Origin of the sequence: Bacillus sp. RAR_M1_44, assembly GCF_020165935.1 — a bacterium.
GTDB classification, from domain to species: domain Bacteria; phylum Bacillota; class Bacilli; order Bacillales; family Bacillaceae; genus Bacillus; species Bacillus altitudinis.
Genome location: NZ_JAIUKX010000001.1, coordinates 1,028,877 through 1,084,934 on the forward strand (window position 1 = coordinate 1,028,877; position 56,058 = coordinate 1,084,934).

Annotated in this window: 63 protein-coding genes and 4 pseudogenes (2 of these 67 running past the window's edge); 20 read left to right on the top strand and 47 right to left on the bottom strand. The window is 41.0% G+C overall.

What is annotated here, in order from left to right; translation table 11 throughout:
- The 16 genes from LCD34_RS05685 to LCD34_RS05760 form a co-directional block, all read right to left on the bottom strand.
- On the bottom strand, positions 1–186 hold the 5' portion of the coding sequence (locus LCD34_RS05685) for a hypothetical protein (protein ID WP_008344108.1). 27 nt of this gene lie to the left of the window's left edge; only the first 186 of its 213 coding nucleotides appear in the window; its start codon is at positions 184–186; its stop codon lies off the left edge, out of view.
- The gene (locus LCD34_RS05690; protein WP_041091933.1) at positions 173–628 is read right to left on the bottom strand and encodes a DUF6838 family protein; all 456 of its coding nucleotides are present in this window, start codon (positions 626–628) and stop codon (positions 173–175) included. The genes LCD34_RS05685 and LCD34_RS05690 overlap by 14 nt, the downstream gene beginning before the upstream one ends.
- 4 nt (positions 629–632) lie before the next feature.
- The gene (locus LCD34_RS05695; protein WP_046344351.1) at positions 633–1,130 is read right to left on the bottom strand and encodes an HK97 gp10 family phage protein; all 498 of its coding nucleotides are present in this window, start codon (positions 1,128–1,130) and stop codon (positions 633–635) included.
- Positions 1,127–1,483 (bottom strand): YqbH/XkdH family protein, encoded by a 357-nt coding sequence (locus LCD34_RS05700; protein WP_017367938.1) that lies wholly within the window; start codon positions 1,481–1,483, stop codon positions 1,127–1,129. The genes LCD34_RS05695 and LCD34_RS05700 overlap by 4 nt, the downstream gene beginning before the upstream one ends.
- Positions 1,480–1,863, bottom strand: a complete 384-nt coding sequence (locus tag LCD34_RS05705; protein ID WP_007500574.1) for a DUF3199 family protein — start codon at positions 1,861–1,863, stop codon at positions 1,480–1,482. The genes LCD34_RS05700 and LCD34_RS05705 overlap by 4 nt, the downstream gene beginning before the upstream one ends.
- A 13-nt stretch (positions 1,864–1,876) precedes the next feature.
- Positions 1,877–2,800 carry a phage major capsid protein gene (locus tag LCD34_RS05710; RefSeq protein ID WP_008344119.1) on the bottom strand — a complete coding sequence of 308 codons (924 nt, stop codon included), beginning with the start codon at positions 2,798–2,800 and terminating at the stop codon, positions 1,877–1,879.
- A gap of 22 nt (positions 2,801–2,822) precedes the next feature.
- Positions 2,823–3,914 (bottom strand): XkdF-like putative serine protease domain-containing protein, encoded by a 1,092-nt coding sequence (locus LCD34_RS05715; protein ID WP_224558657.1) that lies wholly within the window; start codon positions 3,912–3,914, stop codon positions 2,823–2,825.
- A gap of 34 nt (positions 3,915–3,948) precedes the next feature.
- Positions 3,949–5,406 (bottom strand): phage portal protein, encoded by a 1,458-nt coding sequence (locus tag LCD34_RS05720; RefSeq protein ID WP_039169994.1) that lies wholly within the window; start codon positions 5,404–5,406, stop codon positions 3,949–3,951.
- Positions 5,403–6,704: a PBSX family phage terminase large subunit gene (locus tag LCD34_RS05725; protein WP_161630747.1), complete on the bottom strand. Its 1,302-nt coding sequence runs from the start codon at positions 6,702–6,704 to the stop codon at positions 5,403–5,405. The genes LCD34_RS05720 and LCD34_RS05725 overlap by 4 nt, the downstream gene beginning before the upstream one ends.
- Before the next feature lie 8 nt (positions 6,705–6,712).
- Complete coding sequence (gene terS, locus LCD34_RS05730; RefSeq protein ID WP_007500563.1) at positions 6,713–7,360, bottom strand: phage terminase small subunit; 648 nt, start codon at positions 7,358–7,360, stop codon at positions 6,713–6,715.
- 152 nt (positions 7,361–7,512) lie between these two features.
- Positions 7,513–8,031: a sigma-70 family RNA polymerase sigma factor gene (locus LCD34_RS05735; RefSeq protein WP_224558658.1), complete on the bottom strand. Its 519-nt coding sequence runs from the start codon at positions 8,029–8,031 to the stop codon at positions 7,513–7,515.
- A gap of 124 nt (positions 8,032–8,155) precedes the next feature.
- Positions 8,156–8,341, bottom strand: coding sequence for an XtrA/YqaO family protein (locus LCD34_RS05740; RefSeq protein WP_370648332.1), 186 nt, complete (start codon positions 8,339–8,341; stop codon positions 8,156–8,158).
- Positions 8,342–8,358: 17 nt separating this feature from the next.
- Positions 8,359–8,763, bottom strand: a complete 405-nt coding sequence (locus LCD34_RS05745; RefSeq protein ID WP_224558659.1) for a holliday junction resolvase — start codon at positions 8,761–8,763, stop codon at positions 8,359–8,361.
- A 102-nt stretch (positions 8,764–8,865) separates the two neighbouring features.
- Positions 8,866–9,060, bottom strand: coding sequence for a hypothetical protein (locus tag LCD34_RS05750; protein WP_224558660.1), 195 nt, complete (start codon positions 9,058–9,060; stop codon positions 8,866–8,868).
- Positions 9,038–9,190: a hypothetical protein gene (locus LCD34_RS05755; protein WP_017358977.1), complete on the bottom strand. Its 153-nt coding sequence runs from the start codon at positions 9,188–9,190 to the stop codon at positions 9,038–9,040. The genes LCD34_RS05750 and LCD34_RS05755 overlap by 23 nt, the downstream gene beginning before the upstream one ends.
- Before the next feature lie 18 nt (positions 9,191–9,208).
- On the bottom strand, positions 9,209–9,448 hold the full coding sequence (locus LCD34_RS05760; RefSeq protein WP_017358976.1) for a helix-turn-helix transcriptional regulator: 240 nt from the start codon (positions 9,446–9,448) through the stop codon (positions 9,209–9,211).
- A gap of 159 nt (positions 9,449–9,607) precedes the next feature.
- On the opposite strand from LCD34_RS05760, the gene LCD34_RS05765 reads away from it, so the two are divergent.
- From LCD34_RS05765 to bioB, 3 genes are all read left to right on the top strand, one after another.
- The gene (locus LCD34_RS05765; protein ID WP_007500560.1) at positions 9,608–9,985 is read left to right on the top strand and encodes a helix-turn-helix domain-containing protein; all 378 of its coding nucleotides are present in this window, start codon (positions 9,608–9,610) and stop codon (positions 9,983–9,985) included.
- 242 nt (positions 9,986–10,227) lie between these two features.
- Positions 10,228–10,578: a hypothetical protein gene (locus LCD34_RS05770; protein ID WP_003213146.1), complete on the top strand. Its 351-nt coding sequence runs from the start codon at positions 10,228–10,230 to the stop codon at positions 10,576–10,578.
- A 155-nt stretch (positions 10,579–10,733) separates the two neighbouring features.
- On the top strand, positions 10,734–11,729 hold the full coding sequence (gene bioB, locus LCD34_RS05775) for a biotin synthase BioB (RefSeq protein ID WP_017358975.1): 996 nt from the start codon (positions 10,734–10,736) through the stop codon (positions 11,727–11,729).
- Positions 11,730–11,770: 41 nt separating this feature from the next.
- Here bioB and LCD34_RS05780 read toward each other — a convergent pair whose 3' ends face one another.
- The 4 genes from LCD34_RS05780 to LCD34_RS05795 form a co-directional block, all read right to left on the bottom strand.
- Positions 11,771–12,244, bottom strand: coding sequence for a hypothetical protein (locus tag LCD34_RS05780; protein ID WP_007500557.1), 474 nt, complete (start codon positions 12,242–12,244; stop codon positions 11,771–11,773).
- 171 nt (positions 12,245–12,415) lie between these two features.
- A complete protein-coding gene (locus tag LCD34_RS05785) occupies positions 12,416–13,249 on the bottom strand; it encodes an undecaprenyl-diphosphate phosphatase (protein ID WP_035390159.1) in 834 nt (277 codons plus the stop codon).
- Positions 13,250–13,373: 124 nt separating this feature from the next.
- Entirely contained in the window at positions 13,374–14,516 is a 1,143-nt protein-coding gene (locus LCD34_RS05790) for an AI-2E family transporter (RefSeq protein WP_007500555.1), read from the bottom strand.
- A gap of 65 nt (positions 14,517–14,581) precedes the next feature.
- Positions 14,582–14,974, bottom strand: coding sequence for a DoxX family protein (locus tag LCD34_RS05795; protein ID WP_008344160.1), 393 nt, complete (start codon positions 14,972–14,974; stop codon positions 14,582–14,584).
- 200 nt (positions 14,975–15,174) lie between these two features.
- Here LCD34_RS05795 and LCD34_RS05800 point away from each other — a divergent pair, with 200 nt between their 5' ends.
- The gene (locus LCD34_RS05800; RefSeq protein ID WP_041091811.1) at positions 15,175–16,164 is read left to right on the top strand and encodes a Gfo/Idh/MocA family protein; all 990 of its coding nucleotides are present in this window, start codon (positions 15,175–15,177) and stop codon (positions 16,162–16,164) included.
- 55 nt (positions 16,165–16,219) lie between these two features.
- On the opposite strand, the gene LCD34_RS05805 is transcribed toward LCD34_RS05800, so the two are convergent.
- The 9 genes and pseudogenes from LCD34_RS05805 to LCD34_RS19710 all read right to left on the bottom strand — a co-directional run.
- Positions 16,220–16,744 (bottom strand): type 1 glutamine amidotransferase domain-containing protein, encoded by a 525-nt coding sequence (locus LCD34_RS05805; protein WP_008344162.1) that lies wholly within the window; start codon positions 16,742–16,744, stop codon positions 16,220–16,222.
- Between the two features lie 90 nt (positions 16,745–16,834).
- Positions 16,835–17,788 carry a methyl-accepting chemotaxis protein gene (locus LCD34_RS19675; RefSeq protein ID WP_411910433.1) on the bottom strand — a complete coding sequence of 318 codons (954 nt, stop codon included), beginning with the start codon at positions 17,786–17,788 and terminating at the stop codon, positions 16,835–16,837.
- Positions 17,780–18,823 (bottom strand): annotated as a pseudogene (locus LCD34_RS19680) (HAMP domain-containing protein); the annotation flags it as partial. The gene LCD34_RS19675 and the pseudogene LCD34_RS19680, both read right to left, overlap by 9 nt.
- Positions 18,824–19,191: 368 nt before the next feature.
- Positions 19,192–20,139, bottom strand: coding sequence for a methyl-accepting chemotaxis protein (locus LCD34_RS19685; protein WP_370539194.1), 948 nt, complete (start codon positions 20,137–20,139; stop codon positions 19,192–19,194).
- A pseudogene (locus LCD34_RS19690) lies at positions 20,131–21,168 on the bottom strand (HAMP domain-containing protein); the annotation flags it as partial. The gene LCD34_RS19685 and the pseudogene LCD34_RS19690, both read right to left, overlap by 9 nt.
- A gap of 177 nt (positions 21,169–21,345) precedes the next feature.
- Entirely contained in the window at positions 21,346–22,296 is a 951-nt protein-coding gene (locus tag LCD34_RS19695; RefSeq protein ID WP_370529239.1) for a methyl-accepting chemotaxis protein, read from the bottom strand.
- Positions 22,291–23,334 (bottom strand): annotated as a pseudogene (locus tag LCD34_RS19700) (cache domain-containing protein); the annotation flags it as partial. The pseudogene LCD34_RS19700 and the gene LCD34_RS19695, both read right to left, overlap by 6 nt.
- Positions 23,335–23,460: 126 nt before the next feature.
- Positions 23,461–24,411 carry a methyl-accepting chemotaxis protein gene (locus tag LCD34_RS19705; RefSeq protein WP_370529240.1) on the bottom strand — a complete coding sequence of 317 codons (951 nt, stop codon included), beginning with the start codon at positions 24,409–24,411 and terminating at the stop codon, positions 23,461–23,463.
- A pseudogene (locus LCD34_RS19710) lies at positions 24,403–25,452 on the bottom strand (cache domain-containing protein); the annotation flags it as partial. The pseudogene LCD34_RS19710 and the gene LCD34_RS19705, both read right to left, overlap by 9 nt.
- Positions 25,453–25,608: 156 nt before the next feature.
- On the opposite strand from LCD34_RS19710, the gene LCD34_RS05830 reads away from it, so the two are divergent.
- The gene (locus LCD34_RS05830; RefSeq protein WP_008345763.1) at positions 25,609–26,349 is read left to right on the top strand and encodes a protein-glutamine gamma-glutamyltransferase; all 741 of its coding nucleotides are present in this window, start codon (positions 25,609–25,611) and stop codon (positions 26,347–26,349) included.
- 21 nt (positions 26,350–26,370) lie between these two features.
- On the opposite strand, the gene LCD34_RS05835 is transcribed toward LCD34_RS05830, so the two are convergent.
- From LCD34_RS05835 to LCD34_RS05860, 6 genes are all read right to left on the bottom strand, one after another.
- Positions 26,371–26,619 carry a hypothetical protein gene (locus LCD34_RS05835; protein WP_035389233.1) on the bottom strand — a complete coding sequence of 83 codons (249 nt, stop codon included), beginning with the start codon at positions 26,617–26,619 and terminating at the stop codon, positions 26,371–26,373.
- A gap of 24 nt (positions 26,620–26,643) precedes the next feature.
- A complete protein-coding gene (locus LCD34_RS05840) occupies positions 26,644–27,675 on the bottom strand; it encodes an NAD(P)H-dependent flavin oxidoreductase (RefSeq protein ID WP_224558663.1) in 1,032 nt (343 codons plus the stop codon).
- Positions 27,676–27,689: 14 nt separating this feature from the next.
- Entirely contained in the window at positions 27,690–28,091 is a 402-nt protein-coding gene (locus LCD34_RS05845) for a secondary thiamine-phosphate synthase enzyme YjbQ (RefSeq protein WP_025207889.1), read from the bottom strand.
- Positions 28,092–28,226: 135 nt separating this feature from the next.
- Positions 28,227–29,519 (bottom strand): hemolysin family protein, encoded by a 1,293-nt coding sequence (locus LCD34_RS05850; RefSeq protein ID WP_007500537.1) that lies wholly within the window; start codon positions 29,517–29,519, stop codon positions 28,227–28,229.
- A 48-nt stretch (positions 29,520–29,567) separates the two neighbouring features.
- Entirely contained in the window at positions 29,568–30,242 is a 675-nt protein-coding gene (locus tag LCD34_RS05855; RefSeq protein ID WP_024719711.1) for a zinc metallopeptidase, read from the bottom strand.
- 81 nt (positions 30,243–30,323) lie between these two features.
- The gene (locus LCD34_RS05860; protein ID WP_008345775.1) at positions 30,324–30,548 is read right to left on the bottom strand and encodes a hypothetical protein; all 225 of its coding nucleotides are present in this window, start codon (positions 30,546–30,548) and stop codon (positions 30,324–30,326) included.
- A gap of 126 nt (positions 30,549–30,674) precedes the next feature.
- Here LCD34_RS05860 and LCD34_RS05865 point away from each other — a divergent pair, with 126 nt between their 5' ends.
- The gene (locus LCD34_RS05865; RefSeq protein WP_224558664.1) at positions 30,675–31,661 is read left to right on the top strand and encodes a potassium channel family protein; all 987 of its coding nucleotides are present in this window, start codon (positions 30,675–30,677) and stop codon (positions 31,659–31,661) included.
- Here LCD34_RS05865 and LCD34_RS05870 read toward each other — a convergent pair.
- The 5 genes from LCD34_RS05870 to LCD34_RS05890 form a co-directional block, all read right to left on the bottom strand.
- Positions 31,658–32,059 (bottom strand): YugN-like family protein, encoded by a 402-nt coding sequence (locus LCD34_RS05870; protein WP_008345780.1) that lies wholly within the window; start codon positions 32,057–32,059, stop codon positions 31,658–31,660. The two genes, LCD34_RS05865 and LCD34_RS05870, sit on opposite strands and share 4 nt — an antisense overlap.
- 29 nt (positions 32,060–32,088) lie before the next feature.
- The gene (locus LCD34_RS05875; RefSeq protein WP_008345782.1) at positions 32,089–32,307 is read right to left on the bottom strand and encodes a spore germination protein; all 219 of its coding nucleotides are present in this window, start codon (positions 32,305–32,307) and stop codon (positions 32,089–32,091) included.
- Between the two features lie 114 nt (positions 32,308–32,421).
- Entirely contained in the window at positions 32,422–33,777 is a 1,356-nt protein-coding gene (locus tag LCD34_RS05880) for a glucose-6-phosphate isomerase (protein ID WP_024719715.1), read from the bottom strand.
- A gap of 126 nt (positions 33,778–33,903) precedes the next feature.
- Complete coding sequence (locus LCD34_RS05885; RefSeq protein ID WP_008345787.1) at positions 33,904–35,076, bottom strand: iron-containing alcohol dehydrogenase; 1,173 nt, start codon at positions 35,074–35,076, stop codon at positions 33,904–33,906.
- Positions 35,077–35,195: 119 nt separating this feature from the next.
- On the bottom strand, positions 35,196–36,359 hold the full coding sequence (locus LCD34_RS05890) for an iron-containing alcohol dehydrogenase (protein ID WP_008345790.1): 1,164 nt from the start codon (positions 36,357–36,359) through the stop codon (positions 35,196–35,198).
- 144 nt (positions 36,360–36,503) lie between these two features.
- Between LCD34_RS05890 and LCD34_RS05895 the strand changes: the two genes are divergently transcribed.
- Positions 36,504–36,740 (top strand): DUF378 domain-containing protein, encoded by a 237-nt coding sequence (locus LCD34_RS05895; RefSeq protein ID WP_008345792.1) that lies wholly within the window; start codon positions 36,504–36,506, stop codon positions 36,738–36,740.
- 67 nt (positions 36,741–36,807) lie between these two features.
- Here the strand turns inward: LCD34_RS05895 and yugI are convergent, their stop codons facing one another.
- The 3 genes from yugI to LCD34_RS05910 form a co-directional block, all read right to left on the bottom strand.
- Positions 36,808–37,200 (bottom strand): S1 domain-containing post-transcriptional regulator GSP13, encoded by a 393-nt coding sequence (gene yugI, locus LCD34_RS05900; RefSeq protein ID WP_007500519.1) that lies wholly within the window; start codon positions 37,198–37,200, stop codon positions 36,808–36,810.
- Positions 37,201–37,399: 199 nt separating this feature from the next.
- Positions 37,400–38,593, bottom strand: coding sequence for an aminotransferase (locus LCD34_RS05905; protein WP_035389238.1), 1,194 nt, complete (start codon positions 38,591–38,593; stop codon positions 37,400–37,402).
- Positions 38,594–39,094, bottom strand: a complete 501-nt coding sequence (locus LCD34_RS05910) for an Lrp/AsnC family transcriptional regulator (protein WP_007500517.1) — start codon at positions 39,092–39,094, stop codon at positions 38,594–38,596. It abuts the gene before it with no gap.
- A gap of 178 nt (positions 39,095–39,272) precedes the next feature.
- Here LCD34_RS05910 and LCD34_RS05915 point away from each other — a divergent pair, with 178 nt between their 5' ends.
- A complete protein-coding gene (locus LCD34_RS05915) occupies positions 39,273–40,097 on the top strand; it encodes an alpha/beta fold hydrolase (RefSeq protein ID WP_017358960.1) in 825 nt (274 codons plus the stop codon).
- Here LCD34_RS05915 and LCD34_RS05920 read toward each other — a convergent pair.
- Positions 40,094–40,354 (bottom strand): DUF1871 family protein, encoded by a 261-nt coding sequence (locus LCD34_RS05920; protein ID WP_025207895.1) that lies wholly within the window; start codon positions 40,352–40,354, stop codon positions 40,094–40,096. The two genes, LCD34_RS05915 and LCD34_RS05920, sit on opposite strands and share 4 nt — an antisense overlap.
- 83 nt (positions 40,355–40,437) lie before the next feature.
- Here LCD34_RS05920 and LCD34_RS05925 point away from each other — a divergent pair, with 83 nt between their 5' ends.
- Positions 40,438–41,613, top strand: a complete 1,176-nt coding sequence (locus tag LCD34_RS05925; protein ID WP_224558665.1) for a MalY/PatB family protein — start codon at positions 40,438–40,440, stop codon at positions 41,611–41,613.
- A 133-nt stretch (positions 41,614–41,746) separates the two neighbouring features.
- Complete coding sequence (locus LCD34_RS05930) at positions 41,747–43,039, top strand: sensor histidine kinase (RefSeq protein WP_008345807.1); 1,293 nt, start codon at positions 41,747–41,749, stop codon at positions 43,037–43,039.
- On the opposite strand, the gene LCD34_RS05935 is transcribed toward LCD34_RS05930, so the two are convergent.
- Complete coding sequence (locus LCD34_RS05935; protein WP_008345810.1) at positions 43,040–43,216, bottom strand: hypothetical protein; 177 nt, start codon at positions 43,214–43,216, stop codon at positions 43,040–43,042.
- 93 nt (positions 43,217–43,309) lie between these two features.
- Between LCD34_RS05935 and LCD34_RS05940 the strand changes: the two genes are divergently transcribed.
- A complete protein-coding gene (locus tag LCD34_RS05940) occupies positions 43,310–43,702 on the top strand; it encodes a kinase-associated lipoprotein B (RefSeq protein ID WP_008345812.1) in 393 nt (130 codons plus the stop codon).
- On the opposite strand, the gene kapD is transcribed toward LCD34_RS05940, so the two are convergent.
- Positions 43,699–44,316, bottom strand: coding sequence for a 3'-5' exonuclease KapD (gene kapD / locus LCD34_RS05945; protein WP_224558666.1), 618 nt, complete (start codon positions 44,314–44,316; stop codon positions 43,699–43,701). The genes LCD34_RS05940 and kapD overlap by 4 nt on opposite strands.
- 218 nt (positions 44,317–44,534) lie before the next feature.
- Between kapD and LCD34_RS05950 the strand changes: the two genes are divergently transcribed.
- The 3 genes from LCD34_RS05950 (at position 44,535) to LCD34_RS05960 (ending at position 48,152) form a co-directional block, all read left to right on the top strand.
- A complete protein-coding gene (locus tag LCD34_RS05950; RefSeq protein ID WP_220482436.1) occupies positions 44,535–45,713 on the top strand; it encodes an MFS transporter in 1,179 nt (392 codons plus the stop codon).
- Positions 45,714–45,821: 108 nt separating this feature from the next.
- Complete coding sequence (locus LCD34_RS05955) at positions 45,822–47,723, top strand: transglycosylase domain-containing protein (RefSeq protein ID WP_008345818.1); 1,902 nt, start codon at positions 45,822–45,824, stop codon at positions 47,721–47,723.
- A gap of 18 nt (positions 47,724–47,741) precedes the next feature.
- The gene (locus LCD34_RS05960) at positions 47,742–48,152 is read left to right on the top strand and encodes a thiol-disulfide oxidoreductase DCC family protein (protein WP_008345820.1); all 411 of its coding nucleotides are present in this window, start codon (positions 47,742–47,744) and stop codon (positions 48,150–48,152) included.
- Positions 48,153–48,196: 44 nt separating this feature from the next.
- On the opposite strand, the gene LCD34_RS05965 is transcribed toward LCD34_RS05960, so the two are convergent.
- Positions 48,197–48,754, bottom strand: a complete 558-nt coding sequence (locus LCD34_RS05965; protein WP_008345822.1) for a YufK family protein — start codon at positions 48,752–48,754, stop codon at positions 48,197–48,199.
- A 185-nt stretch (positions 48,755–48,939) separates the two neighbouring features.
- Here LCD34_RS05965 and malK point away from each other — a divergent pair, with 185 nt between their 5' ends.
- From malK to LCD34_RS05995, 6 genes are all read left to right on the top strand, one after another.
- The gene (gene malK / locus LCD34_RS05970; protein WP_008345824.1) at positions 48,940–50,541 is read left to right on the top strand and encodes a malate sensor histidine kinase MalK; all 1,602 of its coding nucleotides are present in this window, start codon (positions 48,940–48,942) and stop codon (positions 50,539–50,541) included.
- Positions 50,534–51,241 (top strand): response regulator, encoded by a 708-nt coding sequence (locus tag LCD34_RS05975; RefSeq protein ID WP_008345826.1) that lies wholly within the window; start codon positions 50,534–50,536, stop codon positions 51,239–51,241. Before malK ends, LCD34_RS05975 begins: the two co-directional genes overlap by 8 nt.
- Positions 51,242–51,636: 395 nt before the next feature.
- Entirely contained in the window at positions 51,637–52,719 is a 1,083-nt protein-coding gene (locus LCD34_RS05980) for a BMP family protein (RefSeq protein ID WP_008345828.1), read from the top strand.
- Between the two features lie 159 nt (positions 52,720–52,878).
- Complete coding sequence (locus LCD34_RS05985) at positions 52,879–54,414, top strand: ABC transporter ATP-binding protein (RefSeq protein WP_224558667.1); 1,536 nt, start codon at positions 52,879–52,881, stop codon at positions 54,412–54,414.
- Positions 54,407–55,453 (top strand): ABC transporter permease, encoded by a 1,047-nt coding sequence (locus tag LCD34_RS05990; RefSeq protein WP_048002202.1) that lies wholly within the window; start codon positions 54,407–54,409, stop codon positions 55,451–55,453. Before LCD34_RS05985 ends, LCD34_RS05990 begins: the two co-directional genes overlap by 8 nt.
- Positions 55,454–56,058, top strand: partial view of an ABC transporter permease gene (locus LCD34_RS05995; RefSeq protein ID WP_008345835.1) — the 5' portion only. The gene runs 355 nt beyond the window's last position; 605 of the gene's 960 nt are visible here — the first part of the coding sequence; its start codon is at positions 55,454–55,456; the stop codon falls past the right edge of the window.

Here is a 56,058-nt window from a genome sequence, read left to right on the forward strand (position 1 = left end):
GATGTGCTTCTTTGCTTCTGTTTTTGTAATTGGTTGATGTTTGATATAAAAAAGAGCACCTTCAAGGATTTCTGGTTTTACCCCAAAAAGATCCTTGCTGTGCTCTTTTAAGGCTTCAAATGAAAAGCCAAATTCTTTTTCTTCGCCCGCTGTTTGATCGAGCTGTGTTTTTTTAGTCTTGCTCACGTTTGATCACCCCATCTGAAAAATTGATATCTTCTAGGCTTGGCTGTTTATCTCGGTTGTACCAATAGCTGCTATCCCACGTCAGGACAATCGCTGCTACACCTTGATCTATGATTCTTGTTTCCACTCTTTTTATGCGGACATAATCATCAAGCACCTCTCCATCTTCACTAATCATCTGAATGATTTGACGATCAGCAAGCAATGCATCAACGACTGTTTCCGCCGCATCATGCGCTTTTTCTGTATCCATATGAAACACTTTCACTTGCAGCGAATAAGATTTCATAAAAGTAGACACTGTATCTGGACCACTAATGACAGTCACTGGCGGCACATAAACAGATGGCACTTGGAAACGCTCTGGCAGAAGACGATCATACATTTTCACAGGAAAGTGTGTGTATATATAATGCATGATTGCCCCGACTTCTTGATTCATTCCATCACCTCCCAAAATGTCGATCGATCCAGCTTTGAAGCTTTCGATCCAGCGAGTGTTCAAACATTTGTTCATAGAGCATGACGGCATGATCCCAGTACCCATTTCCTTCAATCCATTGAGATGAAAGCATCATGCCAGTACTGGCATTCGGATCATATTCAAAGCGGCTGCCGGCCCATCTGCCTGGCACCCATCTTCGTTCTCCATTTGAAGAAATGGCATGTCCATCATTCACGTAAGAGGCATAATCAAGCTGTGTCCCTACTTCTAGCGTGAGCCCGCCTCGGGAAGTGAGAAAGTGATTCTCCTTGTCACCTTTTTGAAAGGAATTGAGGAGACGGCCTGTATCAACAGCCTTTTCTTTGATGATTTCATCTTGAATGATGTCTAAAAACTGTAAGCCCATTTCCTGTAACCACTCTTGATATTGCGCCGTTAAGCCGCCACTATTTGCCTGTTGGAGCTGGGATAGCAGCCGGTCAAGTCCATCAATTTTCATAGGTTTTCCTTTCTGACGGCCATCACTTCCATGTGATGATTTTTCACTCTTTTTGGCTGCTGCAACTTAAGTGAGATGCCGTTCCACACCATTTTGTCATGCAAACGAATGTCGCTTGCTAAAGGGAAATGGACGAGATAGGACTGATAGATGACTGTATTCGGTTCTTCTTGCACGAGTGACTGGCTTTTTTCTACAACATAGCAAGCCACATCTCTCATACTTGGTGTATCAGGATACGTGAGATCCGTTTGCAGATCCCCTGCTGGTATACCAAATTTGCCGCGGACTGCCTCCTCATTCTCCAAGTGAAAAAGATCACAGCGATCCGTTAATAGAGAATCATAGCTCATAATGATCTCACCTTTAAATTGGCGCTGCCGCCAGTTAATGAAGGTTCAATATAATCAACAAGAAGGGCATACACATAAGGTCTGCCTTTCACTTTGTCCGCTGCCTTTGCATATGAATAATCACCCATTTTTTCTGAAGTCAAGCCTTTCATCATGGATTCGTCATCATTCAGCATGGCAAAATACTGGGCCATTTTTAATAAGGCGATCCTTGCTTTTTCAGGAATGGGCTGATATTTTTCATGTGTAAAATCGTGCCCGACCATTTGAAATACCGCTGCTTCTGCTTCAATAATATCTGCCGCTAGTCTCTCTACAGAACGATTTTTCACGCGATCAAATACAGAATAGGCTTGTAGTTCCTCAGCAGAAATGATCATAGCCTGCTGTCACCTACTCTTTCACTTTCATTACTTTGGCTACAGCATCCTCTTCCTCAAATTTGCTGTCGAGCTTCGCTGTCAGAACAATGATAAACTTACGGCTGCGAATATCTTTTTCTACTTCAATACGAATATTGCGAGAAAACCCTACGATAATGTTTTTCGGGTGTGTCAGTAAAATATCTGATACGTCTGTTCCTTCTTCATCATATGGCTGCATATTGGCAAGACCTTTGACCGGAACACCGAATGCAGAAGAAAGTCCGCCTTGAATCGCCGCATCTCCGAGACCTGTCTGACGGTTTGCTACTTGGTCTTTCCACTCGACCTCTAAACTTGGGGATGTATAAAAACGGAAATCCTGAGGTACACGTAAATATTTTGACGGCATCGCTTTGTAGGCTTGTTTGAACATTTGACGGCTAATTTCCGCTCCATTTGCATCGACAATATGAGAAACTGCCTGTTTTCGTACGCCATCCATTTGAGCTAAAAATGGATCTTGTGATGTTGTATCACCGTTGACGATCAATTCTTCAATATCGACTGCCGCTCGTTCCGCCAGCATTTGCATAATGGTCTGCTGAATCCCGTCTTTTTCAATGTTGTTTTCAATGCTGTCGTACGTCATATGAATCTCAGCAATGACTTCTTTTGCATTGAGCTGAACAGTGCTTGTCGCTGGGACAACACGGTCTTTTGCATCCAGCGCTTTGCCTTCTTCTGCTGGGCGTAAAATGCGCTGACCGAAGCCGATTTTTTCGATTTTTTGTGAATCACTTTCCATTGGAATGATACGTGCATCATTTAAAACGGTTGGTGTATTTTGCATCATTCTAATGAATGTGTTGGATTGGGCTGCGTTCATGAGACCGCCTGTTTTTAAGCTGGCAAGTGTCATTTCAGCCTTGCGAATCAACTCTTGATTTCTCACACTTTTTCCTCCTTATTTAGGCTTATAGTAAGCCATCCCATATGGGCTTTGTCATATCATTTTGTGTATCGTGATTTGTTTGTTTAGAAATGCCCCGCGCTTTTTCAAGCATGTGTATCCGCTCTGAAATAGGCAGTAGCTGTTGCTGAAGCACTTCCTGAATCGCTGCTTTTTCTCTGCCTGCTGATTTCTCTAAGGAAGAGAGCTGATGACGAATTGGCGCAACCACTTGCTCCAGCACTTTTTGTACAGGTTCTTCTTCACCTGCTTGATCTGTCCCTTGTTTATCCGCTTGTTGTAAAACGTTGTCGATGGCCATTTTTGCTTTTTCTAGTTCGCGTACTTGATCAGTCGTTAATCCGGCATCTTGCTTTTGAACGGATGCTGGTCTTTCGCCAATCGTTTGGAGGACATCATTTGTTTTCAACACATCCTGCACAATTGGAATCAATTGTTCAAGTGCCGCTCTTACGCTAGACTCATCACCATCACTTGACTGCAACGTTTCCAGCAGATGATCTAAAACGCTCCAAAATTGTTGTGGCATATTTGCACCTTCCTCTTTCAAAAAGAAATTTTTCAGCAAAGAAAAAAGCCCTCTCTCGTTTGTTTCTTGAGATAGGAGCTGATCGTGTTCCTCTATTGCGATGATGTCTGCTGTTCCAGCCATTGAGTAGCCTGTAATATGGCCTTGCTGAATTTGGTCCCAAATATCTTGTGATGCCTTTGTCACAAGTACCCAAGATCCTTTTTGAATCAGCTCCCCGCCTACTTCAAAATCCGCTGGGGCAATGTATGATTCGACGACTTCGCCAACACCGTCTTGAAAATCATGCTGTTTATCAATGTGACGGGCATCTTTCATAAAACCGTGTGCTGCTCTTTCAATTTCTTTGGCCGACATAAAGTCTTGATGTGCATCAGGTGTATTGGGTTCATACACGACGCCATATACGAGGCGATGGGCATCCTCTGCCTTCGTCAGGACACTGACTTCTTTTTGAAAGTCAGGCTGCTTTTTCTTTGCTTTCATCAAGAAAAATTTCTTTTGGTTGGCGGCCTTGTCCACATAGGAAACATGCGTAATTTTTGCGTTTTTTAATTCCCTTGGCATATGTTCACCCCCTTTCAAAAAAGCTCACGTCCTTCTATTTCTCCAGCTGGTTTGACTCGGATGGAGACAGCCCATCAGCTGTTTTTATGCGGCTTTCTAAAGGTCGGTGGTAGAATTCTTCCGGCCATTCCTCTAACGTCTTACCAAGAATACGCCCCGCAAGATCTCGTAAATCATTTGGCGATACTGCCCCAGCCTGAATAAATGGTGTCAGAACCTTTGCTATCTCTAATGGATCTCTAAAGTCAGGACCATTTAATAGAAAGCGGACATGCCATATATCTAAATCCGGGAGAAAAAGAGTATTGAGCTTCCCTGTAATAAGATGCCGCTCTGGCTGAAACACTTGCTCCTCCGTTGTTTTTCGCGCGGTATCTGCCGTGGCCTTGTTATAATCTTGTGACTCTCCTGTGTAAATAGGCGGCAGACGAAAAGCGGAGCGGATTTTGTTTCTCGTCTTTTCATCGTATTCTAAAAAGAGCGCATCCTCTTGCAGGATTTCCGCCAAGGATTTAAAGTTCACTTTGACATTTGATACATCTTCTTCACCTGTTAATCCTTTTTCTGTCGGAAGCCCTTCTACTTCAAGCAATAAAAACTTATGCGCATGATCAGACCCTTCAATATCATCCATATAATCTTGTAGCTGCTGATAAGAAGTCTCTGACAGCATGCCGTTTTCAACAATGATGGCACCAGGTACATGCCTTCCTTGCTTAAAATAAAGATAATTCAGCTCTTCTGCTTTTCGTGCGCCATACATATTGACGATGTTGCCAATCCAGCGGGGAATCCCATACGTCCCACTGCCAATTTTAAAATGAATGACTTCTGTTGCTTGAAGTGGTTCTGGTGTAGCATCATCGTACTTGCCTGTTTCATAATTTAATATGCGCGGATCTCCATACTCCTTGAAAAAGACTTTCTTCTCATTGATGACCTGCACATATTTTCGGAATCGTTTCTTGCGATTCATCGTCTTTAATTCGCCGTTTTCTGTGTAGCGGAATTCGACGTCGACTGGCTCACTCAGCTTGCAAATGCGGATATGGAGTGCATCCAAATACTCGATTCCTGCCGGCTTTCCTTGTCCATCCCGCAGCACCTCTAAAAAGCCATTTCCTGTTTTCTCCCGGTCTTCTAGGACATAACCAAGAATCACGTCAGCAGACTCATCATAGTTCATGTATTTCGTAAACTCTTCGAGTCTTGTCCATTCCTTCTCGGCTGTCTTCTTTTTGACCGGTTTCACATCTTCCGCATTAAAATCAAAGGCGTATTCCACCCCAAATCCAAAACCTAAAATGTTTGTTCGATACGCATCTATACATTGCTGAAGAATCGTTGAGTATTCTGCCATGCTTTTTAATTCGTTGATATGGTAGGGCGGGGGGACAATGTCATCTTTTTCGTATGAAAATTCATCCTCATACATTTGTTTTGTATGATCAGACATGTTGGCCTTCATAATCGTTGCTTTTAATTGTTTCATTGTATGGACCTCCTCTCTCGGTTTGGACGGACACGCTCTGAAGCAGTCTGTTTCAAATCGGTCACCTCATAATCATCTAGCGCATACCAAATGGCGGATAATGTGTGTGGATCGATTTGAAATTCATCTTCCTCTAAGCGGCCGTTCTTATCTGCCTTATAGGTTAGTGATTGAAGTTCATAGATGGTATAAGGGCAAGCATCAGAACAAATGATTTTCTTAAATCGTTTGATTTTCTTTGTATATTGCAAACGTGAGCCTTGGAACTTATGCGCAGCGACCATTTGAAATCCGCGCTGCCGAAAATAGTGAATCGTTTTAGGTTCTGCTGCGTCTGCCTTAATGAGTTCCTTTGATTCAACAAATTCTTTCAGATCAACAGCTGTTTCATCATCCGTTTTCCCGCGGTCGTAATATTCCCAATAAATATATAAGTACTTTTTTTCATGATCGACAGCTAACCGAATGAGCGCATTGTAGGATTCGACAAATCCAAAATCCATCCCCGCCCGTTTCAGCGGTCTTTCAATTTGCCCGATCGCTTCTAATACGTCAGCATGCTGTCTGACCTCAAATTGCGGAAACACTTTTGTGCCATTGATACCGAAGTATCCCTTCCTTGCAATTCGATAAAGATCTGGATCGTATTCTTTCAGCTCATCCAGCTGCTTGACATAGCTTTTAGGAAGAAATAGATTGTCTTCTGCTGTTGAGTGGTGATAGTACGTATCTTTTATCACGATGGTTCGCTGTTTGTATAAGGTTTCGTCATCAAGGACAAAACGTTTCAGCTGTTCATCTCGAAAGAAATGTCTGTACGTCCAATTATCCTGACCAACGGGATTCGTCGATAACATCATATAAAGAGGTAAAACCGGATGTCTCAGCCTTCCAAGCAGTTCTTTAAACCCTTCATAAGAAACCTCGGAACACTCCTCAATCCAAATCATTGAGATGTTGTTGATCGACTTCAATTTCTCAGGCTTGTCCAGTCCTTTAAATAAAATGCTGCTCCCATTGCGAAAAGTGAGAGCAAGCGGTGAACTGCGGCACTTTACTAGATGATCGATGCCAAGATCGCTGACGATTTCTTGTAAAAGAGAGTAGGTCGACTCCCGGTGCGTATCATACACTTCTCGAATGACAAGTGCTGTCCGTTTTTCCTCAAGCAGTTTTAAAATCAGCTTTAAAGCAATGTGATAGCTTTTGGAGGAGCCATAACCGCCTACTAAAAACTGAAACTTTTGATTCCAATCGAACAAAAAGTGTTCAAAGTGAGGATTGACTTCTTTTTCAATCAACGGCGTCATGAATCGTCCTCTTTTCTTTTGATCATGATATGAAGATCTTCTTCTTTTTCCTCACGAACTGCTTTTTTTGTTTTTTCGATTGTTAGCTCAATTTGCTTCAGCTTTAATCTTCGTTCATCTTTCGCATGAGCGAGCTCCTCAAACTGTTTAATCAGTCGTCTTAGCTCTCCCATTGCACGAGATTGGGCATTTAAAAAAGTGGCATGCCGATCCCATGAAAATTGAAACGAAAATTCCTCTGCCGTGATCTCTGGCTCTGGATGAATGCCTTCGCCTGTTTCTTCCTCTAATGAAGAAGGCAAGTACGTCGCCTTTTTCAGTTCTTTGATCATGTCATCTTGATCTGCTACATGCATGATGCGCTGCGCTCGAATAATGGCTGCGTATTGAATTTGAATTTGATCCCAGATGATATCAAGAGATGTGCGCCCATCCATTTTTTCCATGATTTCAATCGTTTCATCTGAAAGAAATTGATGAAAGATCGAGTGCGCCTGCTTTGACGGTGTTTTTTGTCTTTGCCAGCCGTATCGTCTTTTCCATGATTTGACGGTATGGATGGAGACGTTGTAATGATCCGCTAGCTGCTGGTACGTCATCCCTTTCATATAATCCTGCTTAGCCTCTATCCGTTTATCTTTCATTTACATTCACCTGCCGCCTCCTTTTAGTTCGAATGATTCCCTGAAGAGGAATCATTTGTGCCGGGCTAGCAAACATTCGTTTGGTCTTTCTAACTATAGGTGGCAACTGTAAGACAAGCTTTTGAAGATTGATGTGATGAAAGAAAAAACGCCTATTCAGCAGTTTTGAATAGGCGTTCTTGTACTTTTTTGGACATTTTGGTCCGAGCTCTTTCCATATGTTTTTGGACTGTTCCTTTTTTTACATCTAGCATGATCGCAATCTCGCTAAATGACAGACCCTGCGTTGTGTGCATAAAAAATACGTCTTTCTCTCGATCTGTCAAAACGGATAAGGCTTCGTCAATTCGCCTTTTGTCCCGCTCACTTACCTCTCTTTCTTTCTCTTGAATGAGGGTGTATTCATGTGATAAAGCCTCTAATACTTCTGGATTGGCAAGAATGGTGCGCTGATACACAGACCGTCTATCTAATCCTCTGCGTGCGCCTGGCTCTCTCCCGATTTGAAGCCATTCCACCACGTATTCTAAATCACTGACCATACTGGCGATCATTTTTTGATCATGTTTGTCCTGTTCTGACATCTGTTTCTCTTCTTTGTCTTTCAATTGTTCATATCGTTTTCTGGCATCTTTTAAACTTCTTTTATATTCGATCAGTAAATCTTGCATCTGTGCTCTCTCCCTTTTTTAAGAAAATAAAAAACGGACACCAATCAGCCCCTTTTTATAGGGTCTTGATCAGTGTCCGCAGGCTTTCCGTCTTGGACTTATTCAGTTGTTCTTGTTCATCAGACTAGCTGATTTTAAAACCAATCTCATGATCGACTCTTGCAAAATGCCCTTTTGCTGTTTGAATAATCGTTTTTCCATGCTCAGGTACATCCATCATATAAGCCGTTCCTACGTTTCCATCTAACACAATGACTTGAATCTTTCCTTTTTCCATTTCACCGACAAATGTCTGGTTTTCTTGAATCATGAGTTGTTTTGGCTCGTTCATATGCTTGTCTCCTTATTTGGTGGTGAGGATCTCATATCATCACCCATCGTATTTAAAATGATTTCCATTCGAGGACGCATGCTATAAAACTGTGAAACTCTTAATTCTACAATCTGTAAAGAGGCGTTATCGGTAAAGGCATGAAGTGCTTCTTGTATATACTGCAAATTTGGTTGAAGAATGCTGATGTGTACCGGGCGTATCAAGCCTTTTTCTGCAGATGTACGCGTGTCTTGGCTGTTCGCTAGATCAATGGGCATATTGTAAAATGAGCGAATGTCGAGTGATAATGCGCCTTTTATTTTGCTTGTACATTGCGCTTTTGTGGCTGTTTGAATTCTGTTTATCAATGTCTCTTTTGTGCATAAATGTTCTTTTTCAATGATAAAATGAAGGACCATGCTACGATCTCCCGTCATCCTTCGCCCACTGCCGAATGTCTTGTTCGTTTTGACCCGCATTGAGCAAACATTTCAGGAATGCCATGATTTGCTTCAATCGATTCATGTCGCATTCATCCTTTCCTTCTTCTTGTCATCAACGGCTTTTTCTGCCATGAGGGTCATGTATGTGCGTTTTTCTTTTGCCGTGGGGAAAGCAAAAATCGGCTCTTTTTGATGAAAAGTGATCCAGCCGCCAGCTTGTACTAGGCAATGCTGGGCTTCTTTTCGGGCATCAAATGTCATCTGATGTCTCATCATCATCAAATCCTTTCTCACGGTCCTCGTCCTCTAATCGATAACCATTTCGGGACATTTCATATGGCCAGTAACGTTTTGGATAGCCGAAATCATTCATTTGTGTCACCATCGGATGTTCGATACTCATTCTGTTTGTCTCCCCTTTTTAAGAACGGTCTTCCTCAAGACTATTACTCTTTTTGTGTAACTTTTGACCAAAAAAAAGCTCTTGAACACCGATATTTAGCAAATCTGCAATATGCTTGGCTATTTCTAAGCTGGGCTTTGTTCGGCCCATTTCTATATTTGCATAGCCACTCGTGTACTTATATCCAAGTTTTTTCGCCATATACGTTTGTGTTTTTCCTTGTAATATTCGTTCTTCTCGTAAATTTTCAAGTTTCATGTTTCCACCTCTTACTCATTATGTGTAAGTTATATTCATTATGATAATATACACAAAACGAGTAAGTCAATCATATTTTTATTCTTTTTGTGTATTTATTTATCTTTTCCGTGTAATTCATGATAAAATTTACACATAATATGAAAAAAGGTGTTTCCGATGGATAATTTGACTGGAAAGATTCTAACTGAATTAAGAGAGAAACATGGATGGAGTAAGTCTACCGTTGCCAAAAAACTCGGATTAAAGGCGATGTCGACCTATGCTAACTGGGAGTATGGATTGAGAAAGCCAGATGGTGAAATGATTGTGAAAATCGCCGAGTTATACGGGGTCTCAACAGATTATCTTCTCACAGGTAAAGACAAAAACGCCTCTGATGACGATCTTGCAGATGATCCTGATTTGCAAATTGCGTTTAAAGCTGCCTCCGATTTTTCTGAAGAAGCACGAAGACAAACCATCGACTTTATTAACTACATTAGAGAGAAAGAAAAACAAAAAGGCCGTCAGCCAAAACAGACAGACGACAAATAAAAGATCTCTTTTCATAAAGCATCACATAGCTGGGTAGATACCCAGCTTTTTTTATGTCTCTTTTTCCCCCTAAAAAAGAATGACATATGAATAAAAAATCATGTTTTTTGGGATAAAATCGTCTTCCCCTACATAATATGTGACAATTTTCACCAAAAATACTCATTTTTCCACTTATTTTGATTGACATATAATTCTATTATTATTAATATATGTATATACCAAAAAAAGGAGTGTTACCGATGAAAAAATTAATGAAAGCTTGTACATTGTCTTTAGCTGCTTTAGGTGCTCTTACGTTCTTCCAAACAGAAGGTGCTCATGCAGCTGCACAGCCTAAAGAACCAGTTATAGCAAAAGCTCCTATTATGAATAAAGTGATTACGGTGAACCGCACACTTACTGTAGGTTCTTCAATCGCTGTTTCACTTCCAGCAAGTCAAATTTCTGTCTCAGGCGCAACGTATGCCATTCAATTAGACCAAACTGCTCCAAACTTCACATGGATCCGTGCTGTACAACGCGGTTCTGTTACAGTGTCTTACTATAATTCACTAGGGGAGCTTGTTATTAACTATATTACTGTTCGTTAAGCGATTTTTTTCATATGAAAAGGCGATGACTATATGTTCATCGCCTTTTTGTGTTTTTTGTGTTTTTACTTAGGATGCTTACCAGTGCTTGCCAATCTCTATCTATTATGTTAACTTTTAATAAAAATAAGTTTACATATTGAGAGGGGCTTATGATGGGAAAAATAACGTCTTTGTCTTGGGAAACGATCGTGAAGAAAGCCATCAATGATGAACCAATTACGATGGAAGAAGGTCTAAAAATTCTTGAAGCAGACGACGCAGAGTTGCTGCCTATTATGCATGCTGCTTATCAGGTGAGATTTCATTTTTTTCAAAAAAAGGTGAAATTAAATATGATCTTTAACGCCAAAAGCGGATATTGTCCTGAAAACTGCGGGTATTGTTCACAATCGGTGATTTCAACAGCTCTGCTTGAGAGATATACAATGCTTGACCAAAAAACCATTGTGGCCGGTGCGCGTGAGGCGTTAAAAAGAAAAGCGGGGACTTATTGTATTGTAGCAAGCGGGAGAGCACCTTCGCACCGTGAATTAGATGAAGTCACCGCAGCAGTAAAGGAAATTACTGAGACGATGCCTTTGAAGGTGTGTGCATGCCTTGGGTTATTAAATGAAGAAAAAGCGAAACGGCTGAAGGAAGCGGGTGTTCATCGGTATAATCATAATCTCAATACACATCAAGATCATCATGCTCAAATTACAACGACCCATACGTATGATGACCGCGTATCGACCATTGAGAAGGTCAAACAGTCAGGGATGTCACCATGTTCAGGGGTTATTATTGGAATGGGCGAAACCAATCAACAAATTGTCGAAATGGCTTTTGCGCTTAGAGCCCTTGATGCGGATTCGATTCCCGTCAACTTTCTCCATGCAATTGAAGGAACGCCTCTTGAACATCAAGAACGTACACATCCAATCAAAGCGTTGAAGGTTTTGGCACTGATGCGATTTATCAACCCGGCTAAGGAAATTCGAGTATCTGGGGGAAGAGAGTTTAATTTACGAACGCTTCAGCCTCTCGCATTATATGCAGCGAACTCTATTTTTGTAGGCGATTATTTAACGACAAAAGGACAGCAAGTTCAAACCGATCATCACATCATTGAAGATTTAGGTTTTGAAATAGAAGAATGTGCGCTTTAAAAAAAGTCTGCCGATGAATCGGCAGACTTTTGACGTTGAGATTAGAATCTTTTATGGAAATCGACAGTACCGCTTCCTTCTTCGCGGTCAAAGCTGCCAACAAAAGTCCAGTTAATATAGCCCCCGTCACCATTGTTGACAAACGTACCATCTTCAAATACCCAAATACCAAACGTAATGCCGTCATATTCAACACTATCATAATAAACAACATTGTTCAGTCCGCTAAAATCATGATCTTGGCTTAAGTTTTGAACAACTACGTTGTAATTTTGACCTGCTTCATAGAATGCACTGTATGCCGCATTTTTTACAAATCCATCACGATTTTGAGATGATTTTACTGCTTGTTCAATTTTATCGGCAATGGCTACTGGATCAATCGAGACACTTCCATCGACACCTGTTGTCGTAGCAGCTTCAGCCTTTTGACCAAAAGTCGTAAGAGATAAAGGGACAGCAACCATTGACGTAGCAATCATAGAGCTAACAAAAAATTTACTTGTTTTCCTCATTATTTCTAACTCCTCCTTTAATTGGTATGTTTATGTACTACCCTTTTCTTTGTCACTTAAACACTAATTTAAGAAAAAACTTCTTTTTCTACCAATTAAGAGGCTGTTTTTACTGTTTAAAAGAGCAAAACAACAAAAAAACTACTCTTTTAAAAGAGTAGTTTTCCATCATTACATAAACATGATGAATAAAATCAGACCTAGGATGATTCGGTAGATCGCAAAAGGCACAAGTTTGATTTTATTAATCAGTTTTAGGAAGAATCGAACAACAAAGAGAGCCACAATAAACGCACTCACAAAGCCCACAATAAAGAATGGAAGCATGTCTGTTGTTAAATATTCGGCATTTTTAACAAGTGTTAAGAGGCTTGCTCCCGCCATAATCGGCATGGCCATAATAAACGTAAAGTCAGCCGCCGCTCGGTGATTCAGTCCAAGAATAACACCACCTGCTATTGTAGAACCTGAACGCGAGAAGCCTGGCCATAGTGCTAAACATTGAAATAGCCCGATATACAGCGCTTGTCTGTACGTCATATTATCCACAGAGCTTGTTTCTGTTTTACGTTTATTGATCCAATCAGCGACAAGCATCAGCACAGCCCCTAAAATCAAACCGACAGCGACCGTTCTCACATCAAACAAATATTTATCAATATAATCTTCAAATAAGAATCCTAAAATGACGGCTGGGACGAGTCCAACAGCAATTTGAGCAATGGTCAGCTTATGTCCGCTGCGTTTTTGTTCTTCTGTGATATTTTTCTTTAAGCCTAATAAGTTCAAAATACGATCTTTGAACACGATCATGACAGCTAAAATAGAACCTAACTGAATCACGACTTTAAATGTGTTTGCAGCCTCTGGCGTAATGATGTCTTTTGATTTTAGCCAAAGATCATCAACAATGATCATATGCCCTGTAGACGAGACAGGTGCATACTCTGTTAATCCCTCGACAATTCCTAAAACCAGTGCCACGAATAAATCCCATAGATTCATGATTTTCTTTCCTTTCAATTCTGATCTTTTGAAGGCAAACATCTATGTCCACATAAAGACAAGCTTTCTTTTTCGAAAGCTCGTCTTTATGATACTATATTTTTTTCTAAAAAAGATTATGACATCAAACCTTTTCTTCTTTATACAAATTGGATCGCATTTTGAACCAATCAAACAGGTGGGTCGTGATCACTTTCAGAACGGCATACGTCGGAATCGCAACAATGATGCCGACGACGCTGAACAATTTACCTGCTGTTAATAGAACAAAAATAATCGTAATCGGATGGATATGAAGGTTTTTCCCCATGACCTGAGGAGAAATGAATTTCCCTTCAATAAGTTGAACCACTGTCCAGACAATGATGAGTTTTAAAAGCATCACTGGTGATGTCACAAGCGCAATCACAATCGCTGGTGTAATCGCAATGGTTGGACCAAGGTATGGCACTACACTTGTACATGCCGCAATAATCGCCAGCAGCAGCGCATAGTCAAGTCCAATAATCATATAGCCAATTAAAAGAAGAATACCGATACAGAAGCTGACAATGATCTGCCCGCGTATATAAGAACTTAGACGATGGTTCATTTCGTGAAGCACGATATGAGTATGGTCTCTAAACTTATTCGGGATAAATTTCAAGAAATAGTCAGGCAGTTTTTTGCCGTCTTTTAATAGATAAAACAGAATGAACGGAACCGTCACGATCGAGATGATAATTTCAGTAAGCGCCCCTAAGAAAGTGCCGACTCCAGTAAAAGTACTTTCCAAAATCTTCGTCGCTTGACTTGACGCTTTACTCACCAATTCAGAGACGTTAAAGTTCATCGTTTTCTGCACTTGACTAATAAAGTTGCTTCCAGTTAATTGTCTAATCTGTTCTTCTACCGTATCAACGTATTTTGGCAGATTATGAAACAGACTCATCGTTTGTGCTTGTAAAAAAGGAATAATAGATACAATGGTCACTGTAATGATCCCAATAATGACGATATATAAAAGCAAAATCGAAAAGATCCGTTTGACCTTAAATCTCTCTAATAAATTCACAATTGGATTTAATAAATAATACACAACCCCCGTTAAAATAATCGGTAAGGCAATGGTTTTGATGAGTACAATGAGCGGTGTGAAAATAAAAGATGCTTTCATGAAAACAAGGATATTCAACCCTATTAATAGCAGGATGAGTAAAAAGAGAACAAACTTGTTATCAAGAAAAAATTTTCTAAATCGACTGCTCCACATTTGCATAGAATTCATATCTTTCCTCCAAACACGGGCTATTTTATTAGTAAATTGTACACTACTTGATCATCATTTTGTGATCATTGTTTTAGCTTTTTTTCACGTTTCGCAATGGACATGGCCCATCCAATCAAAATCGGTTGTCCGATTAACCTCATCCATAACAAGGCTTGTTCTGTGCTCTCTTGCCCTGGAAATGGAATCCCTTCTCTCGCAGCAAATAGGTTCGCAGGGAAAATGAGCACCAGATAGACAGCGATCATTTTTGCTGCCACAATCCTTACGTTTGGAAGAAGTAGTAATACGGCCAGCAGCCATTCCAAGCATGCGGTGGCATAAATGATGCCATAGGGAAATGGCCATCCAGACATCATGCGGGCAAAGCCGCTTGGCTCTATCACATGAAAAACACCGGCTGCTATAAATAAAAGCGCGAATGCGTATGTACTTCCTATATGTAGGATGCGCTTCATGTTCGTTTCCTCCTCCCTCCTTCTCAAGTATTACCCGAATGAAGGAGGAAACTATCCACTTTTCGTACATTTATATTCTTTATGTAAGACGCATCAGCTAAGGTAAAGGTTTCATCCGCTTTTCAATAAAAAAGAAGATTCTTTCATACAAACGCTTTCAAAGCATGTATAATCAGAGAAAAGCAGAAGGAGGGAATGTGATGATTCGATTTGCTGTCATCGGAACGAATTGGATTACAGATCGATTCTTACAGGCTGGTGAAGGAGTGGCGGATTTTACATGTACGGCCGTCTATTCTCGGTCTGCTGAAAAAGGACAGGCATTTGCAGACAAGTATGGCATTGATACCGTCTTTACTAATTTACAACAAATGGCGGCAAGTGATGCGTTTGATGCTGTGTATATCGCAAGTCCAAACGCCCTTCACAAAGAGCAAGCGATGCTGATGATGGCGCATCAAAAACATGTATTATGTGAAAAACCATTGGCCTCTCACCGGAAAGAGGCTGAAGAAATGATTGCTGCTGCGAAAAAATATCAGGTGTGCTTAATGGAAGCGATGAAGACCACATTTCTGCCGAATTTTCTTCAAATCAAACAGCATCTTGATCAACTAGGCCCCATTCGGCAAGTGATCGCTCATTACTGTAAATATTCCTCAAGATACGATGCCTACCGAAACGGTGAGATTCCAAATGCTTTTAAGCCGGAATTATCCAATGGCTCCTTAATGGACATCGGCGTGTATCTTGTCTTTCCCATCATTTATTTATTCGGGCTGCCACATCAAATCACCGCGAGAGGCTATACACTTTCTTCTGGAGTAGATGGGAGCGGTTCATTACTTTTACAATATGAAGGACATCAAGCACTTCTTTTCCATTCAAAAATCTCAACATCTCATGTATCTGCTGAAATTCAAGGGGAGGATGCCACAATGGTGATTGATCAATTCCATCGCCCTTCTCGTATCATCATCCATGATCGGAATGGACAGCAAACCGATATTTCTCTCAAAGATGATCAACCTGCTATGTATTATGAAATCGATCACTTCATTCAATGCATCAAGCAAAAAAAGGGACAGTCTCCAATCAATACATTTGCCTTATCCGTTCAAACCATGTCCGTCATGGACGAGGCGAGAAGACAAATGGGCATTATCTATCCAGCCGACAGACAAATGTAATGAGGCATTGAATGAACAAAGGGCGTTTTACAGCCCTTTTTTTGTTCGTGTGAATCTAGTTTGCCGCTAATACATCGGCAAATGCTTTCACATATGGCGGAAGGTCCGGCGGGCGTCTGCTAGATACAATATGACCATCTGTCACAACGGCTTCATCAAACCATTCTGCTCCAGCATTCGTCATATCATCTTTAATACCAGGTGTACTCGTTACTTTTTTACCTTTCAGGATACCAGCTGAAATGAGCACCCATCCGGCATGACAGATTTGTCCGATCGGTTTGCCCTTTGCATCAAACGTACGAACGATGTCTAATACTTCTGGATATCGGCGCAGTTTATCCGGCGCCCATCCCCCAGGAACGAGAACCGCATCATAATCATCTGCTTGAATGGAATAGAAGTCTGCATCTGATACAGCTGGCACTCCGTACTTCCCGATATATTCATGATCTGCTTTTTCGCCTACGAGATGGACAGTTGCCCCCTCTTCTCTTAATCGCAAAACGGGATACCATAGCTCTAAATCTTCAAAATCATCACTGACTAACGCAATGACCTTCTTATTTGATAAACGCATAACATCTCTCCTTTTCTTCGGATTTCCTCTATTGTACGAGATCATCTCTTAAAAAGAAAAGCGGTTCCCCTTGAGGAGAACCACTTTCCATTATTCACTGATCTTGAATTTTTTAATTAAGTCACGCAATTCTTCCGCCATTTGGGAAAGCGTCGTCGAAGAAGAACTAATCTCTTCCATTGATGCAAGCTGTTCTTCTGCTGATGCTGCGATATCTTGAATACTTGCTGAACTCTCTCTCGATACATCTGCAATTTCATTCACTGCTTTAGAAATTTGCTCAGATCCTTTTGAAAGCTCACGAACTGTCGTATTCATATCATTGATTCTTGTCGCAATTTCTGCCGTTTGCTGATTGATTTGTGAGAAGCTTTCTTTTGTTTGGTCTGTAATTGATAGACCATTTTTTACTTCTTCATTCACAGATTTGAACATATTTTGAGACGTTTCAATTTCAGAGACAATTTCTTTGACGAGTTTTTCAATCTCTTTTGCAGAATCTGATGATTGAACTGCCAGTTTACGGACTTCTTCTGCTACAACCGAGAAGCCTCTGCCTGACTCACCCGCACGTGCTGCTTCAATGGCTGCATTCAGAGCCAGTAAATTCGTTTGATCTGCTATACCGTTAATGACACCTAAAATGTTGGTGATATCTTTTGATTTATGCTCTAATCCGTTGATCACACTTTCAGCTTCTTTCACTGAATGATCAATCGTTTTCATTTGGCCAACTGTCTGTTCAACAAGCTGTCCGCCTGTTTCTGCGACTGTTTTTGATTGAACCGATGATTCTGTAATGACATCAGATGTTTGTGCAACTTCATTTAGCCCTTCGTTCATTTGTTTCAAGTGGGCTGCACTTTGTTCCACCATTTCACTTTGATTTTCGTTTCCATTCGAGAATGTTTCAATGGATGATGTAATATGTTCGGTTGCTTTTGTCGTTTGACCTGCACTTGCCGTCAGTTCTTCAGACGATGACGCCACGTTTTCAACAGATGTCTGTACAGCTTGGATGACGTCTCTGAGTGACTCACTCATTTCATTAAAACTTGTACCGAGCTGACCAATTTCATCCTTTGATTTAACATCAATTTTTTCTGTTAAATCTCCTTCGCTAATCTTCTTAGAAGAGGAGACAAGCATGGAAAGTGGTTTTGTAATAGAACGGATGATAAAGAAGATGAGAATACCGCCAATGATGAGCGCACCAGCTAATATAATGGCAGCCATGTTGAAGACTGGCTGCGCCGCTTCTTCTACTTCACTGACAAACATTGTACCGGCAATTTTCCAACCAGTCGCTTTGTTTGTTGTGAACTCCATTTGCTTTTCTTTCCCTTCAAACAGATAACTCATTGAACCTTTGTCTTGTGTATAAAGCTTGTCTACCCAATCACCTGTTAATTTTGTTCCTGCTTTTTTCGTTGGATGTGCCACGTATGTCCGATCTGGGCTTCCGATAAAAGCATGACCTTCTTTACCAATATTGATACTATTAGACTCTTTTACTAGATTCGCAATGTCCAGGTTCATCGCAATAACACCAGAACCATCCTCTAGTTTTTTAGAAATCGTCACAACAAGTGTACCAGTTGATGCGGTTGGATATGGAGCGGAAACTGACAGCTCACCGTTTTTCGCCCAGCCATCTTTGTACCAATCCCGCTCAGTTGCGACATAATCAGCAGGCATTTTTTGATTTGGATATCTTGAGAACACTTTTCCATCACTTGAAGCAACAAAGATGCCTTCTGTGTCATCATTCATGCTCATGAATTGCTCAAAGCGCCCTTGAATATCAGTCGTTCCTTTTTGCCCCAGCTTTTTCTTCGTAATCCATTTGCTAAAGAAATCGGCTGCGTCTGTTTTTACTTTCACAACCTTCGTAATGTTTTTGTCCAGCTGTTCTACATTTTCCTTTGCACTTTGCATGATTTGATCATTTAAAGAGGTGCTCGCCGTATGATATGAAGAGAATGCCAATACGATAATTGGGCATAAAAGAATAAATAAGAAAGAGAAAACGAGCTTTTTTGATATAGATGGTTTTTTGAAATACTGTATGAAATTCATAAAAAAGAAAACTCCTTTTAGTAAGATAGTATATATATCGGAAGTACTACTAGGTTCTTTACTTTTTTAACTTATTAAAGTCTAAGTAAGTCCAAAATACCCAAATTATGTACATAGAATGGAAAAACACCTGACGTCAAAATGTCAGGTGTTCCAGATTATTGACAAAGGGCTAAAATGAATTTGATTTTAGCCCTTTGTTCTTTTCAGCGTGATAGAAAACCTTTGCAGCCCTAGGAAGAACGAGTACTGGCGCGGAGCGAATTTGAATTCGTGAGCACCAGTACGCAGGACTGACACCGAATGCGAGGGTTTGTCTACACGCTGAAACACCTGACGTCAAAACGTCAGGTGTTCCTCTATGACTCTTATATTTTAAATTGTTTGATGAGCTCTCTCAGTTCTTCTGCCATTTGAGATAAAGTGGCGGAAGATGAGCTGATCTCTTCCATTGATGCCAGTTGTTCTTCTGCTGAAGCCGCAATATCTTGGAACCCTGCGGAACTTTCACGTGAAAGCTCTTTGATTTGATTGACTGCTTGTGAAATATCGTTTGAGCCATGAGAAAGTTCTTGGGCTGACCCGTTCATTTGTTTCATTTGTTCTGTCATTTCTGATGTCTTATGGGTGATTTTCTCAAAACTTACTTTCGTTTCATCTGTAATGTTTAATCCAGATTGAACTTCACCTGCTACTTGTCTAAACATCTTCTGCGACTTTTCAATTTCATCTACAATTTCGTTCGTTAGGCTTTCAATTTCTTTTGAAGAGCTGCCTGATTGCTCTGCCAGCTTGCGAACTTCTTCAGCAACCACAGAGAAGCCTCTTCCTGCCTCACCTGCACGTGCTGCTTCTATCGCTGCATTTAAAGCAAGGAGATTCGTCTGGTCTGCAATGCCGTTGATGACTCCAAGAATGCTTGTAATGTCCTTAGATTTCTGTTCTAGCCCTGCAATCACAAGCTCTGCTTCTTTCACTGCTTGTTCAATCGTTTGCATTTGACCTGCTGTTTTTTGAACGAGCTCTCCACCAGCCTGAGCGGTTTTGCTAGACTCAATAGATGATTCCATCATGTGAGAAGTCGTGTTGACCATATGTGATAAGCTTCGATCCATGTCGTTTAACTGGACAGAGCTTTTTTCGATCATCTCATTTTGATGTTCATTGCTGTTTGAGAACTGTTCAATAGATGAGGTAATATGCTCAGTCGCTTGGGCTGTCTGTCCTGCACTAGCTGTTAATTCTTCAGATGAGGCAGCCACATTTTCAATTGAATTCTGTACAGCTTGAATGACTTGTTTCAGCTTTGCCGACATATCGTTAAAGCTCTGTGCAAGCTTGCCGATTTCATCATGTGTACGCACCTCAATATGCTGGGTGAGATCCCCCTGACTGATTTTCTCAGCCGATTCAGAGAGCTCTATGAGTGGTTTTCGGATCGATTTAATAATAAAATAAATCGCGATTCCACCGATGACAATCGCAGCAGCCAGGATGATCATGGTTAAGTCAAGCACTGGCTGTGCGGCTTCCTTCACTTCGTTGACATACATTGTTCCCGCAAGCTTCCAGCCTGTCGCTTCATTTGTGTCATAAAACATTTGCTTCGGCTGTCCGTTGAATTCATATTCGAAACTGCCTTTTTTATTGTGATACATCTTTTCGATGAAATCGCCTGTCAGTTTCGTCCCGGCCTTTTCCGTTTTGTGAGCAATGTAACGTTGGTCTGAGGTAGCGACAAACGCATAACCTTCTTGACCAATTTTGATGCTGTTTGTATCTTTCACAATTGTGTTCAATCGTACATTTATACCGATAACACCAGAACCATCTGCTAACTGTTCTGATATTGTGATGAGCAGGTCATCTGATGACTTGTCTGTAAAAGGATCTGAAATGATGAGTTTGTCATCTCCCATTGATTGTTGAAACCATGGTTCATTTTTTGCGCTTTTGGCACTGCCTTTATGAATCTCTGAATATTCAGTTAGTTTACCATTCTGATCTGCAACAAATACTTCTACAACATCGTCGTCTGTTTCCGATAGTTGCTCTAATTTCACCTTAAGTAAATCCTTATTTTTAGAAGCCAATTCCTTTTTTTTCACCGATTTAGATAAATATGAAACAATATCAATTTTAGGCTGTACATCTTTATTGATCAGTTCATTTAATTGATTCACACCATTTGCAGCGCTAGACATAATCTCATCATTGAGAGACTTAGATGCCACTTCATAGGAAAATGCGGCCAACACAAGAATGGGCACTAGGAGAATCGCTAAGAATGCAGTAATTAATTTCTTTGACATCGTAAAGTGCTTAAAAAAGTTGATTTTTTTCATGACTCTACTCCTTTTGGTTTATGATTTGGGATCATCCCCCTCTATTCTTAGGTAATGCGGATTATTTTTCAAGGTGTAATGTTCAAAAAACCACCAAAATAAGTACATTTACCTATTTCTTTCGATTTATTCACTTCAAAAAAAGAACCCCCTAGCTGGAGGTTCTTTTCATTTGGTTTATTCGACTTTAAATTTGCTAATCAAATCACGTAATTCTTCTGCCATTGAAGAAAGGGTGGCAGAGGATGAGCTGATCTCTTCCATTGATGCCAGCTGTTCTTCAGCTGAAGCGGCAATGTCTTGAATATTGGCGGAGCTTTCACGTGATACGTCTGCAATCTCACGGACAGCCTCAGAAACATGCGCAGATCCTTTTGACAACTGGACAACTGTTCGATTCATTGTTTGGAGCTGATCTGAGATTTCTTTGGTCATGTCGAAAATATTGTGGAAGCTGACTTTCGTTTGTTCAGTAAAGCTTAAGCCTGATTGAACTTCTTGATTTACTGCTGTGAATACTTCTTGTGATACATCAATATCTTGAACGATTTCTTTGATTAAGTTTTCAATTTCTTTCGCTGAGTTGGCAGATTGAACAGCAAGTTTTCTTACTTCTTCTGCTACAACGGAGAAGCCTCGACCAGATTCGCCAGCTCTTGCTGCCTCAATCGCTGCATTCAGCGCAAGTAAATTCGTTTGATCTGCGATGCCATTAATGACACCAAGAATCTGGGTAATATCTTTTGATTTGCTTTCCAGCGCACTGATGACATTCTCTGCTTTTTTCACTGATTGATCAATCACGTTCATTTGAGAAGCGGTTTTTTCCACTAGCTGTCCGCCTTCTCCTGCAATCTCTGTTGATTTGATGGATGAAGCGGTAATCGATTCAGCCGACTCGTTCATGTGCTGAAGGCCTCTGTTCATTTCTTCTAACTCTTCTGAGCTTGATTCCACTTTATCATTCTGGCTTTCGTTACCAGTAGAGAATTGTTCAATGGCTAATGTAATATGCTCTGTTGCTTTACTTGTTTGTCCTGCGCTTGCGGTCAGTTCTTCTGATGAAGAAGCGACATTTTCAACGGAGGTTTGGACGGCACCAATGAGGGATCTTAATGAGTCAATCATCGTATTAAAGCCTTTACCAACTTGTCCTATTTCATCATCTGATTGAATCTGAAGTTTATCACGTAAATCACCTTCGCTGACCTTTTTCGAGAAACGGGCAAGATTGGATAATCTACTTGAAATAGAGCGGACAATAAAGAAGATGAGGGTTCCTGCTACGATCAGTGTCACACTGAACACAATAATGGCTGTATTGAAAACGGGTTTAGCTGCATCCTCTACTTCTGATACGAGCATCGTGCCGCCGATTTTCCAGCCGGTTAGTTCATTGGTGACATACGCCACCTTTTTATCTGTTCCATTGAGTGTATAGCTGCCGTTTCCTTGTTTGTTTTTAAAAATAATGTTCGCCAAATTCTCATTGACTTTGCTTCCTGGCTTTTGGGTTGGATCTGCTAGCACGGTTTTATCCTTCTCCATGATGAAAGCATATCCTTTTTGACCTATTTTAATTTCTTTTAGCTTTTGAATGAGGCTGTCAATTTCCATATCAAGACCAATTACCCCTGAGCCATCTTTCGTTTTTTGGGCAATGGTGATGACCATTTTACCTGTAGATGCTGCGACGTATGGCTTCGTGATGACTTGTTTACCATCAGCACTCATGGCCTCTTGATACCACGGACGTTCTCTCGGATCATAGCCTTCAGGCATTTTTTGAACTGGGTATTGCATGAACAAACCCTTTTCTGAACCTGCATAAATGGCTGAGACATCTTTTTCATTAATTTTTCCGTATTGCTGCAATTCTTTAATGGTAGCTTTTCTATTTTTTTCTTGAAGATTAGACGCCTTGAGATCATCTGTAAACAGGGTCACAGCCTCTGCCTTGTTCCCAATATTCTCATCGATTAAGGTATCAAATGCATTGACCTGACTCATCGCACTGCCCATAATCTGTTTGTCTAATTCTGTCTTTGATGTGAAAAACGCACTAATGGTCAGTGCAACAGTTGGCAGTATGAGGACTACCAAAAAGGCAATAACTAATTTTTTAGAAATGGATGGTTTTTTGAACCATTGGATCATTTTTCCCATTTTCTCTTTCCCCCTTTACTTCTCTAAAGTTATTATCGGATGAAAGGTTTATTTTTAGAGGGCTGGAAATGACGTTTAAAAATAAAAAAAATACCCAGACAATTCTGGATATTTTTTCATCGTTTTTTAATCAATTTTAAATTGACTTGTCAGCTCTTTTAGCTCCTCAGCCATATTGGCAAGTGTGACAGAAGAGGACGAAATTTCTTCCATAGATGCCAATTGTTCTTCAGCAGATGCCGCAATATCTTGAATGTTCGCCGCACTTTCTCTTGAAACTTGACGCATCTCCTGCATAGCTTGTGACACAAGTTTTGATCCGCTTGATAGGTCAACCGCTGTATCATTTAATTGAGTGAGCTTTTTCGACATACCTTCTGCCGCCTCATAGATGTTTTGGAAGCTTTCTTTTGCTTCTTCTGTCATCCCAAGTCCTGCATTTACTTCTCGGTTAACAGCTTTGAACATCTCTTGAGATTTGGAAATTTCCAACACAATTTCTTGGATCAGCTTTTCAATTTCTTTCGCTGAATCTGCGGATTGGACCGCTAGTTTTCTGACTTCCTCTGCTACGACAGAGAAGCCGCGCCCTGATTCACCTGCTCTTGCTGCTTCAATGGCTGCATTGAGTGCAAGTAAATTCGTTTGATCTGCGATGCCATTAATGACATTTAAAATGCTCGTAATATCTTTAGACTTGTATTCTAATTCTTTCATGACTTGTTCTGCTTCTTGTACAGATGTGTCGATATGTTTCATTTGATTCGCTGTGCTTTCAACGATACGTCCGCCTTGTCCAGCCGCTTCTGTCGATTGAATGGAGACAGCAGTCACTTCTGATGAAGTTTGTGACATACCTTGTAATCCTTCATTCATTGCGACAAGCTGATTCGTGCTAGATTCGACTTTCTCATTTTGTGCTTCATTCCCATTTGAGAATTGTTCAATCGACATTGTGATATGCTCTGTCGCCTGACTTGTTTGGCTGGCACTAGCAGTCAGCTCTTCTGAAGCTGAAGCCACATTGTCGACAGATTGCTGGACCGCTCGAATAACTTCACGCAAAGATTCACTCATCTTACTAAAGCTTCTTGTGAGGTCTCCTATTTCATCCTTCGATTTGGTTTCGAGGGTTTCCGTTAAATCCCCTTCACTCACCTTTTCTGAGAAATCAACAAGCCTTCTAAGTCCAATTGTGATGGAGCGAACGATAAAGAAGATCGCAATACCGCCAAGGATAAAAGAAGAAATTAAAAGAATAATGGCAGAATTCCAAACTGGCTGTGCTGCTTCTTCTGTTTCTGATACAAACATCGTTCCAGCAATTTTCCAACCTGTTAAATCATTTGTCACAAAAACGAGGCGTTTTTGCTCTCCTTTATTCTCATAAGTTGATGTTCCTTCTTTGCCGCTGTAAAGGATTGATGAAATATTTTCTGTAACTGCAGAGCCTGATTTTTCTTCTGGGTGAGCTACAATCTGTTTGTTTTTATTTGCAATAATTGGATATCCTTCTCGTCCAATTTTAATATCTTTGATTTTATCGACGATATCCTGAACATCAATATCAATCCCAATGGCTCCCGACCCGTCCTTCAGACGCTGAGCGATTGTGACAACCATGCCGTTTGTTGTGGCAGAGATGTATGGATTGGTGACCACAGGTTCGCCTTTTTCGTCCTGCATCGCCGCTTTATACCAATCACGAGTTGTTGGATCATAGCCTTTTGGCATGTCCACTTTAGGGAACTGAATAAAGTCACGATTTTTACTTGCTGCATAAAATCCAACTACATCATCTTCATTGATTTTACTGTATATCTCAAAATGCTCATACAGTTCGTCCTGGTTTTTCTTTTTAAAGTCTGCAGCACTGGATGTTTCGGTAAACAGTTTGACTGCGTTCTCCTTATTCAAAAGCTTTTGCTCGATCATGTCATTCAGCTCATTGACTCTTGCGTTGGCTCCGTACATGATTTCATGATCTAACTCTTCTTTGGCAATCTGATATGAAATCGTACTGAGTGTAATGATAGGCAAGACGAGAACAAGTGTGAATGAAATAATCAGCCTTTTAGAAATCGATGGTTTTTTCAACCATTTTATGATACTTTTCATGTTTTTCCTCCTTTTAAACGTTATGTTTTATATCGGACAGCTTCATATTATTTTCATGTTTTTCAAATAAAAAGGATGTCTTTTTGTTTATTTTCACAAATTGATTCCTTGCCCAAGCATCCCGCATACGCTAATACAAAAGGGGGCGCTTTTCATATGATTATCCTTTCAGGACAGCCAGTGACAAATGAGCAGCTGGCATCGTTTCAGCTAGAAGGACAAAAGCGGATCATTTTGATGCAATTACAAGCCTCAAATGATACGTTCCGTTATAGGCAGGCATCTGATTTGTTATTTGAGGTGACTTTACGATCGAATATCATGAATGCGGCAAGAGATTTGAACAAGAGCGGTGCCTCATTTGCTATCTTTCAAAGATCCCGTGCGAATGACGCCTATTGGCGTGTATCAGAGGCCGGAGCGTTAGAACTGCGCTATCAAGTCGAGCCATCTACGGGGATTAAAGACATCTTTGAAAATGGCTCAAAATATGCCTTTGAATGTGCCACAGCGATTGTCATTGTGTTTTATATGGGAGTCCTGCAAACGGTAGGAGACGAGAAGTTCAATCGAAGACTTAGAAGTTTAACGCTGTATGACTGGCACTATGATACATTATCCATTTATACAGAGCGTGGAAATGATTTTATTTATGGGGATTGCCTATATTTCGAGAATCCAGAGTTTAGCTATCAACAGTCTCAATGGCGCGGAGAAAATGTGATTTACTTAGGGGAAGATCAATATTATGGGCATGGGCTTGGGATCTTAACAGCTGCAGAGATTATTGATAAATTAAATGCCAGAAGACGGCCAGGGGCGGTTCAGTCCGCTTATTTACTGCCGCAGACTACTAGGATGGATGTTATTTATCTCAGGCAAATGTTTGGCAGCTAAAAAAGGCCTCTTGTCTATAGGTTATGACAAGGGGCCTTTGTATGCCTTGCGTTTGCGGTAATCATGGAGCGTGCCAAGCATTTTGTTTGCTAGGATTTCCATTTCTTCTAGGTCGTTTCTTGTGACTGGAGGGTCGTGCTGATTCCATTTCACATAACGAACGAAATAGTAATGACGAATGGGGGTAAGGACGGCAGGGGAGTGCGGAAAATCATCAAATAGAAATTCAATTTGTCCTTTTTTCCGATATGAATGTTTTAAGATTTCCATCCTGTCACACCACCCATTATCAAATTATATCTGCGTGAGTTCATGCATGATTTCTTCAACGGTTAAAATGGAATGAATACGGCCAACCCCCTGACCTGCCCAAAGAGCCATTTGTTCTCGGTTTCCTGCAGCAGCTGCCGCTTTTCGCATCGGTGTTGTCCATACGTGCTGTATGGGATAGGGAAGAACCCGGTCTTCATTTCGTCTTTCTTCCTCCATCCACTGATTGACAATACCTCTTGCTTTTTTTCCAGAGAAAAGCCGTGTCATCGCTGTTTCACTGCCTTCTGCCTGTAACAGCGCCTTTTTGTACACATCTGCCGCAGCACTTTCTTGACTCGCTAAAAATCGTGTCCCTATTTGAACCGCATCTGCTCCAAGTGCTAGTGCTGCTTTCATAGTGGTCCGGTCTGTGATCCCTCCAGCGGCGATCAATGGGATATGACAGACAGACTTGACATCAGTGATCAGGCAGAAAAGTCCCTGCAGAGCATCTCCCTTTGAAGGTAAGAAGGTGCCTCGGTGCCCTCCTGCTTCGCTTCCTTGAAGAACAATGGCATCCATTCCTTTTTCTTCTAAAAGCAGTGCTTCTTTTTTTGTTGTAGCTGTTCCAATGAGAAAGATCCCCTTTTGTTTCAGATGATGAATTGTTTGTTCATTTGGACAGGCAAATGTAAACGACACAGCTGGGACTTCTTCTTCTTGAAGAATGTTGATTTTTTGTTCATAGTCCTTCCATAATTCTTCTTCTCTAGGGATCATCTGTGCTTCTTGTATGACAGGCAGCCGGTCTGTCCAAAATGATACATCTTCTGTTTTCGTTTCTGAAATGGGTTCAGGGACAAACACATTCACTTGAAATGGACGAGATGTCAGCTGTTTGACCTGTCTGATTTGCTGCCTCATCTTTTCTGGCTGTACATAACCACTTGCTAAGCTACCGAGACCGCCATATTGTGAAACAGCGGCGACAAGCTGCGGCGTCACCGCTCCTCCTGCCATTGGTGCTTGAATGATGCCATGTTCAATTTGAAGTAACGCTGTGAATTCTCCCATCTTCTCCCCCGCCCTTACTCGTTAGATGACACCTGTACATAAAAGTGACGATGTCTCGGTCCGTCAAACTCACAAAAATAGATTCCCTGCCACGTTCCAAGCACAAGATCACCATGATGGACAAGAACGTGCTGAGATGCTCCCATATAACTAGCTTTCATATGCGCTGCTGTATTGCCTTCCATATGACGATCTTTTGAATGTTCCCACGGAAAGACTTCGTCAAGCCGGCGCAGCATATCTCGTTTGACGTCTGGGTCGGCATTTTCATTAATGGTGATTCCAGCCGTCGTATGTGGACAATAGACCATAACCGTTCCGTTTTGAATTCCAGTTTCCCGGACATATTGCTGAACTTCATGGGTAATGTCTATCATGTCATCGTGTTTGTCTGTTTGTACGTTGATTTTTTTCATTTCTCTGCTCCTTTTGATCATGTCTATAAAACCATACCCTTTTTATGTGAAACCAATCACTGCCGGTTGGCAGAAACAAATCTTCTTACCTAAAGTTTACCAAGCAAAAAAACCTCGTCAATAGCTCCGAGGTTTTTAGGAAAAGTGAACCTTTTTTACTTCTATGGTTCGAATATGATGATCTTCTGCATCGACAATTTTAAATTCACAGCCTTCTGCTTCAATGATATCTCCAATGTCAAAATCAATTTTATGCGTCATCATCCAGCCGGCAATTGTATCAACATCATCATTTTCAATCGCTAAATCCAATAAATCATTTACTTCATCGATCAAGGCTTTTCCATCCATGACATAGTGGAAGTCACCTTTTTTCACAATATGCGGGGTTTCATCTTGATCATATTCATCTCGAATCTCGCCCACAATTTCTTCTAATATGTCTTCAACTGTGACGAGACCTGCTGTTCCGCCGTATTCATCTACAAGCACCGACATATGAATCCGTTCCTTTTGCATCAAAATCAGCAGTTCTTGAACCGGTGTACTTTCAATGACACGAATGACAGGGCGCATTAAGTCTTCAATGGACACCTCTTGATTGAGAAAACTTGCTTTAAATACGTCTTTGCTATTGATCACACCAATGACATGATCTTTGTCTTCTTTAATGACAGGATAACGTGTATACCTTTCGTTCAGCATATAATGCGTCACGTCTTCCAGGCTCTGTTCAATTTCAATGGCAGAGATTTCTGTGCGCGGGATCATGATCTCTCTCGCCACTCGGTTATCAAATTCAAATATTTTATTGACATATTTGTATTCAGATTGGTTGATCTCGCCCTTTTCGTAGCTTTCAGAAAGGATGAGACGCAATTCTTCCTCACTGATCGCCACTTCATGTTCTTTGACAGAATGAAAACCAAATAATTTCACAATGCCTCGTGCAGCCCCATTTAATGCTTTAATAAACGGGTACATGACTTTATAGAAAAAAATAAGAGGTTTTGCCGTCACAAGACTGACGGCTTCTGCCTTTTGAATGGCAATCGTTTTGGGAGCAAGTTCCCCAACGACAACATGCAAAAACGTAATGATCACAAAGGCAATGATAAACGATATGATGTCTGTCAAAGCGGAATGAAGCCCTGCCTTTTCAAAAAGCGGATGCAGGAAATGTTCCACTGTCGGCTCCCCTAACCACCCTAAGCCTAATGCCGTGATGGTAATACCAAGCTGACAGGCAGATAAATATTCATCAAGGTTGGTTGTCAGTTTCTGAACATGAATGGCTCTCTTATCACCGCTTTCAATCAGCTGATTGATTTTTGAGCCTCTAATTTTCACAATCGCAAATTCAGTGACAACAAAAAATGCTGTCGCAGCAATGAGTAATAGGACTAAAAATACGTTTAAAATATACAAAAAAACCCTTACCTAACACGGGTAAGGGCTCACCTCCTCTGGCGTCAATTAATCATTACGGCCATTTAGGAAGATCATTACAAAACGGAGCAATTCAAACAGGGAGACAAGGGCCGCTGCTACGTACGTAAGAGCTGCAGCATTTAACACCTTGTTCACGCCTCTTTCTTCACTGCTTCTAATGATTCCTTCTGAAACAATGATATTCTTTGCACGAGAACTTGCGTTAAACTCAACAGGCAATGTCACTAGCTGAAAGAACACAGCAGCTGAGAACAAAACGATCCCAAGCCCGATTAAGTTAAGGCTGCCGAGCAATAATCCACCTAGGAAAAGAAGCGGGGCAACACCAGATGCAAAGTTCACGACAGGGAAGATCTTATGTCTCAAGACAAGCGCACCATAGGATTCCTGATGCTGCAAGGCATGTCCAACCTCGTGTGATGCGACTGAAATGGCCGAAATGGAATGGCCATAATACACTGGTTCAGATAAACGAACCACACGCTGCGTCGGGTCGTAATGATCAGTCAAAGTTCCTCTTACCGGTTCAACGGGTACGTCGTATAACCCGTTGCGATCTAAAATATATCGAGCGGTTTCAGCACCTGTTTTCATACTGGCAGCTTCAACCTTTGAATACTTTTCAAAATTATTCTTTACTTTAAATTGTGCCCAAAAAGACAATCCCAATGCGGCAAATGTTAAAAAATAAAAAAACAGCATGCTCATCAGCTTCCTTTTTATTTTATATATTTATTTACAATTTTAATGACTTTTATGTAACGTGTACAGCAAAAAGCACTAGGTCTTTTTAAGGGGAATCACTACACCAATGAAAAAGAAGAACATTCCGATGCATGCTGTATAAAATGTCACCGTTCCATATAGGTCTTGAAAAAAACGAAGCCACGAGAAATCATTCATGAAATGGTTCACCGCATTTAAATCAAACACGAGTAAAATCACCGCAGATGATAAAAAGTGTGCGCCGATAAAAAGAAGTACGGTCTTTTGAACAAACGACATTCGCATTCCCTCCTTCTTCTCTCTTATTTTAAGATATGGGTTCTATTTCAATACATGACGATGATGAAAAATTGTTTCCTAATCGGGCATACTGACATTAGCAGTCTCCCTGAAAGGACGAGTTCGATGAAATCAAACCGTATCTTCATTACCTGGCTAAGATGGCCTCTTTATGTTCGCATTGCGATCATCATCTGTTTCTTGCTTCTCTTTTTTGGACAATTAATCGTCATACTTGAACCAAAGCAGTATCATACGATCTTTGATGGGATCTGGTGGGCTCTCATTACAGTCGCGACGGTAGGCTATGGTGATTTTGTGCCGCAAACCATGCCCGGACAAATCGCAGGTATGGCGCTGATTCTGATCGGGGCAAGCTTTGTAACGGCTTATTTTGCCACGCTTGCTGCCGCTGTATTTAGCAAACAGCACCATTATGTAGAGGGGAAGGTGACTTTCAAGGGGAAGGGACATCTCATCATTGTCGGCTGGAATGAGAAAACGAACAAACTGCTTCAATCGTTTCAAACCATTGATCCCGCCATGCCGATTGTACTCATTGATGATTCCTTAAAGGAAGGACCTCTTTTAGAGAATGTTCATTTTATTAAAGGCCATGGTACAGAGGATGCCACACTTCGCAGAGCAAATATTATGAGTGCTGATACATTGATGATTACCGCCGACCAGCATGAAAATGAAGTGACGGCTGATATGCAGAGTGTCTTAACCTTGCTTGCGGCAAAAGGATTAAATCCTTCGTTATATTGTTTAATTGAAATTTTAACCGATCGCTATGTGAAAAATGCTGAGCGGGCTGGAGCCAATCAAGTCATCCACACTTCTGATGCCGTGAATCATTTAATGGTGGAGCATTTTCTTTTAAAAGAACAGCTCATGGCGTTAAAAATCAAAAGAAACATGACCCTCCATAAACAGATCACCATCATTCCAGTACCGGCTTCATTAGCTGGAGAGACATTCTTAACGGCACTTCATCACTTTCTAGAGCACCATGTCATCATTGTAGGCGTACAAAAAAAAGAAGGACCCATGATGAATCCTCCTTTTGGATATGAGCTTCATCCAGAGGATGAGCTGATCAGCTTTTAAAGCAGTGCATCTTCTAATTCTTTGACGAGTGAAAAGCCAATTTCGGCATAAGCCTTTGACACATCTCCGTCTTTCTCTTTTGGTTCTTGGAATTGGTTAAAAGATGCCCCGACATTTCCAACCATCGCATGGTCATCTAATTTATCTTGATAGACATGCTTTAAGAGAAATGGATGTCCCATTTTCACCACAACGCCTGGCTGATCCAGCTGTCCTTTCTCGGCTGTAAACGGAACTCTGAGAAAGGTATAGCCGTCACGGTTGTCAATTTTATAATCAAAATATCCATGATCATAATCCCAATTCCCATTAATGACATATCCGAGCGGCTTCATGTTTTCTTCTAAATGGTACAGTGAAAAGCTTTCACCAGTTAGCCTAGATGGTACATGAATCATACAGAACCCTCCTTTTTGTATAGGGTTCGTTAAAGAGAGGAATTCATACATTTGCCTTTCGTGATTTGCACATTGTTTGTAAAAGCAGCATCAAATAAGGCCTGGCTGGATGATGCATTTGTCTCGTTTGCACTGCCCGCTCCTGATGTTTCTTTCGTAGCACTCATTGGACAAATCCGCCCAACATTCCCAAAGTTAACGATGGCCTGCCCTGAAATATCATGGATATAAATATGATTTGTTCTCATCGCTTCATCAACCTCCTCCATTGATTATTCTATGTACAGTGCTTAGGGAGGCTTGCACTGACACCATGAGAACATAAAAAAAGGCACACCTTATGCAAGATGTGCCTTTTATTCTTATGATTGTTTGAGACGGCTCTCAAGTTCTGCCTTTTTCTCTTCGAAGCCCGGTTTTCCTAATAAAGCAAACATGTTCACTTTATACGCTTCTACTCCAGGCTGGTCGAATGGATTGACGCCTAGTAAATACCCAGACATCGCACATGCTTTTTCGAAGAAGTACACGAGATATCCGAATGTATAAGCATCCATTTCAGGAATCGTCACAATCAGGTTCGGTACTTTTCCATCCGTATGAGCAAGCATTGTGCCTTCAAATGCTTTTTTATTGACGAAATCAACCGTTTTTCCTGCAAGATAGTTTAACCCATCAAGGTCTTGTTCTTCTGCTTCGATGACAAGTTCATGTCGTGGCTTGTCTACATTCACGATGGTTTCAAACAAGTCTCTTCTTCCTTCTTGTACATATTGACCAAGTGAATGAAGATCCGTTGAGAAGTTGGCAGATGAAGGATAGATTCCTTTTTCATCTTTCCCTTCACTTTCGCCGAATAACTGCTTCCACCACTCCGCAAAGTACTGTAAGCCTGGCTCATAGTTAATCAGCATTTCAATTGTCCGTCCTTTATTGTAAAGAACATTACGGACAACCGCATATTGATAAGCCGCATTTTCTGAGAGCTCAGATGAAGCGAAGTCTTCACTTGCTTTCGCAGCACCTTCCATCATTTGATCAATGTCTGCACCGCTTACAGCGATTGGCAATAGACCAACTGCTGTTAAGACGGAATAGCGTCCGCCGACGTCATCAGGGATGATAAATGATTCATAGCCTTCTTCAGTTGCTAAGGTTTTGAGTGCCCCGCGTGCCTTGTCAGTTGTCGCATAGATGCGTTTTTTCGCTTCTTCAGCACCATATTTTTCGATAAGGAGCTTTTTAAAGATACGGAACGCAATGGCTGGCTCTGTTGTTGTACCAGATTTTGAAATCACATTAATGGAGAAATCGGCATCTTCTAGCAGATCCATAACATCTGTTAAATAAGAAGAACTGATGTTGTTTCCAATAAAGATGATTTGTGGTGTTTTGCGTTTGCCTTTTGGCAAACTATTATAGAAAGAATGGTTTAAAAACTCAATGGCCGCACGTGCGCCAAGATAAGAACCACCAATTCCAACAACGAGTAATACATCAGAATCAGATTTAATCTTTTCTGCACTTTTCTTAATGCGGGCAAATTCTTCGCGATCATATTGCTTCGGTAAGTCAACCCAGCCTAAATAATCACTGCCAGTACCCGTTTGTTCATGAATATTATGATGGGCTACCTTCACAAAATCTTTTAAATATGTAAGCTCATGTTCTTGAAAGAAAGGTAACGCTTTCGAGTAGTCAAATTGAATATGTGTCATCGCTTGTAAGCCCTCCATTACGTTAGTTCTGTCCCTTTCACTTTAGCGGAACTAGCTATTGAAATCAAGTGATCGTCATTGATGCAGCAAAAAGCCGCTCCTCATGAAGAGAAGCGGCCATCCAAATTATAGAGAAGCTTTCAAAATCGCTAAAATGTCATCACGGCCAAGTTTCATAAAGTTACCAAAACCACCATATTCCATTTCTTTTGCTGCGATGTCAGCAATTTTGTCCAGTTGATCTTCACCAATATCATAATCCGCTAAACGACTCGGTGCACCGAGGCTTGTCCAGAAGGCTGACAGCTTGTCGATTCCTTCTAATGCGATGTCACGATCCGATTTTCCTTCTGTCTCAATGTCAAACATGTTCAACATGAGGTTTTTAAAACGTTCGACATTATGATCAAGTGTATGACGCATCCAGTTTGGGAAGAGGATCGCAAGTCCACCTGCATGCGGAATGTCATAAACAGCTGATACTGCATGCTCAATCGTATGTGATGCCCAGTCGCCAAAATAGCCCATTTGCAGCGTGCCATTTAAAGCAATTGTTCCTGCATAAAGGATGGTTTCACGGTGCTCATAGTTTTGTAAGTCTTCAAGTAGCTTTGGTGCTGTCTCGATGACTGTTTGAAGAACAGCAAAACACATCCGATCTTGTAGAGGCGTGTTTTTGACATTATGGAAGTATTGTTCAAATACATGGCTCATCATATCAACCATGCCATACACCGTTTGATTCTCTGGCACAGAATATGTGTGCTCAGGATCTAAAATTGAAAAAGCAGGGTGCGTGACTGAACTGCCCCACACATACTTTTCATTTGTTTCCCAGTTCGTGATCACAGAATCCGGGTTCATTTCTGAGCCTGTCGCTGCAAGTGTCAATACTGTGCCAAATGGCAGTGCTTTTTGAGCGGTCGTTTTCTTTGAAATAATATCCCAAACATTCCCGTCATATTCAGCTCCAGCTGCAATGGCTTTTGTACAGTCGATGACACTTCCCCCACCAACTGCTAATAAGAAATCAATGTTCTCATTTTGGCAAATGTCGATCCCTTTTTGCACTGTAGTGAGACGAGGATTCGGTTCAACTCCTGACAGTTCAAATACGTCAGCCTCTGCTTCATTTAAAGCGCTGATGACCTTATCATAAAGACCGTTTTTCTTAATACTGCCTCCACCATATACAAGAAGCACTCGCTTTCCATAACGAGCGAGTTCGCTTTTTAGTCCGTCTAGTTGTCCTTTTCCAAACATCAATTTCGTTGGATTATAGTAAATAAAGTTCTCCATCTGTTCTACATCTCCTTAAAACATTTATATCCAAAAACATGAAAGACTACTGTAACATATGTACATGCAGAACTCAAAAAAGATAACTGCTTAAAAGCAGCTATCTTTTCCATGTTCGATTATAAAGAAGCGTTTAAAATAGCTAGAACATCTTCTTTGTTCAGCTTTTTAAATTGGCCAAATTCACCACGTGCCATTGCACGGTCTGCAATCAGATCAATTTTCTCATCGTTGATGTCATAGTCAGCTAAACGGTTTGGTGCGCCTAGACTTGTCCAGAAAGCAGAAAGTTTTTCGATTCCTTCTAAGCCAACTTCTTCGTCTGTTTTACCCGCAGGGTCTACATCGAATACACGCACTGCTAATTGCTTGAAGCGACCTGGGTTTTCTTGAATGACATGCTTCATCCAGTTCGGGAACAAGATCGCAAGTCCGCCTGCATGAGGGATGTCATACACCGCAGATACCGCATGCTCAATATTGTGAGATGCCCAGTCTCCGCGTGCACCCATTGAAAGCATTCCATTCAGTGCAATGGTGCCTGTGAATAAAATCGTTTCACGAAGCTCATAGTTTTCCAAATCATTGATCAGCTTCGGTGCTGTTTCAATGACCGTACGAAGAAGTCCTTCACACATACGATCTTGGTAAGGTGTATTCTCCGTGTGATGGAAATATTGTTCAAACACGTGAGACATCATGTCAACCATGCCATAAATCGTGTGGTTTTTTGGCACAGTAAATGTATTGACTGGGTCAAGAATAGAGAATTTAGGGAAGACAGCTGGACTGCCCCATCCGTATTTCTCATTTGTTTCCCAGTTTGTGATGACGGAGCCAGAGTTCATTTCAGAACCTGTCGCGGCAAGTGTTAATACTGTACCAAATGGGATGGCTTCCATTGGGACATGCTTACGAGTGACGATATCCCAAGCATCTCCATCGTATTTCGCACCAGCTGCGATTGCTTTGGTAGCGTCAATGACGCTACCGCCGCCGACTGCCAAAATAAAATCAATTTGGTTCTCTTTGCAAAGCTCAACCCCTTTTCTAACCGTTGTTAAGCGCGGGTTTGGCTCAACACCAGCAAGCTCAGTGATTGTAGCTCCTGATTCTTTTAAGATGCTGACAACTTGGTCATAAAGGCCATTTCGTTTAATGCTGCCTCCACCATATACAAGCAATACGTTTTTTCCGTAGTGTTTTAGTTCATCTGAAAGGGCTGATACTTCTCCCTTTCCAAAGATTAATTTCGTTGGGTTCCAATAAGTAAATCGATCCATGTGATCTCCTCCTCGCGCTACATTATGCGCTTCTTTCATTCCAAAAGTAAAGTAATTTGCTTTCATCCATTTTCTTACGCATAGTTTGGCTAAAAATCTGCAAAATATAAATGTATTGATACTGTAGCGAAAGGAGGAATCACGATGAGTGCTATTCAACGTATTGCCCTCGTGCTCACGATTATCGGTGCTATTAACTGGGGACTAATCGGCTTTTTTCAATTTGACTTAGTAGCAGCGATCTTTGGCGGTCAAGGTGCTGCATTATCACGTATTATTTATGGTCTTGTTGGAATTGCAGGTCTTGTTAACCTTGGTCTATTATTCAAGCCAAGTGAAGAAGCTGTCCGCCGTGACGAGCCGAATCCAGAGGTTCGCTAACAAAAAGACATAAAAAAAGGCCGCCTATTCGAGGCAGCCTAAGGCACCGTTTGAAGCGGTGCTTTTTTTATTTCTTGATAAGGTCTTTACGGTTTGATTGCTCAATCCACTCTTCAAGTTTATCTTTCAGTGTATTGAAACCTTGTGGTGCAGCAGCTTCTTCTTTCACTTGCTGTGGTCTTTGTTTCTTTGGTTTGCTTTCTTTTCTTTCTGGTGCATCTTGTGTCGCACGGATAGAAAGGCTGATTTTACCAGCATTTTCATCAACAGAAAGAACTTTTACTTGTACTTCGTCACCAATTGAAAGGTGCTCGTTGATGTCTTTTACAAAACCATGAGTCACTTCAGAAATGTGCACAAGTCCTTGAGTTTCTTCATCTAATGCAACAAACGCACCATACGCTTGTAATCCTGTTACTTTACCAGTGTAAACACTGCCTACTTCAAACTTTGTCGCCATGATAACAACTCCTAAATAAATGTTTTAATATTCGTTTATACGCAATTAAAAACTATATCACAGAACGCTCTTTTACGCAAAATATTTTTTAATTGGGTTTAGATCCGTTCAAAAGGGGGAATACCTGAAAACAAGAATGCTTTCTAGTATTCCCCCCTAATTTGAGAGGCATGAGTCCAGTTGGATTGATGCCTTTTTTTTATTTTAAGATAGCAGGTGCCTCTTCTTGCACTTGTCTATTCTGCAAAAAACGCTGGATTCTTGAAAGTGATTCCTGCAAGTGATCGAGTGATGACGCATATGAACAACGAATATGCCCTTCACCACTTGGGCCGAATACATTTCCAGGGACAACTGCTACTTTCTCGCTAAGCAGCAGCTCCTCGGCAAATTGTTCTGACGTCATGCCTGTGCTTTTAATGGACGGGAAAGCGTAAAACGCTCCGTTTGGCTGGTGGCAAGTGAGTCCAAGTTCATTGAGAGAGCCGACAAACAAATTACGGCGTCTTCTGTAGCTTTTCTTCATTTTCTCCACATCTTCAAGTCCATTTTTTAATGCTTCTTCTGCGGCATATTGTGCCATAGCTGGTGCACACATCATAGAATATTGATGTATTTTCAGCATGGCATCACGGAGGACTGGCGGTGCTGCCACATATCCTAGGCGCCACCCCGTCATAGCGAACCCTTTTGAAAAACCTGAAATCAAAATCGTTCTTTCCTTCATATCTTGAATCGCCGCTACGCTCGTAAAAGCTTCATCGTACGTCAGCTCTGCATAAATCTCATCTGTGATGATTAAAAGATCATGCTCCTTTGCAAACTGAGCAATATCTTCAAGCTCTTCTTTCGAGTAAACAGACCCTGTTGGGTTTGATGGAGAGCATAGCAAGATGGCTTTTGTTTTCGGCGTCAGCTTCGTACGAAGATCAGCAGAATCGGCTTTAAAATCTTTTTCAGCCGATGTACTTAAATAAACCGGTACACCGCCCGCAAGTGTCGTCAGAGCCCCATATGCGACGAAACAAGGCTCTGGGATGATTACTTCGTCCCCGTTGTTTAAAATGGCGCGAAAGGCCAAATCAAGCGCCTGGCTACCGCCAACGGTAATAATGAGTTCTTCTTCAGGACTGTACTCAATGTGAAACCGCTTATATAAATAATGACTCAATTCTTTTCGCAAAGAGAGCAGCCCAGCATTTGCTGTATAAGAGGTCAGTCCTTGCTCTAAAGACATAATACTGGCTTCTCTCACATTCCAAGCTGTCACGAAATCCGGTTCGCCGACCCCGAGGGAGATAACCCCTTCCATTGTGGCTGCCAAATCAAAGAATTTCCGAATACCTGACGGCTGAATGCTTTGTACCGTTTCAGATAAATAAGACTTTTTCATTTAAGGAGACACCACGATTCTTTTGTCATCGTCCCCTGTTTCAAAGACTTTCCCATCATGCTTATATCTTTTCAAAATAAAGTGGGTAGTGGTTGAAACAACAGAATCAAGTGTCGATAATTTTTCAGATACGAAGCGGGCGATATCAGACATGGATCTTCCTCTGATCACAACAGATAAATCATACACGCCTGACATTAAATACACGGACTCCACTTCTTGGAACCTGTAAATGCGTTCAGCAATTTCATCAAAACCGACGCCTCTTTTTGGGGTCACTTTCACATCAATCATCGCTGTAACGCCTTCGTGTCCGTCTACTTTTCGCCAGTCAATCATGGTCGAATAATCAATAATGACTTTTTGATCTTCGAGCTTTTGAATAATGGCTTCTGCTTCTTCTGATGTCACACCTGCCATTTTTGCAATTGTATTTAAATCGGCGCGGCTGTTTTCATCTAAAATCTCTAATATTTCAGTTTCTTTTTCGGTTAGTTTCATTGATTTCACACCTCTGATTGTAAAAAGCTAGTTTTAAAAAATCTTCTGAACATTATAGCACGTTTTTCCCATTATGCTAAGCAGGGAAAAGATTCTAATCGTAGCTTAAAATCCACTTTTTAGGGTACAATACAGTCACCTAACAGAGAGTGAGTATCAAATATCGGAGTTGATGAGTGTGGACATTGTACAGCCATCCTATATGAAAAGTAAATTCGGTTTAGATATCTATTACGAACACTATCCAAATGAAGGTAAGAAGACATTGATTTTGATTCACGGTCTTTTCTCATCTACCTTCAGCTATCGAAAGCTCATCCCGCTTCTGAAACAAGACTTCAATTTAATTGCGATTGATCTGCCTCCATTCGGGCAGTCCGAAAAATCAAATACGTTCATTTACAGCTATCGCAACATGGCAAAAATCATCATTGAACTAGCTGGTTATTTGCAGATTCAGCATGCGATCCTCGTGGGGCATTCCATGGGGGGACAAATTGCTTTATATGCTGCCTCTGAGCGTCCCGACCTATTTGAAAAAGCTGTTCTTTTATGCAGTTCAGGGTATATGAATAAATCCAAAAAGTCGCTTGTTTACAGCACATATATTCCTTATTTTTATCTCTATTTAAAAAGAAAGTTGTTCAAGCAAGGTATTATGAAAAATTTAACCGCTGTTGTGCATGATCATTCGATTATTGATCAAGAGATGGTAGACGGATATTTAAAGCCTTTTTCAGATGACCAAATTTTCAGAGGTATTTTTCGTTTGATTCGGCATAGGGAAGGCGATTTAGCGTCAGATGTCTTAAAGAAAATGGAGACACCTGTCCTGCTGATTTGGGGGGAGGAAGACCGGATCGTTCCTATTCAAATTGGCGAAAGACTGCACAAAGATCTGCCGCATTCAACCTTTCACGCATTAAAAAAAACCGGGCACCTCATCCCTGAGGAAAATCCGGTCTTTGTGTCTGATCAAATTGGTCATTTCAGCCTGTCTTAAAACGAGCAGGAGCTACTTTCTCTTATGATAAAAAGCTGATTTGCGATATGCTGGCAGCTTTCCATCGGAAGAAGCTGATCAAATGAGTGATGGTAAATGGCTTGAATGTCTTTCGCGAAAGATAACGGGTCTTCTGCGTCGTATAAGGCACTGATAACGTCAGCAGGCTCCGTTTCGTAAAAGTCCTCTCCATACTGAAAAGGGTCCCATGCCTTAATGATTTGAATCATCTCTTCTACAGCTTGACTATCTTTCATGGGGATCACCGCTTATAATAAATTTTGTGATGTTTATTTTAGCACAACCAAGAATGGTTGAAAAACGGCTAGAGGTGGGTTTCATGAATTTCGACGAACAGATCATACGTAAAGGTTCAAAATCAGTCAAATGGGATCAAGCAGAGTCTTTGTTCCTGACAACAGATGCGCTGCCAATGTGGGTAGCAGATATGGATTTTAAAGCGCCCCAAGTCGTGCTTGATGCTTTAAAAGAACGATTAGATCACGGCGTATTCGGCTATGCATTTCAGGATCAGGATACGCAGCAAGCAGTAGCTGACTGGGTCAAAAGAAGACACGGTTGGACGATAAAAACAGATGCCGTCACCTTCACACCAGGTATCGTGACAGCACTTAGTTTTGCGGTACAAGCCTTTACAGCTCCGAATGATGAAGTGGTCATTCAGTCACCGGTGTATACGCCCTTCTATCAAATGATTGAAAGAAACGGACGTATCGTCTCAACCAACCCTTTAAAAATAGAAAACAACCGTTACATGATGGATTTTGATGATTTAGAGAAGAAATTAAGCAGGCCAGAAGCAAAGCTGATGTTTCTTTGTCATCCGCATAATCCTTCAGGGAGAGCTTGGTCAAAAGAGGAATTAAAGCGTGTAGGAGATCTATGTGTACAGTACGGTGTCACCGTCGTGTCAGATGAAATTCATTCCGATCTGATGCTTTACGGGCAGCCGCATGTGCCTTTTGCCAGCCTTTCTGATGAGATAGCTAACATCACAGTAACGTGTATTGCACCGAGTAAAACATTTAATTTAGCTGGTCTTCAGGCATCTGCCATTATCATTTCTGATGAAGAAAAAAGAACCCTTTTCACCAATGTAGTGCAAAGAAATGGATTGTCTAAACTGAATGCCTTTGCGATTCCTGCCATGGAGGCGGCCTATCGCCACGGAGATGAGTGGCTTGATTCACTTGTTCTTTATCTCGAAAATAATATGAAGATCGCAATGGATTATATTGATGAATATCTGCCGATCATGCGTTATATGAAACCAGATGCTTCTTATCTATTGTGGCTGGATATTCGTGATTATGAGCTCACTCAAGCAGAATTGAAACGTAATCTGCTGAAAAAGGGCAAGGTCATACTAGAGCTCGGAAACGTATATGGGCACGAAGGAGACGGCTTTATTCGAATGAATCTAGGCTGTCCTGCCGGAACAGTGAAAGAAGGTCTGAAGCGCCTTCATCAAGCATTCACTCAATCATCCGAATAAAACCATTTCTATCAAAAGAACATCCTAACGGGTGTTCTTTTTAAAGAAAAAAACCCTCCTATTATCATATCTACTTTGTACATGAAATGATATAATGAGAGGAATTACAATTATTTACGAGGAGAGCATTTAAATGGAAATGTTCAAGGATTTTCTGCTCCATGTATCTTTTATTCTATTTCCAATCTTTTTATATCATGCACTATGGCTAAGCCGGACCCCTGCTCATTTCCCTAAAACGAATAAACTGCTCATCACCATATTTGCATCCATTTCATCAGCACTATGTATTATGTATCCAGTTGGTTCGATTTTAGATTTGCAGACTGGGCTTCAATCGATTCCCCTTGTACTGGCTATTTTATACGGAGGATATACCGCCGGAATCGTCGCTATCTTGGTTAGTTCAACCGTAAAGTTCGTGATGTATGGCTCTTTTTTATGGGTTGGATTGATTGTTGTACCGATTTACTTTTTCATCCCTTTCCTGCTTTACCGGAAATGGCGCCAATATTCTAAGCAGAGAAAGCTTTTATACGGAGTCCTGATTGCGTTATCAAAAGGGATGTTTATTTACATTGGACTGCTTGTGGTCAGCTTAATAGAGTACAGCCCTGCATTCATTATGCAGCAAAAGCTGCTTGAATTATTTTTCTCAACTCTTTACTACATATTCTTTCTTGTGCTGAGTATTTATTCCATTGAGTTTGTGAAAGAGAATGCGCAAATGAGAACACAGCTTGTCCAATCAGAGAAACTGACGATTGTGAGTGAACTTGCAGCAAGTGTCGCCCATGAAGTCCGCAATCCACTGACGGTGGTGAGAGGATTTATCCAACTGCTCTTTTCAAGTGACAATACGAAAGAGCCGTCAACCAATAAAGATTATAAAAATCTCGTTTTATCTGAACTTGACCGTGCGCAGGATATTATTACGAGCTATCTTGATATTGCGAAACAAAATTATTATCAAATTGAGTCTCTCAATTTATCTAAATTACTTGAAGAGTGTGCGTCGCTGATGACATCCTATGCGAATTTTAAGTCGGTCACGATTCATCAATCGATTGAACCAGACTTATACATCCAAGGTGATGAAACGAAAATCAAACAAGTCATGATTAATTTAATCAAAAATGCAATCGAAGCAGCGCCCGAACACGAAGGTAAAATCGAACTGTTTGCTTCAAAAGAAAATCATCGAATCTGCCTTTATTTCGTTGATAACGGTGTAGGCATGTCAGAAAGCCAAATGAAAAAGCTTGGTGAACCCTATTACACATTGAAAAATAAAGGAACAGGGCTTGGGCTGACAGTAACATTTTCCATCATTGAAAATCATCATGGAACCATTCGTTTCAAAAGCTCATTGCAGTCTGGTACAACAGTCACCGTGAAGTTTCCTGAAGATACAAGAAGAAAATGATCAATCCATTTTTTTTGTCCTTTTTTCATCGATCTGCTCCTGCTTCTTAGAAGCACGAACGATCAAACGAAAGCAAATAAATGCAGCAGCAAAGAAAAGCACCGTCGTGATTGCCGCAGGGATATACTCCCTTTTATCTTCAGGAAAATACAGTAGAAAGAATATGATGAACGACATGATTCGCTCTTCCCCCTTTTGCTCGTTTACTTCACTATATTGGCTAAAAGAAAGGAAATACCTTCTTATGCGAAGGAAATGGAGGAATTTCATATGACAGACATTCAGATTGGACAAATCGTGAAAGGTTTTTACAAAACAGGTGTTTACATTGGGGAAGTGACAGCCGTTAAACCATCTACTTATCTCGTTCAAGTAAAAGCGGTTTTAACACACCCCACTCAAGGTGACCTGCATCATCCAAAAGAAGCGGACGTACCTTTTTTTCAGGAAAGACGGGCTTTGGCCTTTAGGGAACAGACGAATATCCCTCATCATATGGTCAAGCCTTATGATGGCGACATACCTAATTATCAAGTATCACTGAAAGACGCCGTAGACAAATTGAAAAAAGGGCTCAGTGCGGATGATTCCAAGTGGGCTGAAAAATCAAGAGCGTGCCTCTCTTCTCTTGAAAAAGATTATTTTCCAGAAGACGCCCGCTAATCTGCCGAATCAAAAAAGTGAGAGAAGTCAATGAGTTCACCAATTTTGGTTGTTTGCGGATTTTCCACATAGGATCGATCTTTTTCAAAAAGGGTGAACAGCTGATAAGTGGTCATGGCATCATCGAGTGCTTTATGATGCTTACCAGCTCCTTCACTGCCGTACTCCTTAGCTGCTTTCCGAAGTCCTGTGAGTGTTCTATCCCCAAAAAAGGTTTTATATTCAAAAGCCAGATCCCTTTGATTCCCCTTAAAAGGAAAACCAATATGATTGAGCATACAGTTTTGCTTCAGTACCTTCATGTCCATATTTCCCCATGTGATAATCTCACAGTCTTCTCCCCCATCGAGTGACACGAGCTTCTTGATAAACGCCTCAAAAGAAATCCCGCTTTCTACATCCTGCTGCGTAATGCCAAGGAACGATTTACAGCGCTTTGTCAGCTTCGGGAACTTTTTCGGTTTGACATAGCTTGAGAATGTGTCTATGATCGTTTCATTTGATGCTTTGACGACACCGGCTTCAATGATTTCCGGGAAAAAATTTTGCGGATGATATTTCCCATCAGGCATCGTAAATTCAAAATCGACCACAAGCAGCGTCTTCTGTTCCATCAGTCTCACCCCACTTTCTCGTCTGTTTTCCATCCTGCTACTATTATATTAAGACGGACTTTGAAATCACTTCATTTTCGTGAAAATAATGCAGATTCACTATGCCCAACCTATTCATCAGATGAAAGATCTTTTATTTTCCTTTATAATTATTAAGGAACACGAAATAAATAAAGAAGGTGGTCTTTATCACAAACAGGAAGAAAAACTTGTACATCATGTGGTTTGTGAACTTTTTTGTATCTGCCAGCATTACAATGATCGTCCCTTTTTTATCACTTTACATAGAGTCTCTTGATAGCAGTTATTCGAATGAATTTGTTCAAAGATGGAGCGGCTATGTCTTTGGGGTTACGTTTTTAACAGCCTTTCTCATTTCTCCAATTTGGGGACGGATTGGTGACCGGCATGGCTATAAAAAGATTTTGCTCATTAATGGCATTGGGATTGCAACAAGTATTTTATTAATGGGGCTTGTTCAAACCGTTTATCAACTATTTGCGTTAAGGCTTTTCATGGGGCTTGTGACAGGCTTTATTTCGACTTCGATGGCACTGATTTCTGCACAGACCGAAAAGGCAACAGCCGGTAAGACCCTCGGTACGATGCAGATGAGTAATGTCGCCGGAGGATTATTCGGTCCATTAATGGGTGGATTTATGGCAGACAGTGTCGGATTCATTTATACATTTTTCTTAACAGCTGCTGTCATATATGTGTCAGCGATTGTCATTATCTTCGGTGTGAAAGAACAGCCGATCCGTTCAAAAGAAGCAAAACGGGTTTCTTACTCACGGAAGGATGTCCTTGTCCATATTTTCAAACAGCCTTTACTTGTCGTCACCATGCTTCTCACATTTATTACGCAAGTCGGGAACTTTAGTATTCAGCCGCTTTTAGCCTTGTACATTCATGATTTACACGGCCCCGTCAATCTTGCCTTTTATGCAGGACTGGCGTTTTCTGCAACGGGGCTTGGCAATTTGCTGTTTACACGGAAATGGGGTGACCTTGGAGATCGTATTGGTCACGATAAGGTGCTGCTCGCCCTTCTCATCCTCTCCTCCATTTTATTCATCCCGCAAGCGATGGCGGATTCCTACGGGATGTTAGTGATCTTCCGTTTCTTATACGGTATGGCACTAGGCGGCATCATTCCTTGTACGACGGCCTATATTCGGATCAAAGCGCCTGCCTCTATGCAAGGGGAAGTGCTTGGTTACAATGTCAGCTTCCGCTTTCTTGGAAATGTCGTCGGACCCGTCATAGGCGGCATTGTGGCGAGTCATTACGGAATTCCAGCTGTCTTTTATGTCACCGCCGGCATTTTCCTTTTCGGGGCATTATTTTTATGGGCGGTCCGCTCACAATCAAAGACAAAAGAGAGGAGTGTCTGATCCATTATCAGATACTCTTTTCTTCTGTCTAAATGCCTTGTTTACTAGACTTCACGTCTATTCTTTTCTAAAAATAACCTTCTCGTAATCGCAAAAGAATGGTACGATATGGCTAGAAATCCGAAGAAAGTGAGTGACCTCATGTTTCGTGCAATCATTGGTTGGTTATTACTTGCTGCCCTCATCCCATTATTTGTTCTGACTTTTTATCTATCAAAGGAAGAAGCCGCAAGTGTAAAACCTGTTAACGAAGTGCTTGATCAAAAAATCAAGCTGGAAAAGGTAGACTTTTCCCAAAACAGTTATATGTATGATCGAGATGGTTCTCTTATCTCTGAGATCGTATCAAACGATGAGAACCGTGTTTTCGTGAAGTACGATAAAATTCCTGATTCCGTAAAGGAGCTGTTCCTCCGATCAGAGGACCGCAACTTTTATGACCATAAAGGCATTGACTTTATGGGCGTGATTCGTGCCCTTGCCGCAAATGTGAAAAACCATGGCATTAGCCAAGGCGCCAGCACCATCACACAACAGTTATCCCGTAATTTATATTTAAGTCATGAACGTTCATTCAGCCGAAAGTTTACAGAACTGCTCTATTCCTATGAGCTCGAGCGAAAATTTACAAAAGAGGAAATTCTCGAAAGCTATTTAAATACGATTTATTTCAGTAACGGGGTTTACGGTGTCGGTTCTGCGGCTAATTACTATTTTGATAAGCCGCTTAGTTCTTTGACGCTTGCACAGATGGCATTTATTTCTGCGATTCCTAACAACCCTACGCTGTATGACCCATTGAAACAATTCAAACATACAAAGAAACGCCAGAAACGGCTGCTTGGTATTTTAGAAAAAGATGGTGTCATTACGAAGAAGCAATACAAAAAAGCGGTGAAAGAAAAAATCAGCTTGTCCTTAAGTGAAAAGAAAAATCTTTACCCTGACTATGTGACATACGCCAATGAAGAATTTACCGATCTGGTGTCTGATCAGGAAGGCTTTACAAAACGATTGAAAAAAGCCAAAACAGCTGGCGCAAAAAAGGCGATTCAAAAAGAATTATCAGAAAAGGTTAGTGCATTGCTTCAAGATGGTGTGAAGATTTATACAGCACTAGACCCTTCCTTACAACAAAGAGCGGTCTATCAGCTCAATGCACAATTGCCTTATCAAGGTGTGGAAGGCGGTTCAGCAGTCATTAACCACCAAACCCATCAAATCGTCGCACTTGCTGGCGGGAAGAATTATAAAAAGTTTGATTTCAACTACGCCTATCAAGCGCAAAGACAACCAGGTTCCGCCATTAAGCCGCTGTTAGATTATGGCCCTTATATTGATCAAACCGGTGCCACGGCATCAAGCAAAATCAGTGCCGGCAAGTTTTGCAGTAGCGGATATTGCCCGCAAAACTATAATCATAAAACGTATGGAACTGTAACACTTGAAACAGCCTTTAAGAACTCTTACAATACACCAGCGATTCGTATGCTTGATACAGTCGGTGTCAAAAAAGGCTTCAGCTATTTAGAAAAGTTTTCATTCGAACATATTGTCGCAGATGATTACCGCCTCCCTTCTGCACTTGGAGGATTTACAAAAGGCTTCTCGCCGCTAGAAATAACCGATGCATATACCGTGTTTGGCAATCAAGGTGCCTATACGCGAAATCACTCCATTACAAAGGTCACAGACTTAAACGGCAAAACCCTTTACAAGTGGAAAGAGTCGCCGAAGCAAATCTATTCTCAGCGTACAAATGAAACAATGCGCAAGCTGCTTGCCTCTGTTGTGAAAAGTGGAACAGGGAAAAAGGCGAATTTCAATTCTCCTTACATTGGGGGAAAAACAGGGACATCCAATGACTACAAAGACATTTGGTTTGTTGGCCTGACAGATCAATACACAATGGGTGTATGGGTAGGAAGAGATAGAGGAACCGTTGAATCGATTTATAGTTCAAGCCCGCACTTACGTATTTGGAAACAAACTATGCAATACGCTAGATAAACAGGAGGTTTGATTGCGATGCATTCCACACAACCCTCTCACTTCATTTTATTTGACGGTGTCTGCAACGTGTGCAGTGGTGCTGTTCAGTTTATCATCAAGCGCGACCCGAATGAGCGGATGATGTTTGCTTCTTTACAATCAGATACAGGGCAGCGTATTTTAAAAGAAAACGGCTTGCCTTTAGATGAGTTCAATTCATTCATTTATATTGAAAATGGGACCCTTTATATGAAGTCAACAGGCATCTTAAAAGCGGCGCGGCATTTAAAAGGGATATACAAATGGAGCTATTTACTCCTCGCGATCCCTCGTCCAATCCGTGACTGGTTTTATCAGCTCATTGCAAAGAATCGCTATAAATGGTTTGGTCAAAAAACATCCTGTATGATGCCTACACCTGATATTCAGAAGCGGTTTCTTCCATAAAAAAAAGCATCCTCCATCATCGGAGGATGCTTTCTTTCGTCTGATTAAGCTGGCAGACTCGCCATCACACTGTTATAAAGCTTAATAAATAAGTACAAAATGCCGATCAAAAACGTGGCCCAAAACAGCAGAATAAACATCATAAACCCAATTAAATTCAGCATGGAAAGTGATTGATAAATGCGTACCACAACCCAGATAAAATAGACGAGACTTGCTAAAACAAAAAGCCCAACAAGCAAAATGAGCTGCTGCGTCAATAGAAATGCAAGTAAGCTGGCAAACAAATAGACAACCGATGCAATCCGAATTTTCTTTAAGTTCTCCCCTTCAGGGTCCTTTGCAAAAAAGAGCAGCGCTAGCTCTAACACCGTATCTGCAATGAGTTTTAAAGCAGATAAAATCATAAAATAAACAAGTGCAAATGCGGCAAACAAAGCAAGACGAATGCCCTGTTCAGAGAAAAATTCCAGCATTCCTTTTAAAATCCCTGCTTGGGTCAAGAAGTCAGTCGTGATACCTACTGTAAAAATAGAAAAGGCAGAGCTGAATAGCAAAATCGAAATCAGCGGAAAATATCCAGTCAAATATGTATTTTTCATAAATAGATCCTTTCTCATAAGCTCATTTTTATTATGGCTCACTTAAAACGGATTGACAAGATGCTTTCCAAGTAAACTGGAATCTAAATCAAATTTGTGATTTTGCACGTACATTCCTTCACAAACTTACATTTTCCCGTTAAAGTATTACTATTACGAAAAAATTGCGCGTTAGGGGTATACTCGTGAAAAAAACTTTAAGACTGCAAACACGGCTGACGATCTTTGTCTGTATTGTTGTCCTGATCTCCCTCTGTATCACATTCTTTACGATCTGGTCAGAAACAGCCAAAAATATTCATCAGCAGGAACGTGATATCGCCCTCTCCACTGCCAAAATGGTCGCAGAGGCTCCGATCACAGCAAAATCATTGGAAAAAGATCAATCATATACAGCACTGCGAAAATATACAACAAATGTTCAGCGTATTACCAAAACCGAATTCGTTGTCGTCATGGATATGAACGGTATCCGCAAAACACATCCGAATCCGCAAAAGATTGGGAAGCGATTTGCTGGCGGTGATGAAAAACCGGCATTACAGGGTAAGGAACATATTAGTACCGCATCTGGAACACTTGGCAAGTCCATGCGTGCCTTTGTTCCTGTTTATAACCAAGATGGCAAGCAGCTCGGGGCTGTGGCAGTTGGGATTACATTAAAGGAAATTGATTTAATTATTCATCAAAGCCTGCTCCCGCTCTACTTTGTCACATCGCTAAGCCTTTTATCTGGCATTATCGGTGCACTCATTGTGGCACGCAAAGTGAAGAAGATTATGTTTGGACTAGAGCCAGATGAAATTGCCACATTATTAAAAGAACGAAGCGCCATGCTAGAATCAACAAAAGAAGGCATTCTTGCCGTCGATCAGCACGGTAAAATAAAGCTGGCAAATGCAGAAGCTAAACGCCTTTTTCATAATATGGGCATTATGGTTGACCCTAGAGAACAAGATGTACAGGCCCTTCTACCTTCAAGCGGCTTAAAGCAAGTAATCGAAACACGGAAACCGCTGCTTGATCGCGATGTCAGAATGAACGGACTGGAGCTGGTCTTTAATGAGGTGCCGATTACGGTAAAAGGAGAAATTGTCGGAGCAATCGCAACCTTCCGTGACAAAACAGAAGTCAAACACCTGGCTGAACAGCTGAGCGGGGTGAAGATGTATGCCAATGCGCTTCGTGCCCAGTCACACGAATTTATGAACAAGCTTCATGTCATTTTAGGATTGGTTCAGCTGAAGAACTATGATGACCTTGGCACCTATATTAAAGATATTGCGATTTATCAGCAGACAGAAACAAATGAAATCATCAACCATGTGAAAAACTCAGTCTTAGCAGGGTTTTTACTAGGAAAACAGAGCTACATCAGAGAACAAGGCGCAGCTTTAGAAGTCAATTGCAGTACACAGGTACCAAACTCGGAGGACCCAGCAGTCACACATGACCTTATTACGGTCATCGGTAATCTGTTAAATAACGCACTCGATGCCGTTTCTCATACAGAGAACAAAAATATCTCCATCTCATTCAGATATGTCCAAGAGCAGCTTCATATTGAAATTACAGACACAGGTGTCGGTCTGACAAAAGAAGAACAGGACATCATGTTTGATCAGGGCTTTTCAACAAAAGGAGAAGACAGAGGATTTGGCCTTTACTTTGTTGACCAAAGCATCAAAAAACTGAACGGACATATGATCGTCACAAGCGAAAAAGGAGAAGGAACGACCTTTAGTCTCCGTATTCCATATAAACAAAAGGAGGATTCACATGATTAATGTGTTGATCGTAGAAGATGACCCAATGGTCGGGGAGCTGAATAAACGCTACTTGACCCAAATAGAAGGTTTTGAATTAAAAGGGATTGCCACCTCATTTCAGAAGGCACTAGACATCTTAAAATCAGAAATCATTCACCTTGTATTGCTTGATATTTATATGCCTGGACAAAATGGGCTCGCCCTATTATCAGAAATTCGTGAGCAAAATCATTCCGTTGACGTCATCGTCATTTCAGCTGCAAATGAAGTGGATGTCGTACAGCAAACGATGCGAAACGGAGCTGTCGACTATTTAATCAAACCTTTTGAGTTCGAACGCTTCCAATCAGCACTGGCAGAATATAAAAGAAAACATGCCCTATACCAAACGATGAACAGCATCTCTCAAAATGATTTAGACGCGAAGCTTTTTCATAAAAAAGCAGAGGCGGAAAAAGTCCTGCTGCCAAAAGGCTTAACGAAGAGCACACTCAAACTCATCTGGACAAGCATTCAATCATTCGGTCAGCAGGCTTTCACGACCGAAGACCTAGCCAATCATACAGAAATCTCCCAAGTTTCGATTAGAAAATACTTGAAATTTCTTGAGGATATCGAAGTGGTTGATGTGGAGATGGCATACGGGACAATCGGCCGCCCTGTTTTCCAATATAAACTGAATACAAGCAACATGAATTTGATACAGCAATATCTTTAATTTGACACATCTGACCTTTCACAAAGGCCAGATGTTTTTTTATGGCATACGATGTCACAAACCCCTTGATATCAGCGGTTTCACTGTAGTAGAGCACATCATAAAAGCGGCATTATATCATATTTCAGCACATAAAAAGACATCGAATTTAGCCTTTTAACATTTTTTTAAAAATAAAACAAATTTCTATTTATTTATTCGATGGGAAATGATAAATTATGATTGATTAGTTCAACGAGATATAAGTCTGATGTCTTACATCTTCTCTCCTGTTTCCATCAACTTTAAAAGAATGCAGGATAAAATACCCTTTTCAGAAGGATAGGAGAAGGCAAGAGTCGGTCTTTTTTCGCGAGACTTTTCTGAAACTTTTAAATTTTATAGGGGGTTATGTTTTGAAGAAGCGCAAAATTGGACTTGCATTGTCCTTAGTCGTAGCAGCAGGAACCATCCTTGGAGCATGCGGCAACTCTGGCTCAAACAGCGGTGAAAACAAAAAAGATAAAGATCAATTCACTGTTGCAATGGTAACTGATGTCGGTGGTGTCGATGACAAATCGTTTAACCAATCTGCTTGGGAAGGTTTACAAGCATTTGGGAAAGACAACAATTTAACAAAAGGTAAAAACGGCTTTGATTACTTACAATCTAAATCAGACGCTGACTATACAACAAACTTAAACACACTTGCTCGTGAGAAATTTGATTTGATTTACGGAATTGGTTTCTTAATGCAAGATTCTATTACTGAAATTGCGAATCAACGTAAGAAAAACCACTTTGCCATCGTTGATGCAGTTGTAAAAAAAGACAACGTAGCAAGCATTACATTTAACGAAAACGAAGGATCATTCCTTGTAGGTGTTGCAGCGGCTCTTTCTACAAAATCAAACAAAATTGGTTTTGTTGGCGGCGTTGATTCTGAATTAATCAGAAAATTCGAAGTTGGTTTCCGTGCAGGCGTTGAAGCAGCTAATCCAAAAGCAAAAGTTGAAGTGAAATATGCTGGGGCATTCGATAAAGCAGACATCGGTAAAGCAACAGCTGAAAGTATGTACAAATCTGGCGTTGACGTCATTTACCACGCAGCAGGCGGAACTGGAACTGGTGTCTTCACAGAAGCGAAAAACCTGAAAAAAGCTGATCCTGACCGCAAAGTGTGGGTCATTGGTGTTGATAAAGACCAGTATGATGAGGGTAAAGTACCTGGAACAAAACAAAGTGTCACTCTTACTTCTATGATTAAGAAAGTAGACACAGCGGTACAAGACTTAACAACAAAAGCAAAAGAAGGTAAGTTCCCTGGTGGCGAAGTGATCACGTACGGTCTGAAAGAAGGCGGCGTTGACATCTCTCCATCTCAAGAGAATCTTGATAAAGATGTATTGAAGAAAGTCGAAGAATGGAAACAAAAAATCATCAAGGGTGAAGTGAAAATCCCTGCAACACGTGATGAACTAAAAGATTTTAAAGCTTAATTTGTGCATCGGGATAAGCGCGCCTTATCCCCTTGCCTCTCCTTTACCTCCTCTTTATTCGTAAAAGGTGGTAAAAGAAAAGCTGCAGCCTTGTTTTGCAGCTTTTCTTTTGCTAGTTTTTATCTTCATCAGCACCCTAAAAAAGGAGCGGTTAAACCTGTGGATTATGTCATTGAAATGTTGAATATACGCAAAGAATTCCCTGGCATTGTAGCAAATGATAACATTACGCTGCAGCTAAAAAAGGGCGAAATTCATGCGCTGCTTGGTGAAAACGGCGCTGGAAAATCAACGCTCATGAACGTGCTTTTCGGACTGTATCAGCCTGAAAAAGGTGAAATCAAGGTACACGGAAAACCGGTTACAATCTCTAGTCCAAATGATGCAAGTGATTTAGGCATTGGAATGGTCCATCAGCATTTTATGCTAGTAGATACATTTACTGTGGCTGAAAACATCATTTTAGGAAAAGAGCCAAAGAAATTTGGAAAGATTGACAAAGAACAAGCCATTCAGCAAGTGCAGGAACTTTCTGACCGTTATGGACTGAAAATAGACCCTGCCGCTAAAGTATCTGACATCTCAGTCGGTATGCAGCAGCGAGCAGAAATCTTAAAAACACTATACCGCGGCGCTGATATCTTGATCTTCGACGAACCAACAGCCGTCTTAACACCTCAAGAAATAAAAGAACTCATACAAATTATGAAAAACTTAATCAATGAAGGCAAATCCATTATTTTAATTACCCACAAGCTAAAAGAAATTATGGATGCCTGTCATCGCGTGACCATTATCCGAAAAGGGCAAGGCATTCGTACACTTGATGTGGAACACACAAACAAAGACGAGCTTGCCAGTTTAATGGTCGGCCGCGAAGTCTCATTTAAAACAGACAAAAAAGCAGCCTCCCCTGCTGAAGAAGTCTTGCAAATTCAAGATCTCACTGTCAAAGATGCGCGAGGAATTGAAGCCGTGAAACAACTCAATTTATCAGTAAAAGCTGGTGAGATTGTCGGAATTGCGGGTGTAGACGGAAATGGTCAATCTGAATTAATTGAAGCCATTACAGGTCTGAAAAAATCCGAATCTGGCACGATCATGCTAAACGGGAAATCCATTCAAAATCTCCCGCCTCGTAAGGTCACAGAATCTGGTATCGGACATATTCCTCAAGACCGTCATAAGCACGGACTTGTCCTTGACTTTTCAATTGGAGAAAATATTTCCTTACAAACGTATTATCAGCGTCCATATTCGAAGTTTGGCTTGATGAATATGAAAAACATTTATCAAAAAGCAAAACGAATCATTGCTGAATACGACGTACGGACACCTAGTGAATATACAGAAGCACGTGCGCTATCAGGCGGTAACCAGCAAAAAGCTATTATTGGCCGTGAAGTTGACCGAAATCCTGATTTATTAATTGCCGCACAACCGACACGTGGACTTGATGTCGGAGCCATTGAGTTTGTTCATAAACGTCTGATTGAACAAAGGGATTCAGGCAAAGCTGTTCTGCTCATCTCCTTTGAGCTTGATGAAATTATCAATGTCAGTGATAAGATTGCTGTTATTTTCGAAGGCAGCATTATTGCCATTGTTGATCCAAAAGAAACAACAGAGCAAGAACTTGGTCTGTTAATGGCTGGAAGTACGCAACAGGAAGTGGGGAAAGAAGCAAATGTCTAATCGCTTAACAAATCTGCTGATTCCGCTTATAGCCATTGTACTTGGTCTTTTCGTTGGGGCCATCATTATGCTGGCAAGCGGTTATAGTGTCATCGAAGGTTATAGCGCCCTTTGGAATGGCGTATTCGGTGAAACCTATTATATGGGAGAAACCATCCGACAAGTCACGCCTTATATTTTATCAGGACTTGCTGTTGCCTTTGCATTTCGGACAGGCCTATTTAATATCGGGGTAGAAGGTCAAATGCTGATTGGCTGGGTAGCTGCTGTATGGATCGGCACAACTGTCCATGCACCTATGTATATCCATCTGCCTCTTGCACTGATCACAGCAGCTGCTGCTGGTGCATTATGGGGCTTTATTCCCGGATTTTTAAAAGCTCGTTTTTACGTACATGAAGTCATTGTCACCATCATGATGAACTACATTGCCCTTCATGTCACAAATTATTTAATCTCAAATGTCTTAACAAACAATAAAGATAAAACAGAAAAAATTGATGCAACAGCTTCCCTTCGATCTGGTTTTTTTGAGCAGATCACTGATTTCTCTAGAATGCATAATGGGATTTTTGTTGCCATTATTGCGGCTGTTGTCATGTGGGTTATTATCCAGAAAACCTCTAAAGGGTTTGAATTACGCGCAGTTGGGATGAACCAGCAGGCCTCTCATTATGCTGGGATGAACGTTCGACGCAACATCATTTATGCGATGCTCATTTCTGGTGCCTTTGCAGGTCTTGCAGGTGCGATGGAAGGACTCGGAACATTTGAATATGCTTCGATTAAAGGATCATTCACTGGCGTTGGTTTTGATGGAATCGCTGTTGCCTTACTAGGCGGAAATACAGCTGTTGGTGTCGTCTTAGCGGCATTATTGCTTGGTGGATTGAAAGTCGGTGCTTTAAACATGCCGCTTGAATCTGGCGTACCGACTGAGGTCGTTGATATTGTGATTGCGATCATTATTCTTTTCGTTGCCTCAAGCTATATCATCCGTCTTGTTATTCAACAATTGAAGAAAAAGGGGGGAAAATAAGTGGGATTTCTGCAAATTCTTGAAATCATCGTCCCGGCTACACTTGTTTATGCTGCACCACTTATTTTAACCGCTCTTGGAGGCGTCTTTTCAGAAAGATCAGGTGTCGTCAATATCGGTCTTGAAGGTTTGATGGTCGTCGGAGCATTTTCTAGTATTATCTTTAACTTAATGTTTGCTGATACGTTTGGTGCCTTGACCCCCTGGCTCGGTCTACTTGTTGGTATGGCCATTGGCGGCGTGTTCTCACTCATTCACGCTGTTGCCACTATTACGTTCAGAGCAGATCAAACGGTCAGTGGTGTTGCGATTAACATGCTTGCCCTTGGTGCTACGCTGTTTGTTGTCAAACTGATTTATGGCAAAGCACAAACGGATAAAATTACAGAACCTTTCTATAAAGGAGATATTCCCCTTTTAAGTGACATTCCGATCATTGGTGATATTTTCTTTAAAGATGTGTATTATACGTCCATTCTCGCATTAGTTCTTGCGGTTGTCGCTTGGTTTGTTTTATTTAAAATGCCGTTTGGCTTACGACTTCGTGCAGTCGGAGAGCATCCAATGGCAGCTGATACAATGGGAATCAAGGTATACCGGATGCG

Excerpts from the sequence above, each read along its gene's own strand:
- LCD34_RS05690 (WP_041091933.1), bottom strand. The coding sequence starts at position 628 with ATGAATCAAGAAGTCGGGGCAATCATGCATTATATATACACACACTTT.
- LCD34_RS05695 (WP_046344351.1), bottom strand. The coding sequence starts at position 1,130 with ATGAAAATTGATGGACTTGACCGGCTGCTATCCCAGCTCCAACAGGCA.
- LCD34_RS05700 (WP_017367938.1), bottom strand. The coding sequence starts at position 1,483 with ATGAGCTATGATTCTCTATTAACGGATCGCTGTGATCTTTTTCACTTG.
- LCD34_RS05705 (WP_007500574.1), bottom strand. The coding sequence starts at position 1,863 with ATGATCATTTCTGCTGAGGAACTACAAGCCTATTCTGTATTTGATCGC.
- LCD34_RS05715 (WP_224558657.1), bottom strand. The coding sequence starts at position 3,914 with ATGCCAAGGGAATTAAAAAACGCAAAAATTACGCATGTTTCCTATGTG.
- LCD34_RS05720 (WP_039169994.1), bottom strand. The coding sequence starts at position 5,406 with ATGAAACAATTAAAAGCAACGATTATGAAGGCCAACATGTCTGATCAT.
- terS (WP_007500563.1), bottom strand. The coding sequence starts at position 7,360 with ATGAAAGATAAACGGATAGAGGCTAAGCAGGATTATATGAAAGGGATG.
- LCD34_RS05735 (WP_224558658.1), bottom strand. The coding sequence starts at position 8,031 with ATGCAAGATTTACTGATCGAATATAAAAGAAGTTTAAAAGATGCCAGA.
- LCD34_RS05740 (WP_370648332.1), bottom strand. The coding sequence starts at position 8,341 with ATGATTCAAGAAAACCAGACATTTGTCGGTGAAATGGAAAAAGGAAAG.
- LCD34_RS05745 (WP_224558659.1), bottom strand. The coding sequence starts at position 8,763 with ATGGTCCTTCATTTTATCATTGAAAAAGAACATTTATGCACAAAAGAG.
- LCD34_RS05750 (WP_224558660.1), bottom strand. The coding sequence starts at position 9,060 with ATGAGACATCAGATGACATTTGATGCCCGAAAAGAAGCCCAGCATTGC.
- LCD34_RS05755 (WP_017358977.1), bottom strand. The coding sequence starts at position 9,190 with ATGAGTATCGAACATCCGATGGTGACACAAATGAATGATTTCGGCTAT.
- LCD34_RS05760 (WP_017358976.1), bottom strand. The coding sequence starts at position 9,448 with ATGAAACTTGAAAATTTACGAGAAGAACGAATATTACAAGGAAAAACA.
- LCD34_RS05765 (WP_007500560.1), top strand. The coding sequence starts at position 9,608 with ATGGATAATTTGACTGGAAAGATTCTAACTGAATTAAGAGAGAAACAT.
- LCD34_RS05770 (WP_003213146.1), top strand. The coding sequence starts at position 10,228 with ATGAAAAAATTAATGAAAGCTTGTACATTGTCTTTAGCTGCTTTAGGT.
- bioB (WP_017358975.1), top strand. The coding sequence starts at position 10,734 with ATGGGAAAAATAACGTCTTTGTCTTGGGAAACGATCGTGAAGAAAGCC.
- LCD34_RS05780 (WP_007500557.1), bottom strand. The coding sequence starts at position 12,244 with ATGAGGAAAACAAGTAAATTTTTTGTTAGCTCTATGATTGCTACGTCA.
- LCD34_RS05785 (WP_035390159.1), bottom strand. The coding sequence starts at position 13,249 with ATGAATCTATGGGATTTATTCGTGGCACTGGTTTTAGGAATTGTCGAG.
- LCD34_RS05790 (WP_007500555.1), bottom strand. The coding sequence starts at position 14,516 with ATGAATTCTATGCAAATGTGGAGCAGTCGATTTAGAAAATTTTTTCTT.
- LCD34_RS05795 (WP_008344160.1), bottom strand. The coding sequence starts at position 14,974 with ATGAAGCGCATCCTACATATAGGAAGTACATACGCATTCGCGCTTTTA.
- LCD34_RS05800 (WP_041091811.1), top strand. The coding sequence starts at position 15,175 with ATGATTCGATTTGCTGTCATCGGAACGAATTGGATTACAGATCGATTC.
- LCD34_RS05805 (WP_008344162.1), bottom strand. The coding sequence starts at position 16,744 with ATGCGTTTATCAAATAAGAAGGTCATTGCGTTAGTCAGTGATGATTTT.
- LCD34_RS19675 (WP_411910433.1), bottom strand. The coding sequence starts at position 17,788 with ATGAGTGAGTCACTCAGAGACGTCATCCAAGCTGTACAGACATCTGTT.
- LCD34_RS19685 (WP_370539194.1), bottom strand. The coding sequence starts at position 20,139 with ATGTCGGCAAAGCTGAAACAAGTCATTCAAGCTGTACAGAATTCAATT.
- LCD34_RS19695 (WP_370529239.1), bottom strand. The coding sequence starts at position 22,296 with ATGATTGACTCATTAAGATCCCTCATTGGTGCCGTCCAAACCTCCGTT.
- LCD34_RS19705 (WP_370529240.1), bottom strand. The coding sequence starts at position 24,411 with ATGAGTGAATCTTTGCGTGAAGTTATTCGAGCGGTCCAGCAATCTGTC.
- LCD34_RS05830 (WP_008345763.1), top strand. The coding sequence starts at position 25,609 with ATGATTATCCTTTCAGGACAGCCAGTGACAAATGAGCAGCTGGCATCG.
- LCD34_RS05835 (WP_035389233.1), bottom strand. The coding sequence starts at position 26,619 with ATGGAAATCTTAAAACATTCATATCGGAAAAAAGGACAAATTGAATTT.
- LCD34_RS05840 (WP_224558663.1), bottom strand. The coding sequence starts at position 27,675 with ATGGGAGAATTCACAGCGTTACTTCAAATTGAACATGGCATCATTCAA.
- LCD34_RS05845 (WP_025207889.1), bottom strand. The coding sequence starts at position 28,091 with ATGAAAAAAATCAACGTACAAACAGACAAACACGATGACATGATAGAC.
- LCD34_RS05860 (WP_008345775.1), bottom strand. The coding sequence starts at position 30,548 with ATGTCGTTTGTTCAAAAGACCGTACTTCTTTTTATCGGCGCACACTTT.
- LCD34_RS05865 (WP_224558664.1), top strand. The coding sequence starts at position 30,675 with ATGAAATCAAACCGTATCTTCATTACCTGGCTAAGATGGCCTCTTTAT.
- LCD34_RS05870 (WP_008345780.1), bottom strand. The coding sequence starts at position 32,059 with ATGATTCATGTACCATCTAGGCTAACTGGTGAAAGCTTTTCACTGTAC.
- LCD34_RS05875 (WP_008345782.1), bottom strand. The coding sequence starts at position 32,307 with ATGAGAACAAATCATATTTATATCCATGATATTTCAGGGCAGGCCATC.
- LCD34_RS05880 (WP_024719715.1), bottom strand. The coding sequence starts at position 33,777 with ATGACACATATTCAATTTGACTACTCGAAAGCGTTACCTTTCTTTCAA.
- LCD34_RS05885 (WP_008345787.1), bottom strand. The coding sequence starts at position 35,076 with ATGGAGAACTTTATTTACTATAATCCAACGAAATTGATGTTTGGAAAA.
- LCD34_RS05890 (WP_008345790.1), bottom strand. The coding sequence starts at position 36,359 with ATGGATCGATTTACTTATTGGAACCCAACGAAATTAATCTTTGGAAAG.
- LCD34_RS05895 (WP_008345792.1), top strand. The coding sequence starts at position 36,504 with ATGAGTGCTATTCAACGTATTGCCCTCGTGCTCACGATTATCGGTGCT.
- yugI (WP_007500519.1), bottom strand. The coding sequence starts at position 37,200 with ATGGCGACAAAGTTTGAAGTAGGCAGTGTTTACACTGGTAAAGTAACA.
- LCD34_RS05905 (WP_035389238.1), bottom strand. The coding sequence starts at position 38,593 with ATGAAAAAGTCTTATTTATCTGAAACGGTACAAAGCATTCAGCCGTCA.
- LCD34_RS05910 (WP_007500517.1), bottom strand. The coding sequence starts at position 39,094 with ATGAAACTAACCGAAAAAGAAACTGAAATATTAGAGATTTTAGATGAA.
- LCD34_RS05920 (WP_025207895.1), bottom strand. The coding sequence starts at position 40,354 with ATGAAAGATAGTCAAGCTGTAGAAGAGATGATTCAAATCATTAAGGCA.
- LCD34_RS05925 (WP_224558665.1), top strand. The coding sequence starts at position 40,438 with ATGAATTTCGACGAACAGATCATACGTAAAGGTTCAAAATCAGTCAAA.
- LCD34_RS05930 (WP_008345807.1), top strand. The coding sequence starts at position 41,747 with ATGGAAATGTTCAAGGATTTTCTGCTCCATGTATCTTTTATTCTATTT.
- LCD34_RS05935 (WP_008345810.1), bottom strand. The coding sequence starts at position 43,216 with ATGTCGTTCATCATATTCTTTCTACTGTATTTTCCTGAAGATAAAAGG.
- LCD34_RS05940 (WP_008345812.1), top strand. The coding sequence starts at position 43,310 with ATGACAGACATTCAGATTGGACAAATCGTGAAAGGTTTTTACAAAACA.
- kapD (WP_224558666.1), bottom strand. The coding sequence starts at position 44,316 with ATGGAACAGAAGACGCTGCTTGTGGTCGATTTTGAATTTACGATGCCT.
- LCD34_RS05950 (WP_220482436.1), top strand. The coding sequence starts at position 44,535 with ATGTGGTTTGTGAACTTTTTTGTATCTGCCAGCATTACAATGATCGTC.
- LCD34_RS05955 (WP_008345818.1), top strand. The coding sequence starts at position 45,822 with ATGGCTAGAAATCCGAAGAAAGTGAGTGACCTCATGTTTCGTGCAATC.
- LCD34_RS05960 (WP_008345820.1), top strand. The coding sequence starts at position 47,742 with ATGCATTCCACACAACCCTCTCACTTCATTTTATTTGACGGTGTCTGC.
- LCD34_RS05965 (WP_008345822.1), bottom strand. The coding sequence starts at position 48,754 with ATGAAAAATACATATTTGACTGGATATTTTCCGCTGATTTCGATTTTG.
- LCD34_RS05975 (WP_008345826.1), top strand. The coding sequence starts at position 50,534 with ATGATTAATGTGTTGATCGTAGAAGATGACCCAATGGTCGGGGAGCTG.
- LCD34_RS05990 (WP_048002202.1), top strand. The coding sequence starts at position 54,407 with ATGTCTAATCGCTTAACAAATCTGCTGATTCCGCTTATAGCCATTGTA.